Here is a 57,671-nt window from a genome sequence, read left to right as displayed (position 1 = left end):
TTCAAAGGCGAGGGCGCGTTCCTCGGAAACTGGCTCTACCCGTCCGTAAGCGGCTATCCATGGTGAGGATTCTTCAAGGGGCGGCACGGACTCAAAGGCCTCGGTGGAGTTGTCCACCTCCGGCAGCAGTCGTGCCAGCCAGCCCGGTGCCTGATAATGGACGGCAACGGCCAGACCTGCCGTGAGTGCGAGCAGAAGAAGCAGTACTCTCATGTTTTCCTCGACTTTCGGATGTTGTTCATTTCCCTCGGCGGCAGGAGCAGGCCGTCCTCGATGGTGATGATGCGGTCGGCGAACTCGAAGGTGCGCTGGTCGTGCGTGACCACCACCACGGAGCGGGTGCCGTCGTCGGCGAGGGAGGACATGAGGTCCATGACCAGCCTGCCGTTTTCGGAATCAAGCGCTGCGGTGGGTTCATCTGCGAGGATGACCTTTGGCGATCCCGCCAGTGCGCGGGCGATGGCCAGCCGCTGTTTCTGGCCGCCGCTGAGCGTTTCGGGATAAACGTGCGCCTTTTCGGCCATGCCTACGTTTTCCAGCGCTGACATGGCTGTCTCGGCGGAGTCCTTCCTGTTCATGCCCCGCAGGTCGAGGGCCACCATGACGTTCTCGATGACCGAAAGGGTCGGGAAGAGGTTGTACTCCTGAAAGACGAACCCGAGGTTGTCGAGCCGCACTTTGGCGAGGCTGCCTGTGGAAAGGCCGGTGACCGACTGACCGGCTACCACCACATCGCCGTCGGTGGGGCTGAGAATGCAGCCCATGATGGAAAGAAGGGTGGTTTTGCCGCTACCTGAAGGTCCCATGAGCAGCAGCACTTCGCCCTGCTTCACTTCCAGATCCACGCCGCGCAGAGCGTATTCCTGCGAAGGCGGTTCTCCGTATCGTTTGGTCACTCCGGTGAGCGATATGGCGGTGCGTGGCTGTTGCATCTCATCGTCCCTTGAACACGAGCGCCGGATCGAGGGTCATGACCTTCCGGATCGAAATGAGCGAGGAGCTGACGCACATGACCAGCGTCAGGAAGAACATGCCGACGGCCACCTCGAACGGAATGATGATCGCCATGGCCGCGAACTGGCTGATGCTTGCGGCGAGGTAGGAGATGGCGATGCCGAATCCGTAGCCGAGGATGGCGCTCAGGGTGGCCTGTGTGATGAGGATGAAATAAATGTACGAGTTGGGTGCGCCCATTGCCTTGAGTGTGGCAAACTCGCCGATGTGGTCGAGCGTGGTGGCGTAAAGCGTCTGGGCCACAATGACCGTCCCAACCACCAGTCCGAGAAAAGCGGCCAGCAGGATGCTTGTCCCGGCGCCGGTGTTGAGCATCCAGTACTCGCGCGTCTTGTCGCTGAATTCCGTGGTGGTGTAGGAGTCCACGCCGTTCACGTTGCGGGCGATGGAGTCGCGCAACTGGCCGGGAGTGATGCCGTTTTCCGCTTTGGCGAGAATATAGGTGAGTTCATCGGGCCGCAGATGCGAAAACTGTAGCGCCGTCTTGTATGATGCAAAGACGAACGGAGAGGTGGTGAAGGAGCGGATGCCGCGTGTGAAGGCCACGACGCGGGCCTTTCTGCTGTTGATCTCCACGCTCTCCCCCTGTTTCTTGATGCCGAGCTTCTCCATGTACAGCTGGTCGGCCACCACGGCGTCCCTGAGGTCCAGCATGGCGGGGTTGCCCTTCACGAATCCCCAGGGACCGCCCATCTTTTTGTCCGGCTCGAAGCCGATGATTTCGATTGACTCCTGTCCGCCGTCCGGCTTTTTCCAGTCGGCGAACTGGATGATGAATTTGGAGGCCTTCTCCACCCCGGGGGCGGAGAGGACCTGATAATACTTTTCTTTGGTCAGCGGCAGGGCGATGTCGAAGTTCTTGACGCCGGGTGAGGTGACCCAGACGTCGGCTCCGGAGTGGTCGATGACCGCTGATATGGTGTGTGTGAATCCTATGAAAAGCCCTATCTGAATGGTGATGAGCACCACGGCGAACACCACCCCCGTCAAGGTCACGGCGAGCCGGACCTTGTCGTGGAGCAGGTTCTGTCGTGCTATCGTGACGATCATGAGGCAACAGGCTGGGGTGTTTGAGACATGTACCACTGCGAGGCGTAGGCGAGTCCCTGATCGACCGATGTGCTCGGACAGTAGCCGAGAAGCTCACATGCCTTGCTCACATCCGCCACGGAATGGCGGATGTCTCCGGGACGGAACTGACGATAGACGGGTTCCATTGAAGCGACCTCCGGTTTGCGGCGGGCCACGATGTCCCGGATGTGTCCGAAGAGCTGATTGAGCGAAGTCTTCTCGCCGAGGGCCACGTTGAAGACCTGCCCCTTTGCTGCGGGATTTTCCGTAATCGCCGCAAGGATGTTGGCCTGAACGGTGTTGGCTATGTAGCAGAAGTCGCGTGTGGTTTCGCCGTCGCCATATATTTCCGGGCATCGGCCTTCAAGGATGGTGGCGAACCAGCGGGGTATCACCGCCGCGTAGGCGCCGTTGGGGTCCTGCCTCGGGCCGAACACGTTAAAATAACGTAGGCCGATGCACGGAAATCCGTAGCAAGTGTTGAAGACCTCGGCGTAAAGTTCGTTCACGTATTTGGTCACCGCGTAAGGGGAGAGCGGCACGCCGACCATGTCCTCCTTTTTCGGAAGACCGGGCAGATCCCCGTACGTCGAGCTGGACGCGGCATAGACGAAATTGCGCACGTTGGCATTCCGTGCCGCCAACAGCATGTTCAGAAATCCCGAAATGTTGTTGTCGTTGCTGAAGGCCGGGTCGTCCAGAGACCACGGCACGCTTCCGATGGCCGCCTGATGCAGGACGTAATCGCTGCCCGAAACGCATCGCGTGCAGTCGCCGGGGTTGCGGATATCACCGTGAATGAAACTGAAACGTTGCCATTGTCCGGGTTTTACGGACTTGCGCACCTCTTCAAGGTTGTGCTGATAACCTGTTGAAAAGTTGTCCATTCCCACCACGAACTGATCGAGTCTGAGCAGGGTTTCCACCAGGTGTGATCCGATGAAACCGGCGGCTCCGGTGACCGTCCAGCGGCGGGGTTTGAGTCTCAGGGCTTCAAACATCCCGTCTGCAAGGGTTTTCTTCATTACTCCCTCTCCATCACTATCCAGAGGTTTTCTTGTTTCGAAAACTTACTGAGCAAAAAATGTGACAGCGGGTTTTGTGATTTCCAACGTGCTGTTTTTGATAGCAAAAAAAACGCAATTCCCGACTGTGGTCGTATGGATATGCGCATTTGGCTTTTCCGAAGGGAAACAGCTCCCTCGCTGTCCGACTTTGCCGGACAAACAAGGGTTCAAAGGTCGATCTACAGATAGTTGATAGGTTGTAACTGTCTGTTAGGTATCAGCTAAATTGCCTGAAAAGTGCTTGGCATGTTTCTGGCTATTTGTGGGCAGGTTGCAGGACGATTGTCGATGCCGTCGGACGGAATACGGCATCCGAACTCCTCAATTACAAGAACCCGGAGGGTCGTTTTGAGATTCCTTTTTGCGATATTCCTTTTCGCCGCGCTTCTTGCCCCTGTGGCCGGTTGCGGCAGCAGTGTCGATGAGATGATGAACGAGGGTACGCAGTACCTTGCCGAAGGAAATCATCAGGGGGCCATCGTCATATTCAAGACCGTGCTCGAAAAGGCTCCGGAAAAGATGGATGCCCGATACGGGCTCGGTCGTGCCTACCTCATGGCGGGCAAGCTGAATCACGCAGAAAAGAGCTTCGAAAAATATCTTCGTCAGAATCCGTACGACAAGCGCGTCAATCTGGAGCTGGGACGCATTGCCCTTGCACGGGGTAATTATCAGGAAGCTTCGGTATTGTTGGATAAATACTGTTCGGAGAATCCGGACAGCGCAAAAGGTCAGGAATATCTGGCGGCAGCCTATTCCGGTTTGGGCCGTCATGAGCAGGCCCTTGAGCGGCTTGAAAAAGTGGTTCGGCTGGATCCGGAACGCGATACGGCCCGCGTGGCGCTGGTTCGCACCTATGCCGAGCTTGGCATGAAAAAGGAACTGGATGACGCACTGACTCAACTGCTTGCCAAGTGGCCCGACCATCAGCAGGGTCTTTATCTGCTCGGAGCCCGCCAGGCCGCTGAGGGCGACCGGGAGGCGTATTACGCGACCTACGAACGTCTGAGCAAGGCGCACTCCGATGATCCCGTGGCCCGTTACATCATGGGCAAGAACTACATCGAACAGAAGCGCTACGATGACGCCGAACGCGTCGCCGAGTCTCTGAATGCGGATTTCCCCAACTCCCCGGAGGGCGATAAGCTCACCGGTCTTATTCAATTCACCCGCAAGGACTACGGCGTGGCTATTCAGTCTTTCCAGAAGGCGCTGACCAAGCGGCCCGAGCTGGAAACCTTGTTCTTCCTCGGGCTGAGTTCCTACGGCAAGGGCGATCTGGAAACCGCCATCACGCATTTTCGAAACGTCGCTGACCGTTCGCCCAAGTTCGTTCGTGCGCGGGAGATGATCAGTGCCATTCTTCTTCAGCAGCGGCGTGTGGATGAAGCCATGGCCGAGGCCGAAAAGGTGCTGGAGACTGATTCGCAGAACGTAGCCGCAAGAATGACTCTCGGTGACGCTCATATGCTGCGTGGCGAGCGCGAGCAGGCTTTGAAGATGTATTCGTCGGTGAAAAGCAGCCGCCCGGAGGTCACGGGCGCTTATATGAAATTAGGTGCGCTGCAATATTCTCTCGGCGAATTGACCGAAACCGAAAACACGCTGCGCGAAGCCATAACTTCGGCTTCGGACAGCTTCCGCCCCCGCGTGATCCTTGCCTCATTCTACCTGAGAAACGGCGACAGGAATCTTGCGGAGCAGACCCTGACCGAAGGGTTGACCGGCGGGCCTGAAGATGTGGCCATTTACAATCTGCTCGCACGCATCGCTCTTTCCGCCAAAGAGATGGATCGAGCGGAGGAACTGCTTGCCAAGGCCAAGTCGGTCGATCCGAGCAACCCCTCCCCTTATCTCATGCGGGCCGGCCTTCAACTGGCGATGAAGCAGCCCGAAGAGGCGCTTGCGGAATATGACGCACTTCTGGAACAGCGTCCGGAGTTTCTGCGGGGCCTGCTCGGAAAGGCAGCCGTGCTGGAATTGATGGATCGCCCCGAAGCGGTTGAAGCCTGCTTCGAAAAGGGTCTGCAGACCGGTGAGCCTGAAGCTTACGCCGGGTATGCATCCTACAGAATTCGCCAGCAGCGTCCTGAAGATGCCTTGAAGCTCGTCAGTGACGGTCTTGAGACCCACCGCGGTCATCAAGGGCTGGAAGCCATGCGGGCCGAAGTGCTCCTGAGCATGAAGCGGTATGATGACGTGCTTGAAATCTGTCGCGAAAAGGAACGCCACAGCCCCGGTTCATCCCTCGGTCTTCAGACCAGAGCCCTCATGATGAAGGGCGACTTCGAGAAGGCGCTCGTGGCTGCCAGGCAGATTACGGATTTCCAGCCGAAGAATCCGGGCGGCTACCTCACGCTTTACAATATTCACCGACAGCTCAAACAGGACGAAGAAGCCGTCATGGCGCTGGAGCGCGGCCTTGATCTCTGCGGCCCCACTCCGCAACTCTTCCTGACGCTGGGGCGGCATTTTGCAGCCAGCGATCCTCGCAAGGCTCTGAATTACCTCGATGCGGCAATCAAGCGCGACGACAAGTTCTATCAGGCCTATTCGGCGCAGGGCAGCATCTATCAGTCCATGGGACGCACGGATGAAGCCGTGGAGCGCTACAACAGGGCGCTGGAACTCTCGGATCGCTATGTCCCGGCTCTGAACAACCTGGCTACGATTTATGTCGAGAACCCCGAAACCGCGGTCGAAGCCTTGCGTCTGGCCTATACGGCCTACGTCAACTCACCGTCCAATCTCGCGGTAATGGATACCCTCGGCTACACGCTGGCCAAGAACGGCAAGGCCGAAGAAGCGGTGAAGGTGCTGGAGAAGGCCCGTGAGCTGGATGGCGCCAACGGGGCGGTGCTCTACCACCTCGGGTACGCTTACAGGGCGCTGGGCAATGTGGAACAGGCCAGGCTCGCGCTTGGCGGAGCACTGGAAAGTCCTGATGCGGACAGCGCCAACAGGGCCCGCAAGCTGCTTGACGAAATTAACGGTGGATAAACCGAGGAGATATCATGGTAACCTATGCCTCCATACGCGTTTTCAAGTCATTCGTGATTCTGGCCCTTGTTCTTGGTTTCATGCCGCTCGCGGCATTCAGGGACATGCCGGACATGCTTGTCCTGTTTGAAACAAGAGGCATGGATCTTGCCGCTCTGGCAGGCATCATCATCCTGTCGTCCGTTGCGGCGGAGCTTATCATCAAGGGTGCTCGCCGTCGGGGCAAGGACGGCTTCAACGGCTTGCTCCTTAGCCTTATCATCGCCACGAACGCGGCGTTCCTTATCCACTGGCAGGTGGGCATGTTCACGAAGCTTGAAGAAGTGGTTCTTCAAATCCTGTGCTTCTTCGGAGCCACAAGCGCCCTGTGGATAGTGGCCTCGCAAAACGTCATGCGTTTTCCGGGCATGGTGAGGCGGGTGGTCATCGTTGGAAACGGGGCCATGGCAGAAGACATGATGCAGCTCGTCAAGTCCTCCAACGGACGATATGAGCTTCGCGACTACATCGAATGCCGTCCCGGACAGTTCAGCGATAGCGATCAGGATCCGGACAATCCGGTGACCATGGATATCCTCAACCGGGCCAAGAAGCTCAAGGCGCACAAGATCGTGGTGTCCCTGTCCGAACGCAGGGGAGCCTTCCCGTTGCAGGAAGTCCTCAGCTGCAAACTCAGCGGCATGGAAGTGCTGGATGCGCCCGGTTTCTACGAGCAGGTCAACCGCAAGCTGATGCTCGAAAACATCACACCAAGCTGGTTCATCTTCGCCCAGGGCTTCAGGATCACCGGGCTTCGCCGGGTCGTGAAGCGGGTGCTCGACATCGTCCTGAGCCTTTTCGGGCTGATGCTGGTGGGACCCTTCCTGCCGATCGTGGCCTTGTTCATTAAGCTCGATTCGCGCGGACCCGCGCTGTTCAAGCAGGTCCGTGTGGGACGCGCCGACCGCGAATTCCTTATCTACAAGTTCAGGACCATGCGTTGCGACGCGGAAAAGGATTGCGGCGCGGTCTGGTCAGACAAGAACGACAGCCGCATAACCCGACTCGGAAACTTCCTGCGCAAGACGCGCATCGACGAGTTGCCACAGCTGTTCAATGTACTCACGGGTGAAATGAGCCTCGTGGGGCCGAGGCCCGAGCGTCCTGAATTCGTTAGGGATCTCAAGAAGATAATTCCGTATTACTCGGAAAGGCATTTCGTCAAGCCGGGCATCACCGGCTGGGCACAGGTCCGCTACCCGTATGGTTCCTCGGTGGAGGATTCCATCGAGAAGCTGCGCTACGACCTTTACTACATCAAGAACTACACGCTCCTGCTGGATTTTAGGATCATGTTCGCCACCGTGGCGGTCATGGCCCGCAAAATGGGGCGCTAGCGGACAGGATCGACGACCATGGGGTCGGGAGAACGAGAACTTCAAAAAGTCGGGGGACTGTCGTGAAGAGTTTCATCTATGCCTTTTGTCTGGTTCTGGCGCTTGCCGCGCCCTGTTTTGCTTCGGATTACACCATAGGCGAGGGCGATGCCCTTTCCATTCAGGTATGGGGAGAGGACGAACTCCAGACCCAGACCGTGGTCCGTCCGGACGGAAAAATCTCCATGCCCGGCATCGAGGACGTGCACGCGGCGGGGCTTACCGTGCAGCAGCTCAAGAAGAAGCTCTACACCGAGCTTTCCGATCTGGTGCGCGAGCCGCTGGTCAACATTTCCCTGCTCAACAGCGCAAGCAGCAAGGTCTACATCGTGGGCGGCGGCGTCGAGTCGCGCGTGTTCGACCTGACCCAGCGTACCACGCTGTTGCATCTGCTTGCCTCGCTGGGGTCGCTGGCAGCGGCCGATCTTCACGAGGCGTACGTCTACAGGGACGGCGAGAAGGTCATGCAGGATTTCCACGCTCTCTTCACCAAGGGAGACTTCGAGAGTGACATCAAGCTTGAACCCGGCGATACCGTGTTCATCCCCCTCAAGGAAAACATGAATGTCTTCGTGCTCGGTGCCGTGGCACAGCCCAAGGCCATCTTCTGTCGCGAAGGGTTCACGGTACTCGACGCTCTGCTGGAAGCGGGGAGTTTCAACAAGTACGCCAACGAAGACACCTTCACCATCGTGCGCAAGAACGGTGATGAGCGTGAACGCATCGAAGTGGATGCGAACAAGCTCATCAAAAAGGGAGATCTTTCCGAAAACGTGCTGCTGCAGCCCGGCGATTACATCATCGTCCGCGAAAGCTTCTTCTAGCCCCGGGCACGATATGAATACGCAACAGCAAAACCATACCGCCGACCAGGGTGGCTTCGACATCATGCGCTACCTGCGCCTGATTCTGGAGCGCAGGGGACTGTTCCTGAGCGTGGCACTTCTGGTGATGCTCGGCGCCGTGGTGGTCAGCTACGTCATGCCGAAGCGATATACCGCCAAGAGCCTCGTATTCATAGAACAAAACGTCATTCAGGATCTGGTGAAGGGCATTGCCATCACCCCGTCCATGGATATGAAGATCAAGGCCATCAAGGTGACCATGCTCAGCCGCTCCATGCTGCTCAAGGTCATCAAGGAGCTCGATCTGGATGTTCAACTGCGTTCCGGCGCTGACTGGGACAACCTCATCCGCACCCTTAACAGCAAGCTCGACATCCGGCTGGATGAAAAGAAGGGCGTCTTCGACATCTCCTATACCGACCAGGACCCCGTGCTGGCCCGCGACGTAGTCAATACGCTCACCCGGCTCTACATCGAGGAAAAAACCTCGGAGAAGCGCAAGGAATCCTACGAAGCCACGCAGTTTCTGGCTGAACAGATCGCCACCTTCAAGGACCGAATTGAGGAAATCGAGCAGGAAATCGACGAGTTCAAGAGCAAATCCGGACTGATGCTCGCCACGAACGAAAGTTCCATCCGAGCAAACATCGACCGCGCGGAGCAGCAGCTTGAAGGTATCCAGATTCGCTTGGACGAACTGAATACTGCCCGCAGCATGATCGTCAGCAACACGCCTTCGCGCACCAAGCTGATCAATCAGCAGGCCACGCTGCAAACGCTTCTTACGAGCTACACCGAGCAGCATCCAAGGGTCATCCGGATGCGCAAGTCGATAGAAGCCACCAAGAGGCAGATTCGTGAGAACGGCGACATGGAGCGTCAGCAGATATACCGTTCGGGGGACTATCAGGGCATCAAGGTACAGCTGAAGTCGCTTGAGACCAAGCGGGACAATCTGGAAGACGAAATTCGCAAAAACCGTGAGCTGTTGCGACAGATTCCCGCCCTGAAGACTCAGCTGGCCGAACTGGAACGGCGCAGGCAGAACGAGGTCATCATCTACGAAAAGCTGGTCTCGCGTTATGGTCAGTCGGAAGTCTCCAAGGAGATGGAGCTTCAGGACAAGTCGGTATCGTTCAAGGTGCTCGACCCGGCCGTGGTGCCGTCCATCCCAACGAGTCCCAACCGGCCGCTCATCATGGCCGGTGGCATGGCTGGCGGCCTTGGGCTGGCCCTTGCGCTGATCGTCCTGCTGGATCTCATCAATCCTTCCATCAAGACGGTGGATGACCTTCGCGGGCTGGGGCTCCCGGTTTTCGCCGTGGTCCCCAAGGTTCGCGATCCGGAAGAGGATCACAGGCGTCGCATGAAGAATATCCGGCTGTACCTTGTTTCAGGGCTGCTCTTTTCAGTGACGCTTTTCTTCCTTGTGGTGGAATTGCTGCACCTTCCGCTTGTGGACAACACGCTTGAGAAAATCAGGGCCATGCTGGCCTGAGAAGGAACGGTTTCATGAGTCGTATAGAACGCGCCCTCAGGGCCGCCACGGAAATGCGCGGGGAAGAGCCTCGCCGCCGCGTGGAAACACGCGGCTACATGCACCGCACCCCGCAGCCGCCACAGGAAGTTCTGGAGCGCATTGCCGGACAGCACATGCTCGTTTCGGTGAATGATCCGCAATGCCCGGCAGCGGAAGAGTTTCGCAAGTTGAAGCAGAATCTGGTCCGCGTGACCAAACGCGACGGTTTCCAGAACACCATCCTCGTGACCAGCGGCACATCGGGCGAAGGGAAGAGCGTTACGGCGACCAATCTCGCCATCAGCCTCGCGCAGGAGTTCGATCACACAGTGCTGCTTGTTGACGGCGACCTCAGACGGCCCACCTGCCAGACCCTGCTGGGCATCGAGCCGGAATTCGGGCTGACCGAATGCCTTACAGACGGACGCGATGTGAGTGAGGCGTTGATCAAGACCGGGCTGGGCAAACTGACGTTTCTGCCAGCGGGCAAGGCCATGCAAAGTCCTGGAGAACTTTTGGCCTCGCGCCGGATGAAGCAGATCCTCACCGAAATGAAGAATCGGTATTCCGATCGGTACATCATCGTGGATTCTCCGCCGGTTCTGCCGTTTGCGGAGACGAGAAGCCTCGCACGAATCGTGGACGGCGTGGTGCTCGTGGTCAAGGAAGGGCAGGTCACACAGTATGAAGTGCGCGACACGGTTGAGGCGCTCGGCGGTTCCAATATCCTCGGCGCGGTCTACAATCAGGCCGCCATGGGTGTCGGGATGGGGTACGCAGGGTATTCTCCCTACAAATATTACTATGCCGACTGAGCGCATCGAGGTGTGACTTGTACGAATCATTCTTCGATCTGAATTCGCGGCCCTTCGATCTGCTGCCGAACCCGGACTATCTCTACATGAGCGATACGCACGGGAAGGCCCTTTCGTATCTCAAGTACGGCATACAGGGACGGATAGGGTTCATTCTGCTCACCGGTGAAGTCGGCGCGGGCAAGACGACGCTCATCAGGCAGCTGATAAAGAGCCACCTGGAGCGGGTCACGCTGGCCAAGGTCTTCAACACGCGGGTGGACTCGCGACAGTTGCTCGCCATGATCAACGACGACTTCGGACTTGAAACCGAAGGGCGCGGAAAAATCGAACTTGTGCGGGATTTGAACGAGTTTCTCATCGACGAATACGCGCGTGGCAATCAGGCGGTGCTGATCATCGACGAAGCGCAGAACCTGTCGCTGGAGCTGCTGGAAGAGGTTCGGATGCTTTCCAACCTCGAAACCGACGGCGGAAAGCTCTTGCAGATAATTCTGGTCGGCCAGCCGGAGCTTCGCAAAACCCTTGGAAGTCCCGCTCTGCTTCAGCTCAGGCAGCGGATTCAGGTGGCCTGCCATCTGACGCCCCTGAAGAAGAACGAACTCAGGGAGTACGTTCTTTCAAGGCTGGAACGGGCGGGAAACCGTGATGCGCTGAGATTCGAGAAAGGGGTGTTCGAGGAAGTCTACCAGAACACGCACGGAATCCCGAGGCTTGTGAATATCCTTTGCGACTACATCCTCATGGACGCGTGCGCCAACGGCAAGCGGGAGACAACCCGTCAGGACGTTGTTGAAATCGTGGAGGATCTGGACTTCGAGCAGCAGTACTGGTGCGGCGACAGCTCCGCGGCCCCGCAACAATGTTCCAAGTCATACCCGTCGGTCCGCAAGGCCGCAACGAGCCGCAACAGGCAGGCCGAGCGAGTTCTGCGTAATATCAAGGATATGGAGTCGCGCATCAACGTGCTGGAAAAGGAGCTGGAAAAGGGCGGTCAGGCATCGGTCCTCGACATGATGGACCGGCTTGAAAGGCTGGAAAACAGCCTCATGGCGCTCGGTGGCAGGGTGGATCACGCGCTTTCCATGAGCGGGGATATCGGCCTCGGACGGCCGGTGCAGGCACCACCTTCCGCCGGACCGGTTCGCGGTGAAGCGAGACTGAGGCCGAGCAAGCGTAGAAGCTGGATCAGCCGCTTTCTGCTGGGGGACGGATAAGACATGAAGACTCATGTTTCATCTTGCATACTTAAAGGTAATTGTGTACCAATGGTCCAATTTCCAAGTAATTGCGACCATCCTTCATCATGGACAGGATATTGTCATGCAGCGTTTGAAAATCGGGAAAACCGGACTCAGGGTCCTTGCGATCGCAGTGCTGCTGCCCGTTCTGTCCTCTCTTCCGGCCTTGGCGGCCGACTTTACCATCAAGCCGAGATTCACGGCTGCCACGGAATACAACGACAACGTCAACGAGACCAGGAACGGCAAGGGCGATTATCTCGTCATTGCCAAGCCCGGAGTGACTGCCGCGTACGATCACGCCAGAGTGAAGTACGACCTGTCCTACGACTTCGAGTACAAGGACTACACGCAGAACAACCGGGACGACGAGCAGAACCACTACCTGAACACCAATCTGAACGTGGAAGCGCTCAAAGACCTGTTCTACGTGGACGTGAGCGACGTTTACACCAAGAAGTTCACGGACGCGACGCGCGGAGAGGTCTCGGAGAACGATACCAGCGTCGATACGGTGGATTCCAATACCTTCACGCTCAATCCCTATTTCCGGTTCCCCCTTCAGGACCGCACGCAGACCACCTTCGGAGCGAAGTACGAAGACCTCTGGTACTCCGGCGAAGACAGCATCGACAAGCAGATTTACTCCCTCTACTGGGACGTGGAGCACGAGCTGACCAAGCGTTGGAGCATGTCCAGTTCGGTCCAGTACGAGAATCACGAGCCGCGCGACTCCACCGTCGACGGAGGCTTTGAACGATATCTGGCAGCGCTGGGCGCCAAGTTCGTCTACGCGGAAGGCTCGGAGATCGATTTCCGGATCGGCCCCGCTTACACGAACTTCAAGGATACCAGCGAAAGTTCGACCCTTCAGTTCCCGTGGCACTTCAACCTGACGCACGCCATGGATCAGGGGTGGACCGCAAAACTCAATTCGTCCTTCGAGTACCGTGAGGACCCGAATACGGCGGATACCAGGGCCATGCAGGATTATTCCGCAAGCGTGGTCAAGGAATACGACAGAGGCAGCTTCAACGTCGCTCTTGCCTACAACGTGTATGAAAGCACGAACGAGACCACGGGCGACACGAGCAAATGGGTACCTTCAGCAGGAGGCGAGCATGAACTGACCGAAAGGCTCCGCTTGACCTACGACGCATCGCTCGAATTGGAGAATTCTCCGAATACGAGTTCCAGATGGCTCGTGGCAAACGGCCTTTACTACAGTTTGACGGAACGCGCCTCCGCCGGCCTGACCTACCGGTTCAAGAGCTATGACACCACTGGCTCCTCCAGTGACTACATCTCGAACACGGTGGGACTGGAGTTCACATGGAGCTACTGATGATTCCGAAAAACTGCAAAAGGGAGGGCATGCTCGAACAGAAATAGTACATGACCACATATCCGCACAGGTTCAGCAACCGCTTTGATGCAACCGCGCCCGGCACATGCTGCCGGTTGGTTCAAAGCCATGCCGACAGGCCCCGCTCTTCGAGCAGCGGATGCCGCGCAACCTTGATCACCTTCGCAGTGCCCGACGCCCCTGATTCTCGCAGGGCGGAAGGCGCTTTTTTCTTGCCTGATTTCCACTGTCAACACGCGTCTTGGCGTACCGCATCACTTTCCGACTCTGTCGGAGCTGATGGGATTGTCGAATCCTTTTCGAACTCGTTCGATACAGTTTCGCATGCCCTCGGCTGTCGCGTCGCTGCTTCATGGGCATGCCCCGCCATTGTCGCGGGACCTTCGCTCAACACCAACACCTACGAGGTGCCCTCATGAACCTGAGAATTCTTGCGGTGGCGGTGCTGATTGGCTGCGCCGGGCTTTTCATCCGTTTTTACAGCGACGTGGCGACTCCGCTCAACCGGCCGTTCTCGGAGTTTCCGGCGGCAGTGGACCAGTGGCGGGCTGTCAGAGACTGGCGGTTTTCCGATAGAACCCTCGAAGTCCTGCAACCCAGTGACTATCTGGCCCGAAAATACGCTGGGCCGGAAGGCAAGGCGGTGGAGCTGTACATCGGCTATCATGATGGCGGTCCCGAGGCCGGTGCCATTCATTCGCCCAAAAACTGTCTCCCAGGCAGCGGCTGGTATCTTGAATCCGAAAAGCAGCGCCGCATTCCTGTTCAGGGACGCGAGCTTGAAGTCGTCAGCGCGGTCTACCGTCGGGGCGAAAAGCGGACCGTTTTCTATTACTGGTTCCAGGTCTGCGGACGTCCCGTGACCAACGAATATGCCCTGAAGATGGGTGAAATCCTCGGATCGGTCACCAGCCGCAGGCGCGACACGGCCTTTGTGCGAATCTCAGCGGACGGCCGGGGGGAAGTGGCCGAGTCCGCCGTGACCCGATTTGTTTCGGACTTTTACCCGACCATTCAGTCGTTTCTGCCGAGTTAGGGCTCGCGGAGGAGGGGGAGAACATGGATATGATCATACAGGCACTGGCCATTGCCATGGCGCTGCTGTATCCGCTTTATAGGCTTGTGGGCAGGGATAGTGGCCGCTCCCGCATCGCGCTCTTCGTGGCGCTGTGGACCGTGGCGGCGCTGAATGTCTTCGACCTGCTGGCGCTGGAGTTCCCGCGGGATTTCCTTCAGTACCGACGCTACGCCCATGTGGCGGAAGGTCTTCTCTGTCCGGCGTGGATACTCTTCAGTCTGAGCTATTATCGTCGCTTCTCACCCGGCGACGTAACCATAACCCAGCGGATCATACTGGCACTGTCCTTCATCCCCTGCGTCATGGCGCTGCTCTTTCCCACCCGGAGTTTTTTCTATTCGCCGGACTTCGCTCTGGACAACATGCTCTTCCTGGAGCCGGTGGCCTTTTTCTTCTACCTGCAGATAATGCTCTTTCTTGCGGTGGCCTTATTCAACCTTGAAGCTACCGTCACCAACGCGCCCCACGGTGCGAAGTGGAAGATCAAGTTTGCCATGGTCGGCAGCGGAACCATCGTGGCCGCCCATATCCTGTACTTCAGCCAAAGTCTGCTTTTCAGGGCCGTGGACATGAGCTTCGGCACCGCCCGCTCCCTTGGCGTGGTGATCGGCGTGCTGATGATCGCTTATTCCGAACTCAGCCGGGGCTTCGACGAGCGTATCGTCATCTCCCGGCGACTGGCCTATCGCTCCTTCGTCGTACTCTTCTGTGCCATCTTCCTGCTGGGCATCGGTCTGCTGGGTGAGGGGATGAAGATGTTCGGAGATGAGTTCAACACTTATGCGTTCTTCGTGGTCGCCTTCTTCGCCTGCGTTGGGCTGGTGGTGCTCTCGCTCTCGGAAAACCTGCGCCGCAAGGTCCGCCTGACGATCCAGCGCAACTTCTACGGCGAGAAGTACGACTACCGCATCGAGTGGAAAAAGTTCACCGATCGCGTCACCTCGTCCCGCAGCCGGGATGAACTGTATCGCAACATTCTTACTGTCTACTGCGAGACCTTCGGGGTCGTCGGGGCCAGCGTCTTCATGCAGGGGCGGCACAACACCGACTTCATCCCGCTGCATTTTCATGAAATGGATGAGTCTGAGTTCTCCATACCCCAAGAGTCGGAGCTTATCTGGCTGCTCAAAGGCAAAAAGCAGATCATCGACATGCGGGCCGGAAAATACTCGTTCAACGAGGAAACCGACGCGTTTCTGCAAAGTCGTGAAGTCCGTTTCATACTGCCGCTTTTTACCGGCTCCGGTCTGCTCGGCTTGATTCTGCTGGGACCGCCCATCAATCCCGTGGAGGTCTACGACGAAGAGGACCGGGAGCTTATGGAGTCCATCGCCCGTCAGTCCGCCGCAGTGATCATGAATCTTCGGCTCGGCGATGAGCTGGCCGAGGCCAGAGACATGGAGGGCTTCGGCAAAGTCGCGGCCTTCGTGCTGCACGACCTGAAGAATCAGGTCTATCCGCTCTCGCTTCTCGTGGAGAATGCTCGCGAGTACATCAACGAGCCGGAATTCCAGAAAGATATGTTGGACTCGCTTTCCAACATCGTGGGCCGTATGAATGTGCTCATCGCCCAACTCACCAATATCCCCGGCAAGGGCGAACTCAAGCTCAAGCCTGTGGATCTCATGGAGCTTGCCCGTGAAACCGCCAAGCTGATCCCCGATGCCAAAATCGAATTTGAAGGTGGCGGCGCCAAGGCGCGGGTGGACAGCGAGGAGATCCGCAAGGTCACCCTCAACCTGTTCATGAACGCCATGGAGGCGGGCGGGGGCAAACCGTTCAAGGTCATTGTGGAAGAGGACGAGGACGGTCCGAGGCTCAAGGTGGTGGATTTCGGCGGCGGAATCGATCCTCAGCTGCTCAAGGACGGTCTGTTTCTTCCCTTCCGCACCACCAAGCGAAAGGGCATGGGCATCGGCCTGTACCAGAGCAAGCAGATCGTGGAAGCGCACGGTGGTGCCATTCTCGCCACCAGCGTCGAGGGCGAGGGAGCGACCTTCAGCGTCAACTTCCCCGGCATTCCCGTGGCGGAGTAACCGGGCGATTTATACAAGGGTACGGAACTCATGCAGAAGTTACTCATCATTGACGACAACGACGAGGTTCGCCGCCAGCTCAAGTGGGGCCTTTCAAAGGGCGGCTATGAGCTGACCTTTGCACGCGACGGCGTGGAAGGGCTGAATATGTTCAAAAAACAGGAGCCTTCCGTGGTCACGCTGGATCTTGGCCTTCCGCCGCACGAAAACGGCGTGGAGGAAGGACTTCGCTGCCTCGGCGAAATGCTGCGCATCAATCCGCTGTCCAAGATCATCGTCATCACCGGCAACGAGGAGCACGGCGCGGCGCTCAAGGCTGTGCAGGGCGGGGCCTATGACTATTACAAGAAGCCCATCGACCTGAATGAGCTCAAGATCATCATTGATCGCGCCATGTACCTGCAAACGCTGGAGCAGGAGAATCAGGACCTTCGCGACTCCTCGGTAGCGGACTGCGGCATAGTGGGCGAGTGCGGCACCATGCAAGAGGTCTTCACACTTATCGATCGCGTTGCGGCCTCGGATGTTCCGGTGCTCATCACCGGCGAATCCGGCACCGGCAAGGAGCTGGTGGCCCGTGCAATCCATGCCAAGGGGCCGCGCGCCGACAAAGACATGGTCTGCATCAACTGCGGCGCCATTCCCGAAAACCTGTTGGAGTCGGAACTCTTCGGACACGAGAAGGGGGCCTTCACCGGGGCCAACCGCACGGTCAAGGGCAAGGTGGAATATGCGGAAAAGGGCACCCTGTTTCTTGATGAGATCGGGGAGATGCCCATGTCGCTTCAGGTCAAGCTGCTCCGGTTCCTGCAGGAGATGGTCATCACCCGCGTGGGCGGCCGGCGCGACATCGAAGTGGACGTGCGTATTATCGCGGCCACCAACGTGGATATTCAGGAGGCCATGCAGAACGGCACGTTCCGGGAGGATCTGTTCTACCGGATCGGCGTGGTCAACATCGTGCTTCCGCCGCTTCGCGACCGGGGGGCGGACATCGCGCTTTTGGCGAACTATTTCCTTAAACGCGTAAGCGCGGGAGCCGGAAGCCGTGGCAAGGCGTTCAGTCCGGAAGCCCTGGAATACATCAACGGTTACGACTGGCCCGGGAACATCCGAGAGCTGGAAAACCGCGTCAAACGTGCCGTCATCATGGCCACCGGGCCGCAGATTGAACCCGATGACCTCGGCATCAACGGCGGCGATGTGCTTCGCCAACGGCTGCACGCCAACGACCTGTCGCTCAAGGAAGCCAGAATGCTTCTGGAGCGCGACATGGTAGAGGATGCGCTCAAGCGGGAATCCGGCAACATCGTCAAGGCCGCCGCCTCCATTGGCGTCAGCCGACCCACTTTCTATGACCTGATGAAGAAACACGGCGTCCGAAACGCCTGATGAACGCATGGGAGCGGCAATATGTGCGGTATCGCGAGTTTTCTGAGTTGCGGCGACTGGGCCGAGGTGACCGGTCTCGACTGGCTGGCGGAGATAGCGAAAGATTTTGAAGAATGCCGGGAGCGCGACCCGCTGGAGGCCGCGCAGCCGCTTGAGCGGTTGGCTGAATCGTTCGATCAGCTCATGACGTTTGAGTTGCACATGGGGATCATGTCCGATGGGGATGTCCTTGAGCATGCCCGCTCCCTGCGCGACAGCCTTGCCCTGCTGGCCGGGACTGCCGCTGTCGCTCTTGAACAGGGACCGCGCACCGACGATCTTGAGGCGCTGCATGAAAAGCTGCGCGATTACCATTGGCAGCTGGACATGGAAGTGCTCGGCAATGTGGAGCGCACCGCCGCCATCATGCCGCCGGACATCGCGGCAAATCCGTCATATCGCGACAGGCACTATCTGGCGTGGAGCACGGAACTTGTTCTTGAAGCTTTGGACCGGCTGGAAGTTCGAGGTCGCGACTCGGCGGGCATCGCCATCGCCTTTACGCTTCCTGCTGGCATCGACCCGATGGACGCGCTGGGTGATATGCAGCGTGAACAGGCAAAACGCCGTGCAGGCATCGGAAACGCCGATACCGGACAGATTCTGTTGCGCGACCTTGATGACGGCCGCACCGTGTGCCGGTTCCTTTACAAGGTGGCTCAGCTTGTGGGGCAACTCGGCGACAACGGCGCAGCGCTTCGCAAGGCCCTCCGTCACGACGAGCTTTTCTGGAAAATGTCCGCCGGGCTTGAAAGCGTCAACATCATTGCCCACACCCGCTGGGCGTCCAACGGCATCATCTCGGTACCCAACTGCCATCCGGTGGACGGGCTGGTGGAAGGGGGTGTGTCCACCGGACTGGAAAAAACCATGTTCGTGCTCAACGGTGATGTGGACAACTATCACACGTTGGTGGAGGAGACCGTGGTCTCGCGCGGGGCCTGCATCCCCAAGGTGATCTCCACGGACGCAAAGATTCTTCCGGTGCTGTTCCATCTGGACGCTCCCGAGAAAGGTGATGCGGAGCAGCGTTTCCGCAGCGTGCTCAAGCGTTGCGAAGGCTCACTTGCCGTGGTCATGCAGAACATGAGCGACTTCGACAGCCAGTTTCTGGCCCAGAAGGGGAGCGGCCAGAGTTTTTACATCGGCAAGGTGCGTGACGGCTGGCTGGTGGCCTCGGAGGCATACGGATTGGCCGCAAGAAGCCGCAGTTCGTATCCGCTTGCCGTACATCGCGAGGGCGGAGTCTCCGTCATCTTGCGGAACGACGCCCCGCCGGATGCAGTGCCACACGCCCGCTCCCTCGGAAATGGCGAGCAGGTCCCGCTGGCGGAAGAGCCAATCGAAATATTCTCCCGCGATATTTTCCGCGGCGAATTCGAACATTACATTGAAAAGGAGGTCCACGAGGCTTCGCAGTCCGTGCGCAATACACTGAATGGAAAGTACGTCGTGCGCTCGGATCAGGTGGAGTTTTTGCCGGACGGGTTCGTGAACGGTCCTGAATTGGTCTGGCACATGACCGGTGACGGGAGCCTTGGGCGCATCATCTGTGTGGGGCAGGGCACGGCGGCGGTGGCGGCCATGGCCGTGGCAGAGCTCATGCGCCGAGCGCTGGACGGCAGCGGCATCTCGGTGGAAAGCTATACCGGCTCGGAACTCATAGGCTTCATGGGTGACAGGCCCATGAACGACGTGTTGCTGATACCCGTTTCCCAGTCCGGGACCACCACGGACACCAACCGGGTGGTGGATCTGTGCCGCGACAGGGGCGCGTGGGTGAGCTGCATCGTGAACCGCCGCAACTCGCCGCTGGTCAAGAAGTCCGATTCCTGCGTGTATACGTCCAATGGTCGGGATGTGGAGATGGCGGTGGCCTCCACCAAGGCCTTCTATTCGCAGGTGGCGGCTGGCAAGCTGCTCTCGCTGCTTTTTGCTGACTTGCTCGGCACCATGGGCAAGGCTGATATCCTTCAGGAAATTCGTGCGCTGGAGGCGCTTCCCGATGCCATCGACGAGGTGCTCCGAGGCAAGGATGCCATCGAGGATGTCGCGCGGACATTCGCTCCCGTGTACCGCTACTGGGCGCTCGTGGGCAACGGCGGCAATCGCATCGCGGCGCAGGAAGTGCGGATCAAGCTCTCCGAACTCTGTTACAAGTCGATCCCCTGCGATGTGACCGAGGACAAGAAGCACATCGATCTTTCCACCGAGCCGCTGACGCTGGTTATGGCCAGCGATTTGCCGGAGATGGTGGTCATGGATACGGTGAAGGAGACCGCCATCTTCAAGGCGCACAACGGCAGGCCAGTGGTGTTCTGCGCCCGGGATGAAACACGGTTCGACCGCGTGGCCGAGGCCATCATCAAAGTCCCGCGCGTGGGAGGCGGACTGGATTTCCTTCTTGAAACCGTGGCCGGACACTGGTGGGGCATCGCCGCAGCCAAGGCTATCGACGAGCAGGCGGCACCGTTCCGCGCGGCCAGAGCCATGGTGGGCGGCATGATCGCCGACGCCGGGCGCTGGGACCGCACCGCGCTGTTGACCCAGCTCAACGCCTGCAACGAGCGCATCGCCTCAAAGGCAACGGATTCGGCCCTTCCTGCCCATGTGGGAGCCGCACTCGCAAACTACATGCTCTGGCTCATGACTCAGCCTGCCGGAGTCTGCGTCGCCGAGGCCAGACTTGATGACGCGCTTGTGGTTCTCAACAAGGCCATTGAGGAGATGACCCGTCCCATCGACACCATCAGGCATCAGGCAAAGACGGTCACGGTGGGCATCAGCCGCCCGCAGGTGCTTCCGACCGCGCCTGCCGGATGCAACTGATGCGGTTACGACGAACCATGCAAAGGAGGCGGTGATACATGGAAGTTCTGGCCATATTTTTTCTGGCGATGCTGGCTTATGCCGTTGTCGGCTATCCGCTTCTTCAGCTCGCCCTGGGGAAGCTTCGGCCTGCAGGCGTGGAAACAGATGACGAGCCTCGCCCGCTTTCCGTGATTATCTGCGTCCGCGACGAGGAAAGGCAGATAAGCAAACGACTGGATAACCTTGTATCCATGGATTATCCCCGTGAGCTTGTGCAGACCATCGTGGTTTCCGACGGGTCCGTGGATGCGACCGACGAAATCGTGCGTTCACGTGCCGGTGACGGGGTCGAGCTGGTGCGGCTGCCCGTGCCCTCGGGCAAGGCGGTAGCGCTCAATGCCGGTGTGGCGGTCGCAAAGCACGATCTGCTGCTGTTCGGCGACGCGCGTCAGTCCTTTGCGCCGGACGTGGCGCGACGTCTGGTCTCGCATTTTGCCGACTCTCGTGTCGGTGGGGTCTCGGGAAGGCTGGTCATCGCTCCTGATGAGGGCGACGGGGCTGCCGCCGGTGTGGGAGCCTACTGGGATTACGAGGTTCGTCTGCGCACCGCAGAAGCCGCCACCGACTCGGCCATGGGCGCGACCGGGGCAATCTATGCGCTCCGGCGCGAATGTTTCCGAACCGTGCCGGAGGGAACGATTCTCGACGACCTGCTCGTCCCCATGCGCGCGGTGATGGACGGATACAGAGTCCTCTACGATCCGGACGCCGTTGCCGTGGATCGTAAACCGGTGCACGACAGGGGAGAGCTTGCCCGCAAGGTCCGCACTCTGTATGGCAACCTTCAGCTGATGCGGCTTGCGCCGGAACTGTTTTCGCCACTTCGCAACCGGCTGTGGTTCCGGTTCGTCTCGCACAAGATGCTCAGGCTTTTCCTGCCCCTGTTCTTTGCGGGCAGTCTGATCTTCTGCCTGCTCGCCGGAGGAGTGTTCACCCTCTTTGGCATGATTCAGCTCGCCTGCTGGCTCATGGCCTGTATCGCGTATGCGACTTCCAGCGGCTCGCTTCCGGGAAGGATTCTCTCCGCGCTGCTGTTGCTCAATGCCGCCGTGGTGCTGGCGTGGCACAGATTCCTGAGCGGCAGGGACGATGTCTGGACCGCCGCCTCGTCCAATCAGCAGGCGCCGCCGGGAGCGGAGAAGGCGCGATGAGAATTCTTCAGGTATTGGATTCGCTCAACGTCGGCGGCTCCGAATCTCTTGCGGCAACCCTTGCAGAACGCTTTTCCGCGCGCGGCTACGCTTCCAGAATCTGCGCTCTCGGCAGCGACGGTGCCTTGCGGCAGCGGCTGGACGGCAAGGGCATTCCCGCCATGCACTTCGACGCTTCCAGCGGGATTCGGCCCGGAGCCATGTTCCGGCTTGGGCGGCTCATGCACTACGGCGCGGACGTCGTGGTCACGCATCATTTTCGTCAGCTCGTCCATGCCGTTCCCGGAGCATTCGCCCTGCGCAAAAAGCTGATTCACGTGGAGCATGACTATCATTCCTATGAAGATCGACCGGACGTGATACGTCGGTTCGAGCAGATAGCACCTGCTGTGCATAGTTTTATCTTTGTCTCGGACGAAATTCGCGACTGGTTCGCACGGCGGATGCCGAAAGCCGCCGATCGCTGCATCAGCGTTCCCAACGGCGTTGATACGATTCGTTTCAGACCGAACCAGCGAAATCGTGAGGATGTTCGGGAATTGCTCGGCATTGCTCCCGAGGCTCGCGTCATCGGCACCTGTGCCAGAATGGAGCCGGTCAAGGATCTGAATCTGCTCATTGAGGGCTTCGCCGAGCTTGTGGGAAATGGCAAGGAAGAGGGGCATCCACTGAACCTCGTTCTTCTTGGCGACGGCTCCCGGCGGGAGGCCTTGCAGTCGCGCGCAGAGGAACTCGGCGTGCTGGGCCGCTGTCGTTTTCCCGGCATGGTGCAGGACGTTCACCGCTGGCTGAACGCACTGGATGTCTACGCCATCACCTCCCGCGACGAAGGGCTTCCGCTTTCGGTCATGGAGGCCATGAGCACGGAACTGCCGGTTGTGTCCGTCAATGTCGGCTCCATCGGCGACGTGGTGGATGACGAAGTCGGAACCATGCTGGAAGGGCGTTCGCCGTCAATGCTTGCCGGTGCGCTTGAGGCGCTTCTGCGGAATGAGATGGACCGGAAGAAAAGGGCCGTGGCCGCACGGGCGCGCATCATGCGCGGTCATTCCGTGGAGGCCATGGTCGAAGCCTACCTCGACGCCTTCCATGAGGAATGATCAGTTGCAATGCGCTCCGCAGATGCCGACCTTGTTCCGTACTGAATCCGATGCCTCAAGATGGGCCTGTACCGCTCCGGCCATGATGTCTTCCGGGGCCTTGATGCCGTTGCAGTCCAAACCGCATATTCCGTAGACAGGGTCCACACGCGCACCGAGGCGCAGCTTCTGCAATTCGCGGTTCAACTCGGCAGAAATCCGGTTCGCCACCACCTGCGCGCCGTCGATGTCGCTGTTGGGCAGCAGCAGGGCGTAGCGTTCGTTGTCGAGCTTGGAAAGAATGTCGCTGGTGCGAATGCTCTGCAGGACGGGATTGACCAGTTTGCTGTTGAGGTCCTCGGGGTCTATCCCCACGCGTTGCGAAACGCTGGTCATGCCGTTGAACGAGAATATGACAAGGGCCATGGGAAAGCTGTGACGCTTGCTGCGGTTGTACTCCAGCCGCAGGGAAAACAGCAGAAAACGTTCGTTGAAGACTTTCGAGTTCGGGTCGAAGAGCCGGACTTTCTCGTATTCCTTGCGGCACATGTGCAGGGCCACCAGCGCCGCCGCCAGATATCCCGAAGAGTAAGCCAGCAGCGCAAGCGTGTCCATGCCCATGACCCTTCCGCCGAAGATGGCGGTGATGAGAACCCACCCCAGCGGGTACAGGGCGATCATGAACAAATGCAGCGAACTGCCCAGAATCTTTTCGCGACTCGCAAAGCGGGATCGAAACATTGCTGACCTTCCGTTTTTCATGTGCGGAATAGAAGATACAAGCAAGTTCAACGCCAAGCGTAAGGCCTTGGAAAGTTGGTGGTTTTTGTGTCGATCTGCTAAGGTGCTGTAAGAAAAACCGGCAGTCGTGTCTGAAGGTTCGACGGTAGGGCTGACCAAAGCGACTGGCAACACACCCATCAAGCCGTGAAAAGGCCCGCTTCCCTTTCGGGAAGCGGGCCTTGCCATCGTGCGGGAGGCTGGAGCTAGTCGGAGTCGTTGTCACCGTTACCGGCGAGTTTGCCGATCTCCGTGAGCGCCTTGCCTCGCTGCTGCGCCAGCTTTTTCCATTTGCGCTTTTCCTTCTTGAGCGCTTCGACGGTGTGCAGCAGGTTCTGGATGGTGTGTGCCGGATACCCATGGGTGGCCCGGTTTCCCCTGCGCAGTTCCTCGTCGTTGCGCTGTTGGATGGCGGCTAGCTGGTTTGCGTCGAGAATCATGTCGATTCAGTGCTGCTAGCAGGCGTCGCAGAAGCTGTTCATGGTGTATTCGGTGCGTTCCTTGTACTCCTCGCGCTTGCCCTTGTTCCAGCGGCTCACCGGGCGGTAGTAGCCCACCACGCGGGTGTAGACCTCGGTCTCGTCGCCGCAGGTGGGGCAGGAGAAGTGCTCGCCGTAGATGTAACCGTGATCGCGGCAGACCGAGAAGGTCGGCGTGACCGAGATGTAGGGAATCTTGGTCTTGCTCATGGCCTTGATCAGGAACTGGCGCACGCTCTCCTCGTCCGGAGCGGCCTCGCCGAGGAAGGTATGGAATACCGTGCCGCCGTTGTAGAGCGTCTGGAGCTTGTCCTGATGCTCAAGGGCAAAGAACACGTCCGGGGTGACGCCCACCGGGAGCAGGGTGGAGTTGGTGTAGTAGGGAACGCCGTCGCCCGAAGCGTAGATGTCGGAGTACAGTTCCTTGTCGATTTTGGCGAGGCGGTAGCAGGTGCCTTCGCCCGGGGTCGCTTCAAGGTTGTACAGGTGGCCGGTCTGCTCCTGGAAGTCCAGAACCAGCTGGCGCAGGTGATTGAGCACCCGTTCCATGAGTTTGCAGCCCGCATCGGAGTCAACGCCCTTCTTGAGCAGGTTCATGCACGCTTCGTGACCGCCGATGAGTCCGATGGTGGAGAAGTGGCCGTTGAAGCCGTTCTTCAGGTAGCGGCGCGAGAACGGGAACATGCCCGCTTCGAGGTTGTGTTCCACGACTTTGCGCTTGTACTCCAGCGAGTCGCGGGCCATCTCCGCGTATTCGGTGATGAGGTCGATGAAATCGTCCTCGTTCTGGGCGAGGTAGGCCAGCTTCGGCAGGTTCAGAGTCACCACGCCGATGGAGCCGGTAAGGTCGCCTGCGCCGAACAGACCGCCGGTCTTCTTGCGGATCTCGCGCAGGTCCATCTGCAGTCTGCAGCACATGGAGCGCACGTCCTCGGGGTTGAGGTCCGAGTTGATGAAGTTCTGGAAGTAGGGTGCGCCGTATTTGGCGGTCATCTTCAGCAACAGCTTGCCTTCCTCGGACTCCCAGGGGAAGTCTTCAGTCACGTTGTACGTGGGGATGGGGAAGGAGAAGATGCGACCGTCGGCGTCGCCTTCGAGCATGACTTCGAGGAAGGCCCGGTTGATCATGGCCATTTCCTCGGCGTATTCGCCGTAGGTGGAGTCCTGGAATTCGCCGCCGATGATGACCGGTTCGTTGGCGATGTGGGACGGCGGCACGAAGTCGAAGGTGAAGTTGGTGAACGGGCTCTGCCCGCCCCAGCGCGAGGTGGCGTTCAGGTTGTGCAGCAGCTTCTGGATCTGCTGCTTCACCGTGGCGAAGTCCAGCTCGTCATACCGCACGAAGGGCGCGAGGTAGGTGTCCACGTTGTTGAAGGCCTGTGCTCCGGCCCACTCGTTCTGGAGCGTGCCGAGGAAGTTGACGATCTGCCCGCAGGCGGCGTCGAAGTGCTTGGCCGGAGTGGACGAGCAGCGGTCGCGCAGGTTGAAGCCCTCCAGCAGCAGGTCGCGCAGGCTCCAGCCCGAGCAGTAGCCCGCCAGTCCGAAGGACAGGTCATGTATGTGGAAGTATCCGTGGGTGTGCGCCATGCGGACTTCTTCGGGATATTTGTCCAGCATGTACCTTGCCTGGACCGATCCGGCCATATGCAGGATCAGGCCCTGAAAGGAGTGGACCATGTTGGAGTTTTCGTTCACCCGCCAGTCGATATTATCGAGATAGCTTTCGGTGACTCCGGATATGTTCAGGAAGGATTCGTTCTGGGCGCGCATCTCGCGGCGTTTCTCACGGTAGATGATGTAGCGCTCCGCCACCTTGTACAGGCGGGCCTCCATGAGAACCTGCTGGACCATGTCCTGAACCATTTCCTGTTCGGGAACATCCACGTTCCTGAGCTTCTGCTCGACCTTTTTGGCCAGCCGGGTGGAAAGCAGGGGGTCCTTGATGCCGCTGCCCTTGAGGGCTTTGAAGATGGCATCGCCGACCCGTTTGGTCGACCAGGTTTCGAGGCATCCGTCGCGTTTGAGAATCTGAACCGGCATGTGTCTCTCTTGAAAACAGCGCTTCGCGGAAAGCTGAAAACGCCGGACCACGTTGGACGGCGTTTGACTGTTTTGCAGGGTTGCCCTTTCGGCGCGGACGGCTGAACCGACACGGCACGGCAACTGTTTTTGTTATGTGAACCAATCATGACCCTTGGCAAAGTCCGCGCTTCGCTCCGGGCTGGATACGCTTCAGGCAGGTTTTCTGGCTTTCCCCGTCCGGCCCGCCTTCCCGCCTTTCGGCAGTGGCTCGTGGACCTTTCCTTTCCCTTTCGGTAGGGGATTACAGCGGCGGGACCGCCCCGGATTTTCACCGGATTCCCTGTTGTGGCCGGTAGGCCACCTGAAGGACATCGTGAACGCGCAAGAACCTAGCCCAAGCCCTAATCGGAAGCAAGGGGTTGACTTCATTCTTGCGGAAACTTCATGGCATGTTTCAGCTTAGGTAGTCGTAATCTCGGGCAATAAAATTTGGGGTAAAACCGCAGCAGGATAAGCCCCCGTGGGAGTATGGAAACACTCGCGGGGGCTTCTGAAATGGTCCGGTGCTCAAGCCGGCCGATTCAGTTTGTCCTGAATGGCGAGGCTTGTGGGCGTGATGCACAGACCGCCGCGTGTGGTGCAGCGCAGTTCGGAGGGAAGCAGTTTTCCGGTCTCTCGCATGGCGATGATGACCTCATCCAGCGGGATGACCGGGTCGAATCCGCAAAGGACCATGTTGGCGGAGACCACCGCGTTGGAGGCGGCCATGGAGTTGCGGTTGACGCAGGGCAGTTCCACCAGCCCGCCGATGGGATCGCAAATCAGCCCCATGACGTTCTGCAGGGCCAGACCGGCTGCGGCGAAGGACTGCTCAGTGCTGCCGCCAAGCAACTGGGAAACCGCAGCGGCTGCCATGGCGGTCGATGAGCCGATCTCGGCCTGACAGGCGCAGGTCTCGGCCGCAAAGGTGGCCTGATGCGCGATGAATACTCCGACCAGTCCGGCTGCGAGCATGGCTTCTGCCTGCTTATCCGCGGACAGCCCCATGGATTCGGCTACGGAGAGCACCGCTGCTGGCAGCGTTCCGCAGGAGCCTGCGGTGGGGGCGGCCACCACGATGCCGCCCGCGCTGTTGCATTCCATGACCGCGGTGGCGATGAGCATACCACGGTTCATGACACCCAGATCGGCAAGCCTCGTTTGCTGTGCGTTCACGGCCATGTCTGCCGCAACCGGATCCATGTAGCCGGTTTTGGGCAGGCCGCCGCGCAGTCCTGTTTCCGCGGAAGCGCGCATGAATCGGATGATTTCCTTCATGCGTTCCATGATTTCGTCTCGACTTGCACCGCTGGCCGCCGTTTCGTAACGGATCGCCAGCTCCGCCGCGTCCAGCCCTTCCGAACGGGCGACTTTCTGCGCTCCGGCGGCGTCCATGAAGGGCATGTCGTATTGAAAGCGACCGCCGACCGGCAGGATGCGATCCATGAGGGAAACGCGGCACTCCCCTTCGGTGTCCATGGCTCCAGCGAGCTTGAGCAGGGAGGGGGAAAACGGTGCTTCGGACGAGAGGTGTATGAAAAGGCCGTCGGGGCCGTCTGTGGCGGTAAGGCGAGCACCGATGGCTGCCGCCTCTGCCTGAAGCTCTTCCTGCCGCGACGGGTCCGGACACTGCGCGGTCATTTCATAAAAGTCGCCGCGGATGGAGACGGGGTGGCCGTCGATCTCGCATATCTCGAACATGCCGCCGCCTGTTGAGACGGTCAGAAAGGTCTGTGTGCGGCCGCTGACGCCGGTGGCGGTGATGCGCGCGGCGTTGGGATGCGGATGATCCAGCGGCTCTGAGGTGAAGCGGTAGTTTCGCCCGCGTTCCGGTGCGATGTTCAGGGCGTCGATGAGTTGTTCATGTTCGGGACCGAACCCCAGCAGGCCGCCGACGAATCCCATGTCGGTGCGCTGACCCTTGTAGGTGGCGGGGTAGGCCCCGTCTTCCTTGAAAGCGATGGTGGCGCGCAGGATGTCTTCCCCCACGAGTTTGCGCACGGCCTTGCCGATGCGGGTGGGGCCTGCGGTGTGGGAGCTGGAAGGGCCGGTCATGACGGGGCCGAGAACGTCGTTGAAGATGCTGGCAGGGCGTGCGGTGTCGGACATGGTGGTGTTCCTTGCGTGAAATCCGTGGCTGATACAATGACGGGGCTCCGCCGAAACGAAGCCCCGTCCGGGACATGGGTGGAGGGTGGTCAGCAACCACCCTGAATGTTTTTCATGCGGTCGCCGTAGACCTTGGCGAGTCCTCCCGTGGAGGTTTCCCGGTACAGGCTTGGCAGATCATGGCCCGTCTGCTTCATGACCTGCACCACCTCGTCAAAGGGAATGCGGTGGCGTCCGTCCGAAAGGTAGGCCATTTGCGCGCGGCTCAAGGCGCGGGACGAGGCGCAGGCATTGCGTTCGATGCAGGGGATCTGGACCAGGCCGTCCACCGGGTCGCAGGTCAGGCCGAGATGATGCTCAAGGCCCATCTCCGCCGCATACTCGATCTGCCGCACCGAACCGCCCATGATCTGCGTGGCGGCGGCCGACGCCATGGCGCACGCGGAGCCTACCTCGCCCTGGCACCCCACCTCGGCTCCGGAGATGGAGCCGTTCTGCTTGATGATGGTGCCGATGAGTCCCGCCGTGGCGAGGGCGTGGAGAATCTCGTTCTCCGTGGGCTCCTGCGATTCGCGCAGGTAGTACAGCACCGCCGGGACGATGCCCGCCGCACCGCAGGTGGGGGCGGTGACGATGGTTCCGCCGCCCGCGTTCTCTTCGGAGACGGCCAGCGCGTAGGCGGTGACCTTGCCGGTCTGCTGGATGTCGGGGCCGGAGAGCTTGGCCTTCTTGTAGTAGCTCCATGCCTGCCGCTTGAGGCCGATGCTGCCCGGAAGCACGCCCTGCGTGTCCAGTCCCCGGCGCACGGCATCCTGCATGACCTGCCAAACTTCCCGCAGGAACTCCCATATTTCGGGACCTTCGCACTGTTCCACGTATTCCCAGTAGGTGAGGCCCTTTTCCTCGCACATTTCCATGATGGAGGTCAGGTCGGGCAGGTCGTAGACCTGAACCGGCGGCTCTTCGTCGTCGCCCGCGCCGCGAACGGCCCCGCCACCCACGGAGTAGGCCTGCCACGATGCGGTGACGGCGCCTTCGCCGTCGAGGGCCTCGAATTCCAGCCCGTTCGGATGCTCGGGCAGTTCGACTTCGGGCTTCCAGATGACCTCGGTGCGTTCGTTGCCAAGCACCTGAAGCACGGCCCAGTCAGTCAGGTGCCCCTTGCCGGTGGCGGCCAGCGAGCCGTAGAGGGTCACGCGGAAGGACGCGGCCTCCGGGTTGCGTTCCAGGAAGGTCTCGGCCGCCTTTTTCGGTCCCATGGTGTGGGACGAGGACGGGCCGACGCCGATTCTGTAGAGTTCCCTGATGCTTTCCATTGTATACCCCTATTTCATGAGCAGGTTGACCAGTCCGAGGGACACTTCGGGCACGTAGGTCGTGATCAGCAGGGTCGGCAGCCAGGCGAAGATGAGCAGGTAGAGAGTCGGCCGGAGCATTCCGGTGAGCTGCGCTCCGGATATGCGTCCCGAGAGATAGAGAAGCGGTGCCGTTGGAGGCGTGACGTTACCCATGCCGAGGTTCACACCCATGATAGCCGCAAAATGGACCGGGTCAACGCCGATCTGCGTCACTAGCGGCAGCAGGATGGGCGTTCCGAGCAGGATGCCGGAGACGTCGTCCATGAGCATGCCCATGAAGATCAGGAACACGTTGATCATCAGCAGGATCACCATTTCATTCTCGGAGATGGTGGTCAGCACGCCCATGATCTGCTCGGGCAGGTTCTCCATGATGTAGAGCCGGGAAAGGATCATGACCGCGAACATCATGGCCATGATGACGCCGGTGGTGGTGGCGGACTCGATCAGCGTGGATGCGAGGTTCTTCAGCTTCAGGCCCTTGTACAGGAACATGGCCACCGGGATGGCGTAGAGCACGGCCACGGCAGCGGCTTCGGTGGGCGTCATGACGCCGCCGTAGATGCCGCCGAGGATGATGACGGGCATCATCAGCGCCGGGGAAGCCTTGGCGCTCTTGCTGACGAAGAGCTTGGTGGTGGTGGCGAAGTCGCGGTGCTCGGCAACCTCGATTTCCTTGTTGTTGCGCAGCAGGTAGATGTTCACGAGGCTCATCAGCACGGTGACGATGATGCCGGGAACGAATGCCGCGAGGAAACAGGCCAGCACGGACTGGTTGGCCATCCATGCGTACAGGATCATCAGCATGGAGGGCGGAATCAGGATGCCCAGTACGCCCGAGTTGGCGAGGATGGCGGCCACGTGGCCCACCGGGTAGCCCGCGCGCTTGAGCTTGGGGATCATGATCGAACCGATACAGGACACGGTGGCGGAGGAGGAGCCGGAGACCGCGCCAAAGATGGCACAGGTCACGACGGTGACCACCCCGAGGCCGCCGCGGATGCGTCCGGCGATGGTGTCCACGACATCGACCAGCTTGTCGCCGATGCCGCCCTTGTCCATTATGCCGCCCGCCATGATGAACAGCGGAATGGTCAGCAGGACGACGGAGTTCATTTTGGCGAAGCCGTAGGGCAGCAGGAAGCCCGGATCGTATCCGCCAGTGTAGAGAAGGTATGCGGCCGAGCTGAAGAAGGCAAACGGAATGGGGATGCCTATGAACAGCGTGACCACGAGAATAAGGATCGCTATTGCTACGGTAATGCTCATGAGTCTTTCCTCTTACTGGGCGTAACGGCCTGCGCGGACGTCGCGGATGAAGGAGGCCGAATCCTGAACAAGGTAGACCGTGTGGTACAGCGACATGAGCACGAAACCGAGGCCGATGGCGCTGTGCGGAATGAGCATGGGCAGTCGGAAGACGGGGGACATGGGCATCATCTTGAAGCCCCAGGCCACGAACTCCACGGCCCAGACGGTCACCAGCAGGCAGATACCGGTGGTCAGGAAATCTTTGACGAGGTGGGCGATTCGACACCACTTCTCGCTGGTTATGTAGCAGGTCAGGATGTCTGCCGAGATCTGGCTCTTCTCGCGGCTGCCCTGTGCGGCACCCATGAAGTAGAGCCAGAAGGCCAGCATCTGGATGAGTTCCTCGGACCCGTAGAAGTCCGAACCGAAGACGTAGCGGGCGACGACCGCGTAGCAGATCATGCAGACGATGAGGATGCTGCTGATCGTCATCATGGTCTTCTGAAACTTGCCCAGAGCGCCCCACAGCGGAATACGCGGTGCGTTTTCAATGGGTTGCATGGAAAATACTCCTTGCGTGGATTCGGGAAATCCGTGTTTCTTGAGAAAAAGGGCGGCGTGGTCGGAGGGAGTGAGTTCCCATCTGGTCGGATGGTCCGGCCACGCCGCCGCTGTCTGGCTGGTTCAGAGCGCCGGCCGCGCTCGCAAACCCTTGGCTAGTAGGAGTTCTTGATGCCTTCGAGGAGCTCGGGGGTCAGGTTCTTTTCAAGACGCTTCCAAGCCTTGTCGCGGACGTAGGAGGCGCACTCTTCGAGTTCCTGGGTGGTGAGCATGTGCACTTCAACACCGGCTTCTTCGAGCTTCTTGCGGTACATCTGGTCTTCGCTCTCGGCCATCAGGAAGGACTGCTGGCCTTCGTCCACGAATGCCTCTTCGACAACCTTGCGGTCGGCTTCGGGGATGGACATGAACTTTTCCTGGTTCATGACGTACTGGGTGGACTCGAAGTTGACGTTGTACTGGTAGTAGTGGTTGATGACGTCGCGGAAGCCGAGGTAGTTCAGGTTCGGGGGACCGCCGAGCCAGCCCTTGACCACGCCGGTCTGCAGGGCGGAGTAGGTGTCGGCGTAGGGCAGGGAAGAGGTGCGGAAGCCGAGTTCCTCTGCGCCGAACTTGAATACGTCCAGACCGGGCACGCGGATCATCATGCCTTTTTCGGTGCCGGGGGTGGTGACGTTCTTCAGCGGCTCGACAGTGCCGACGCCGATGAAGCCTTCACCGAAGTAGGAGAAGAATTTCACGCCCAGATCGTCATGCATCTTGGACATTTCCTGCGGCAGGAAAGCGTCGCTGGCGAACACTTCGCGGATCTGGTCGTAGTCGCGGGCGATGTAGGGCAGGAAGCCTGCGCCGAGGCGGGAGTCGAACTGGTCCGGCACGGTGATGTGACCGGCATCGATGGAGCCGCGGATGATTTCTTCGTAAATCTGGGAAGCGTCGCCCAGCTGGTTGGCCGGGTAAATCTTGACCTGTACGCGACCCTCGGTTTCCTTCTCGATGCGAGCCTTGACGCGCTCGGCGGCCTTGTGAGCCATGTGCTCGATGGGATGCTGGGTGGCGAGCTTGATGACGGTGGGCTCGTTGGAAGCCTTTTCTCCGCCCTCGTCGTTGCATGCGGTCAGCGCGAACGCTGCGCAGAGACACAGAAGAAGTGCGATAATACGTTTCATGGTGTCCTTCTTATGATTGAAAAATTCTTTCATGACACTCCCCGGTCGCCCGGGGCCTCCTCACTCTTTTCCGGCCTTCAGAGTTTCCGGAATTGCTTTTCTGGAAAACACGAAATGTGCCACAAATAAAAAAAATCACACTTTTCAATGTGATATGCGAAAAAGGCTCTGGGTGTTGTTTCGAAAAAAGAACTGATCAGGCATGAAAGTGTTCAGGATGCGGGACGGTCGTCCCAAAAATCGGGACAGTCCCGCATGGTGAACACGCATAGTCCCGGCGGTCGGAAGGGACCGCCGGTTATCTGGACATGTCGTGGTCCTTGAGCATGGCGTAGAGGCGGGTGCGCGAGATGCCGGAGAGGCGGCAGGCCTCCTTGATGTTGCCGTCGGCCTCGTCGAGAAGTCGTTCAAGGTAGGGGCGCTCGATGCGGGCAAGGCATTCCTTCCGGTAATCCTTGAACTCCGGAAGCGGTCCGTTGAGCAGGTCGTTAGGGAAGTTCGTCCGGTCCGCTGCGGGAAGCGTCGGCGCGTCCGGGGCGAATGTCGCGGTCTCATCGAGCGGTTCATCGTGCTTGCCTACGGTGCGGCGCATGGCCTTGGCCCGGATGTCCACGGGCAGGTGCTCCGGGTAGAGCACGGGTTCGTCGCCGCCGCGCATGATGGTGCGTTCCATGGTCTGGACCAGTTCGCGGATGTTGCCGGGCCAGTCGTAGTTCATGAGCACGCTGAGAAAATCCTCGGACAGTTCAGGGACGTCCTTTTCATACTTCTCGCAGAGCCGTTCAAGGTGGAAACGGCAAATGGCCGGGACATCCTCCAACCGCTTGCGAAGCGGAGGCATCTCTATGGCGCACGCCTTGATGCGGTAGTACAGGTCGCTGCGGAAAAGCCCCTGCTCGCACATGTCTTCCAGCGAGCGGTTGGTGGCTGCCATGAGCCGGAAGTCGCTGTCGAACTCCTTGGTGCTGCCCACGGGACGGAATCGCTTTTCCTGCAACACGCGCAGGAAGGTGGCCTGCACGGCCAGCGGCAGTTCGCCCACCTCATCCAGAAAGAGAGTTCCACCGTCGGCCTGCCCAACCAGACCTGTGCGGGTGGTGTTGGCCCCGGTGAAGGAGCCCTTGACGTGACCGAAGAGTTCGCCTTCCGCGAGGCTGGCCGGCAGCGAAGCGCAGTCGAGCACCACGAAGCTGCCTTCGGAGCGGGGGCTGTTTTCGTGGATGGTGCGCGCGATGACTTCCTTGCCGGTACCGGTCTCCCCCGTGATCAGCACGCCAGCATCGCCGGCGGCCGCCACGGAGATGTTTTCTATCACCGGTTGCAGCGCCTGACTGTCGCCGATGAGTCTGTCGCGCTTGATGCTCACCATGGCAGGCTTGCGGGCTTTCTCGCGGAAGCGCAGGGCGCGGTCCATGGAAAACATGATCTGCTTGAGGGTGCTGGTCTTCTCAATGTAGTCCCACGCGCCGTTCTGGATCGCCAACTCCGCGCCGTCCGGGTCGCCGAGGCCGGTGATGATGATAACGTCCGGCCTGGTGGGGAAGCCGCGGATTTTGGAAAGGGCGTCTATGCCGCTGCCGTCGGGCAGGCTCACGTCGAGAAAGACCAGATCGGTCGGGATGCGGCCGAGGGTGTCCAGCCCTTCGGCGATGGTGGAGGCCGCGTGTGCCTCGTGCCCTGCATCCTCGGCCAGCTGGGTGATGATGGTGCTGATATCCGGATCGTCGTCCAGCACGAGAATAGTTGCCATGCTACTGTCCCTCGTTCCGTTTAATGAAGCCTGCGGGACATATGTCCCATTTTGCGAAATTTGTCGAGCCGCGGCCTCGCTCTTCCTTTTTGCTTGAAAAATCTATGCGTTATTACGCGTATTTGAGCCGAGCTTGCGCAAAAGGGTTGCACGACTTATATTCCATGAGCGGCCGGGACGTTTCATGAGGCCGCGAGGGGGAAGGACGTGATGGCGAAAAGAATGTCGGCGATGCGTCGCCCGTACGTGAAGTTCGCGGTGGCAGGATTCGTGGTGCTGGCCGTGCTCGGTGCGCTGTTCCTCGGCTCGTCGAGTCGTCAGCGGCTCAAGCTCACGCCGCAGGAGCGCGAGTGGATCGCCGACCACAAGAAGATACGACTCGGGGTCACTCCGTCAACCCGTCCGCTGGAATTCTTTGGTGAAAAGGCCGAGTACAAGGGCATGGTCGCGGACTACATGCACCTTCTGGGAGACCGGCTGGGCATGGAGTTCGAGGTGGTGGAGACCACCAACCTCAAGAAGTTGCTGCAAAAGGCAGAGGACAGGGAGGTGGACCTCATCGCCGCGTTCTGGGCCAACCCCGCAAGCATCGACTACATGCGCTTCACACGGCCTTACCTTGTGATCCCCACCGTCATTCTGGTCAACAAGAACCAGAAGCGCTACCTGCGGCTCAAGGACATGAGCGACATGGACCTTGCCCTGCCCAAAAGCAATGCGGTCATCGACTACGTCCGAAAATATTATCCGGAAATCCACATCCAGCCCGTTTACAACTATCTGGCCGCGCTGCTGCACGTCTCCTTCGACGAGATAGACGCCACTATCATCTCCCTGCCGCAAGCAAGTTATTTCATAGAGGAAAAGGGTATCACCAACCTCAGAGTGGCCGGGCACACCGACTACAAGATATTCCATCGTATAGCCACCCGTTCGGATTGGCCCATGCTCAACTCCATCCTGCAGAAGGGGCTGGATTCCATCAGTCAGGAAGAGCATGACAGAATCTACCGCAAGTGGGTCACCCTCGACCAGCACTACATATCCTTCCTGCTCCAGAACAAGCGCTTCTGGGTCTACATCGCGGGCGGGATTCTGCTGATCGTTCTTTTCGTGGCCTTCATCATTTCATGGAACCGCACGCTGCAGAAGCGCATCAGCGAGAGTACGCTTGAACTCAAGAAGGAACTCAACGAGCGCGTGCGGCTTATGACCGCCATAGAGCAGGCGCAGGACGGCATATTCATCATCAATACCGATGGGATAATGGAGTACATGAACCCGTCGTTCGAGCGAATGAGCGAATATTCTCTCGACGATCTCAAAGGCCGCCATGTCTCCATCGTGCGAAGCGACGCCCACAGTGAGGATTTTTTCACCGAGATATGGGAGAGTCTGGAGCGGGGCGAAGTCTGGCGCGGGCAGACGACCTACCGCAAGAAATCCGGCGCGGATTATGTGGTTGACCTGAGTATTTCGCCCATTCACGACGACACCGGTCGCATGACTGGATACGTCGAGGTGGCCCGTGACATCACGGAACAACTGCAAATGGAAAAGCAGCTGCGCCAAAGCCAGAAGCTTGAGGAGCTGGGGACGCTTGCGGGCGGCATCGCGCATGATTTCAACAACATTCTTGCGGCCATTCTGGGGTACGCGGAACTGGCCATGCCGACGCTGGAGGAGGGCACGCGCGGACATTCCAACATGGGGCGCATCATGCATTCCGCCCAGCGCGCCAAGGAAATGGTCAACCAGATTCTGGTCTTCAGCCGCAGGCGCAAGCCTGACAGCAAACGCGTGGACATGGTCCCGCTGTTGCGCGAGGTGGACAATTTCCTGCGCATCTCCCTGCCGTCCACCATCGAGGTGCGGCTGGACATGGGCGTGGAGCACGGCTGGATTCTCGGTGATTCCAGTCAGGTGCATCAGGTCATTACCAACCTCGGCACCAATGCGGCGTACGCCATGGAGGAAGAGGGCGGGCTTCTTTCCCTGACACTGAACCGCGAAAAGCTCGACGGGCCGCTTCTATTGCCCGGAGGCCGCCTCGAAGCGGGCGACTATCTCAAACTCAGCGTGGCGGACACCGGGGTGGGAATTCCGGAAAACATCATGAACCGCATCTTCGACCCGTTCTTCACCACCAAGCCGCAGAGCAAGGGAACGGGACTCGGACTTTCGATGGTGCACGGCATCATAGGAAGCATGAACGGCGGCATCAATGTGCGAAGCACACCCGGCGAGGGCACCGTCTTCGAGGTGTATATTCCGGAAGCTCCGGGCGCGGACGAGGCCGACAGGACACCATCGCGCCCCCGGTCCGTGCCGCAGCGCGGAAGCGGACGCGTCCTGTTGGTGGACGACGAGCCGGACATGGTCGAGGTGGGCGAGCAGATGCTCACCGATCTCGGCTATTCGGTGGTCGGCGTCAATGAGAGCCGCAGGGCGCTGGAATTGTTCGAGGCCGCGCCTGATGACTTTGATGTGCTCATCACGGACCAGACCATGCCCTACATGACCGGCGACAGGCTGGCCGCGGCCGTTCACGAGCTTCGGCCCGACCTTCCGGTGGTGCTCTGTACGGGGTTCTCATCGTCGCTGGACAACATCCGCCCGGGTGAAGTAGGTATCCGGGCCATCCTGATGAAGCCCTTCGACATGACGCGGCTGTCCAAGACGATCATTCGCGCCCTTGATGAGAGTCGTCGAGGCTAGCACCGCTGCCGTCGTTAATAATGTCGCACCTTCCGAGGCTGTTGCATTATGCTAAGAATCTGACGGCGCATCTCTTGACCGGGGCTTTCATGTGACCTAGGTTTAACAATCTGAAAATGTACACTTGTCTGCCCGGCGTGCCGGCTGCCTGAATACAGGAAGGGCGCTGGAGAGGGGACGTCGCATCGCGCCGCTGGCAGAGGTGGTAAATACGTAATCCGCCCCGTTCGGGGCCTCATCACGATTTCGAGGATATTCAACGTGAGTGAACAGGAAAGCAGCAACGGTCAAGTGGAAAGCGGAGCCCGAAAAGAAGGCTGGTTTCACCTGGAAGTGCACCCATGGGTCTTTTTCGGATCCGCGGGTGCGATCATTTTGTTCGTGACCGTCACGATCATTTTCCAGCAGCTTCTCGGCAACGTGTTTCAGGCGATGCAGTCGTACATGTCCACCTATGCGGGGTGGTTCTTCATCGCCACGATCAATATCGTCCTGCTGTTCGTCCTTCTACTGCTGGCCAGCAGGTTCGGGGACATACGGCTGGGCGGGCCGGACGCGGAGCCGGAGTTTTCCACCGGAGGCTGGTTCGCCATGCTCTTTTCCGCAGGCATGGGTATCGGCCTGCTCTTTTACAGCGTTGCGGAACCCATGTTCCATTTCGTGGCGAACCCGTTGACGGAACCGGGCACCACCGAGGCGGCGCGCAAGGCCATGGACATCACCTTCCTGCATTGGGGACTGCACCCGTGGGGCGTGTACACCATCGTGGCGCTGGCCTTGGCCTTCTTCTCCTTCAACAAGGGGCTGCCGCTCTCCATCCGCACCGCATTCTATCCCATTTTCGGGGATAAGATTTACGGCTGGATTGGCAACATCATCGATATCATGGCCACCGTGGCGACGCTGTTCGGCGTGGCTACCTCCCTCGGCCTCGGGGTCCAGCAGGTGAATGCCGGACTGGACCACCTTTGGGGCATCGGGCAGAGCAGCACCATTCAGGTCATCCTTATCGCGGGCATCACCCTTGTGGCCACGTGGAGTGTCGTCAAGGGGCTGGATCAGGGTATTCGCCGACTCAGCGAGATCAACATTGCACTCGCAGGCGGTCTTGCGATCTTCGTGCTGGTCCTCGGACCCACGCTGTTCATCCTCAACGGCACGCTTGAGAACATCGGTTACTACATCCAGTTCCTGCCCCAGCTTTCCACCTGGAACGAAACGTATGAGCACACCCAGTGGCAGCACGGCTGGACCATCTTCTACTGGGCGTGGTGGATCGCGTGGTCGCCGTTCGTGGGCATGTTCATCGCCCGCGTGTCCTTTGGCCGCACCATCCGCCAGTTCATCATGGGCGTGCTGCTGGTGCCGACGCTGATCACTTTCCTGTGGATCACCATCTTCGGCAACACGGCGCTTTATATCGAAATGTTCGGCGCGGGCGGCATTGCGCAGGCTGTGCAGGAAAACATTCCCGTCTCGCTGTTCGTGATGCTGGAGAACTTCCCGCTGTCGCAGGCCACATCCCTGCTCGGCGTGGTGGTCATCATGACCTTCTTCGTCACGTCCTCGGACTCGGGCTCGATGGTCATCGACATCATCACTTCCGGCGGCGACCCGAACCCGCCCGTGCTCTCGCGGCTCTTCTGGGCCATCCTCGAAGGCGTCGTGGCGGCGGTGCTGCTTATGGGCGGCGGACTCGTGGCGCTTCAGACGGCCACCATCACCACCGGCCTTCCGTTCGCTGCCATTTTGCTTGGAATGTGTTACTCACTCTACAAGGGGCTGAGCGATTACGCCGGTCCGCAGGAATTCAGTCTCGAAGCCAGCAAAAAGCCGTCGCGGTTCCGCGTCAAGCACAAGCCCGTGACCGGCAAGACATTCGGCAGGCGCCGACTCTGGTAGGCGTTTCCCGGACCCGTCATCTACAACAGGAGGAACCGTTTTGCGCAAACTCGTATTGCTTCTCTGCCTGACGCTGCTGATAGCTTCTCCGGCCTTCGCGGCAAAGAGGTCCGTGACCATCGCCTACACCGGATGGGCGTCCTCCACTGCCAGCGCCAACCTCATGCGCGCCGTGCTTCAGGAAAAGCTGGGACGCACCTGCGAACTCGTGGCCACCGATGCCGAAAACATGTGGCGAATGGTGGCCGAAGGCGAAGCGGACGCCATGCTCTCCGCGTGGCTGCCGGAAACGCAGGACGTATATTTCGAACAGTACGGCTCCGAGGTGGAAAATCTCGGCCCGAACCTCGAAGGCACGCGCATCGGGCTCGTGGTTCCCAAGGTGCCTAAGGGCCGCTTTACGACGGGAACCGGCATAAAAAACCGCATCTACGTGCCGACCACGTCCATCCCGGAACTCGGAAAGGACGCTTCGAAGTACGACAACCGCATTATCGGGATCGACCCAGGCGCCGGTGTCATGGACAAGACCAGAGAGGCCCTAAAGGTGTACGGTCTTAAAGACAAGATGCGGCTGGTTCCCGGCAGCGACGCGACCATGGTTGCCGAGCTTTCCCGAGCGGTGAGCCATCAGCGCTGGATCGTGGTGACGGGCTGGAAACCGCACTGGATGTTCGCCCGCTGGAATCTCGAATTCCTTGATGATCCCGAAGGCGTTTACGGCCAGGGCGGTCATATCGCCACCATGGTCCGCAAGGGACTGCAGCAGGAGGACCCCGACGTCTACGCGCTGCTCAACAACTTCTACTGGACGCCCAAGGAAATGGGCCGACTCATGCTCTGGATTCAGGAAGACCGCGGTCTTTTCCCTTACGATAAGGCCCTGCGCTGGATGAATACCCATTCCGAGCGCGTTGAATCCTGGCTGCCTTAAAACAATATACCGGAGTTTCCCATCGATGCTTCAGGACGTTTATCTTCGTTATCGAAACGGCTGCATGCGGCTTTTCAGCATGGACGACCAGGAACGTCTGGTCTTCCTCGGCACTGCTTTCGTGGTGCACCCCGACGGTTACCTGCTTACGGTCTCCCACGCCATCGGCAACCATAAAAACCTGATGGTGGTGCCGGTCCCGTCCGATGTTGACTTTCTACCCATGAGCCCGGAAGAACTCAATGCGATGCCCGTACACGTCGTCAGTCAGGACAAGGACCGCGATGTGGCCCTGCTGGCTTTCAGCGAAAGCATGGAGATTACCATGCCGGACCATGTCATTGGCGTCCCCGATGCCGTGGATATGGGCAACGGCGTTGCCTGCCTCGGCTTCGCTTTCGGCTTTCAGTGCATTTACAATCAGGTGATGCAGCAGGCCGTGGTCTGCGCCAAGATGCGTTCCAACAACGAGACCAAGCTGTTCCTGTTCGACAGTCGCGTGCACGACGGAAGTCGCGGCGGCCCGTTGCTGAACATGGAGGACCAGCGCGTCATCGGCATCGTCAGCGGACGGTTCGATCCGCTGGAAGCCTCGCCCGCAACTGAAGAGGAGCGGGGGATGCCCACCAGCTTCTCCTATGCGGTCTCCATTGAATACGCGATTCCGCTCATGGAAGAGGCCGGGCTGGAAATCCTCTAGATAGCAGGAAAATGATTCCAAAGGACGCGGGGCAGCCTCAGGCGGCCTCGCGTCCTTTTTCGTTTTCCGGAAACGCCACCATGTCGTCAAACATGCTTTCCACCCGGTCTGCCACGCGGGAGAGCAGTTTTCTGTCGTGACTTACGGCGAGTATCCCCACATTGCGGCGTTGGGCCCAGTCCAGAACCACGTTCCAGATGAGCGCCTGCGTGTTGGGGTCCAGCATGGCGGTCATTTCGTCCGCCACGATATAACGCGTCGCCGGATTCATGGCCCGCGCCAGCGCCAGCCGTTGGAGTTCTCCGCCTGAAAGCTCGTGCGGATACCGTGAAAACCAGTGGTGGCAAATGCCGAGCGCTTCCACAACCTGCGGGTCAGGCTCGCCTGCTTCGGATAGGATTCTCCATGCTTTCCAACGTGGATTCATGGCCAGTTCGGGGTGCTGAAATACAAGCTGAACCGGGTGGAAGCCACGACGTGGCAGCTTGTCGCCGCCGATGCCGATCCTCCCTTTCTCCGGATGCAGATAGCCCCCGAGGAGCCTCGCAAGAGTCGTCTTGCCGCGTCCGCTGGGTCCCGGCAGCCCCACGACTTCGCCAGGGCGAATGCCGATGCTGGTGTCCGAAAGAATCCACGGGCCGGTTTCATAACGGAACGAGACATTATCCGCTCTAAGCATGATGACACCTCACACGGTTTGCTTCGACGGTCCGCATTTCCGGTGCGGATTCGCGGCACTGCTTTCTGACACGGGGGCATCGGTCCGCGAAGGAGCAACCCGGCCTGTCATCGTCCTCTGCGGGCTGATTGCCCGGAATGTGCGTGAAGCTGCGTCCGGGCAGGGCATCCCAGAGCGCCTGCGTGTAAGGATGCCTGATGTGCCCGTTTTCGCGAAACTGGAACACCGGCGCAATTTCCACCACGCTCCCGGCGTAGATGACGGCGACCCGGTCCGCCACGGAGAGGGCCGCTTCCAGATCATGGCTGATGAGCATCACCGATTTGCCTCCGTCCGCGAGGCGTCTCAGGTATTCCAGAGAGCTTCGGGCCGCCTCTTCATCCAGCCCCGTGGTGGGCTCGTCGGCGATGAGCAGTCTTGCGTCGCCCGCAGTCGCCGTGGCGGTGAGCACGCGTCGCGCCATGCCTCCCGAAACCTGAAAGGGAAACATGCTGCGTACGGTGTCGCGAAGGTTGTAGCGCTCGAAGGACTCGTCGCGTCTCGTGGCAGCGGTCTGGCAGCATTGGCCGCTAAGCCTTGCGGCGCGGTAGACTTGCCTGCCCACGTTTACCAGTGGATTCAGATGCGCCACTGACTGCGGCACAAGGGCTATTTCACGGCCACGCAGTCTTCTGATGCGTTTTGGGGTGAGCGCTTTGTCGCGATATGTCATGACGCCCGAGATGCGTGCATTGGCGGGGAGCAGTCCCAACAGGGCGTGAGCCAGCAGACTCTTGCCGGAGCCGCTTGAACCGATGACTGCAAGGATTTCCCCCGCGCGCATGTCCAACGTGAGGTCGTTGACCGGACGGGCCGTGGTACGTTTGCCGCCGCGTCCGTAGCGGGTGAACTCCACCCGAAGGTTGTCGATGTCGAGCATGATTACACCTGACTGGTTCTGGGTTCCGTGATGAGCCTGAGGCGGTTCCCGAGTACGTCGAAGAGCTTTACCGTCACCACAAGCGACAACCCCGGCAGCACCGCCAGCCACCAGTACCCCGTGGAAAGGTGGCGCATGGATTCCGCCAGAAGGATGCCGATGGACGGATTATGGGGGGACAGGCCGAATCCGAGGAAGGTCAGTCCGGCTGCGTGCAGAATGGCGTGGGGGAACAGCAGGATCAGCCCGATGACGAACTGCGGCAGCACGTGGGGAAGCATATGGTGTCGGGCTATCCACAGGGGGCTGCGTCCCATGCGGTGTGAAAGGCGTATGAATTCAGCCTGCCTGAGTTGCAGCACCTCGGCGCGGATGATTCGGGCCAGCCGAGGCCAGTGCGAGACCGTTACGGCAACCACCACGCCGGTTGCGCCGCCACCGCAGGCAAAGGAGACGAGAATCAGCAAGACCAGATGCGGCGTGGCCATGACGAGATCGATAAGGCCGGAGACCGCCGCATCCACCCTCGGACCGAGGGTGGCGGCCGCAATGCCCAGTCCGGCCGATACGAAGGAGCTGAACACTGCTGCCATGAGACCGATGCCGAGGCTTCGACACAGCCCTTTGACCGTGCGGACCAGCATGTCCCGCCCGAGCCAATCCGTGCCGAAAGGATACGCGAGGCTCGGGGCGAGTTTTCGGTTCATGAAGTCCGTGGACAGGCCGGAGTCATCCATGAGCCATGCCGTTACGGCGAGGGATGCGAAGTAGAGGCAACAGAGCCCTACGGTCCATGCGGCCCGACCGCGACCGTCCATGAGGCGCAGCCGGTCCGCAAGGCTCGTGGACGGTGAATGCATGATAGAGGAACCGTTCATTGCGACACCTCCCTGCCGATGCGAATCCGTGGATCGAGCACACCGTAGAGCAGGTCGGCCATGAAGTTGCCGAAGAAAACGAAGATCGCACTGAAGAGCGTGATGCCCAGCAGTAGCGGAACGTCACCCCTGATGCCGGCTTCCACCGTGGCGCGTCCGAGTCCGGGGTAGGAAAAAACCTGTTCCGCCAGCACCGATCCGCCGAAGAGTTCCCCGAGGGATGCGAACTGGAGCGTCACCGCCGGAAGCGCCACGTTGCGCAGCGCATGACGACACGCCACGCCGAAGCGGCTCTCTCCCTGAGCAAAGGCAAAGAGCGCATAGTCGCTCTCCATGGCGTCGATCATCTTTTCGCGGGTGTGCAGGGCGATCTGGGCCACGCCCACCACCGAAAGCGTCACAGCCGGGAGAATGAGATGCTGGATTCGTTCCCACAGGGTGGCATCTGCCGGGGAGACTCCGGGGGGAGTGGCGCAACAGATGGGCGTCAGCCCGAGCGAAACCGAGAAAATCGCAAGCAGCACCAGCCCGAGCCAGAAGGAAGGCGTGGAGGCAAGGGTATAGGCGTAGAGCCGGATGCCCCGGTCGAGCAGCGAGCCTCGCCGCATCCCGGCCAGCACGCCGAGCAGGAATCCGAGCACGCCGGACAGGGTCCATGCAGACAGCATCAGCCAGAGCGAGGTCTTGAACCGCTTGGCGATGACATCGATGACCGGTTCGTTGAAAATCATGGAGTCGCCAAGATCGCCGCGCAGGACATTGCCCGCCCAGAGGAAGAATCGTTCGGTAGCGGGCTTGTCCAGTCCCCACCGCTCGATGATCAGGCGTTCCTGTTCGGTGCTGATCTGCATTCGGTCAATGCCGATATATGCGGTGACGGGATCAATTGGCGACATGGAGACGAGGGTGAAGGCGAGCACGCTGACCAGCGTCAGGATGCAGGCCAGCCGTGCGGTCTTGCCGAGGAAGAATCGTGGGGTGGCGCTTATCATGATGAGTCCCTGAATGGCCCGGCGGCGTCGGTGGCACGCCGCCGGGCGAGGTGAGGGGGAGAACTAGTCGATCCACTTCCATTTCTGGATGTTCGCGGTGACCGGCCAGCCGTGACCGTGGGGCTCGACCTGCGAGGTGCCCACGTCGAGGTGTTCGCTGATGAAGTAGGTATGGTCGAGGTTGACCAGCCATGCCCACGGCGCATCGCCACGCGCGTTGAGGCCGGTTTCGCCGTCCCACTGGGCTTTCTTCCAGTATTCAAGGGAGCTTTCGTAGTCTTTGGCCGCAAGCGCCTTGTCGAGGTACTCGTCCACTTTCGTGTTCTTGTAGAAGCCGGGGTTGTTGTAGCCTTCTCCGGCGTGATGGCTGCTGAACAGGTGATACATCTCGATGGGATCATGGCTGCCCCAGCCGAAGACGATTACCTGGGAGTGCATGAGCTGCTTGATTTCGTCGAAGCTGCGCTTGCCTTCCACCTTGGCGCGGATACCCACCTTGCGAAGCATGTCGGCGCAGGCCAGCGCGAGATACTGGCGGATGCTGCGTTCCGAAGGGTAGATGATGGTGAATTCGGCGTCTTGACCGTTCTTTTCCACCACACCGTCACCATCAGTGTCCTTCCATCCGCCGTCCGCGAGGATATTGCGCGCCTTTGCGGGGTCGCCGTCCTCGATGCGGTTGGCCGGATTGTCCCACGGCAGGCCGTCGCACACGCCGTATGCCGGACGTCCGAAACCTTCCAGCACGCCCTGCACCAACGCCTTGCGGTCGATGGCCACGTTGGCCGCCTTCCTGATGGCGAGGTCCGCGGTAACGTCGTTTCCGATGGGCATTCCCTTGTCGGTTTTGCGACCCTCGTCCGGGACCGTGGGGAAGAGCAGGCCGCGGTTGTCCACGCTGCGTACCGGATGCAGCTTCATGCCGGGAATCTCCTGCACGGCCAATGCCTGCGGCACAACGACTACATCCACCTTGCCCGCTTTGGCGGCTGCAAAGGAGGTGTCTTCGTCGGTGAAAAGGAAAACCAGTTTCTTGAAGTGCGGGGTGTCGCCGTAGTAGTGCGGGTTAATCTCGGCGATCATCTGCTGCCCTTCGGTCCATTCCACCATGCGGTAGGGGCCGGAGCCGACGGGCTTGCGCGCATAGTCCGGCCCGTGAATGCTTTTGGGTACGATACCCAGTGAAACCAGCCTGTTGATGAAGGTGGAGTCGCGCTCCTTCAGTCGGATGAGCACCTCGTGGGTCCCGACGGCTTCGGCGCGGTCGAGTTTCATGAGGTCGGCCTTGCCGCCGGAGGCTGCGGCTGTATTGAAAGTATAGGCCACGTCTTCGGCAGTCAGGGGGTGGCCGTTGGAGAATTTCACGTCCTCACGGAGGGTCACGCTCCAAACAAGACCGTTTTCGGAAAGCTCGTAATTCGTGGCAAGATCCCTGACGATATTCATGTTCTCATCGCGTTTGAGCAGTGTGCTCTGGAACAGCGGGCTTCCGTAGCGGCCCCATCCGAGGGTGGGGTCATAGCCTTCGTCCGGCTCGCCCTTGATGGCCAGCGTCAGGGTGTCCTTTGCGTGAGCGGATTGCTGTGAACCAAGCAGCAGGCTCAGCGAGAGAACGACCAACACAAGGGGGAACCAACCCCTTTGATGTGAAGAAGAAAACAGCATGGCAACTCCTTTTGTGATACTGAATGCAAATTCGATTTTGCTAGATAGCACCAACTAAAAAAAGGTGTCAACAATCGAAGAAAAGAACTTGAATGGTGTGAAAAGGTGAGCGACGGATGGATCCTCGATCAGAAAAAAAGGCCGGGATGTTCCGGCCTGCTGGAGAGAAAATGGGGCGGGATGCCGTCAGGCGTTACTGCCGCCAAGCGCTTCGAAACCGGACACGATGTCCATCAGTTCTTCGGTGATGCCGGTTTGGCGGCGGCGGTTGTAGGCTTCGGTCAACTCGTCTAGTCGATCCTCGATGTTTTTTTCCGCACCCTGCATGGCGGTAAGGCGCGCGGAGTTTTCGCTGACCATGGATTCGGCGGCGGCCCGGTATAATTTGACGGAAAGATACTGCTCCAGAAGTCCTGCCAGAAGACGCTCGGCATCCAGTGTGAACATGGGCAGCCCGCGACGCTCTTTTGTCCCGTCGCCGATGCTTTCGCGCAGTGCGCCCAGATCCATCGGCAACAGCGACGTCACCACGACCGTGCCGGAAGCACCGGAGCCGGGGCGAGTATTGACCAATGTCACCGAGGCAACTCCTTCCTCGGTCCATTGCCTGATCACATCCAGCAGATCTGCCACGAGCCGGGCGATATAGGATACTGAGCCGGGTACTTCGAAGACATGCTCGACTTCTTCATTCTCGGCCAAGAAATTTCCTGCAAGCCGCTCGCCCATGACAGCCCGGCGAACCTGACCGCCGGAGTCGAGAGCGTCCGAGCCCACCCGGTAGACTTCTTCGTTGAGCTGGCCGCACATGCCCTGATCCGAACCGAAGGCGATGAGTCCCTGTGTGGCGCCGTGTGTTTCGCCGCCCGTGCGGGCAAGGTCCGGCCGGACGCGAAAGAGCATTGCCAGCCCTTGTTCCACGGTTCGGCTGAACTGGCCGACAGCCTCGCCTGCCTTGGCGTACTGGCGCATGTTCACGGCAGCCAGCGATTTCATGGTCCGTACCACGGAATGTAACTCTTCGGTGGACCCGATGGTCTGCTTCAGGGATTCCAGCGTCTGCATCTAGCCTTCGTCCTCCGAGAGCGCGGCCTTGGCTTCTGTGGCGATGCGCTCAATGGATTCGTCGTCGATCGCATCGCCATCGAGGATGGATTGAGCCAGATCGTTCAGGGATTCGTCGAGCACGCCGAGTATCCGTTGCTGATCTTCGGCCAGTCCTTCCACTGGACGTTCGTCGAATACGCCGTGCCCCAGAGCTACGAGCAGAAATACCTGCTGCGCGGCGCTGAGCGGGCTGGAGCGGGGCTGCTTGAGCACCTCGCGCACCCGGCGGCCTCGTTCGATCTTCTTGCGCGTATCCTCGTCCAGACGGGTGCCGAAGCGTGAGAAGGATTCCAGCTCTTCGAACTGTGAATAGGACAGGCGCAGATCACCCGCCACGGCCCGGTATGCCTTGAGCTGCGTCTTGCCGCCCACGCGGGAGACGGATCTGCCCACGTCCACGGCTGGCAGAATGCCCTTTCTGAACAGCGTGGGGGAGAGGTATATCTGACCGTCCGTAATGGAAATGAGGTTTGTGGGGATGTAGGCGGACAGGTTCTGGGCCTCGGTTTCCACGATGGGCAGGGCGGTCATGGACCCGCCGCCGTGGTCTTCGTTCAGATGCGTGGAACGTTCCAGCAGCCTTGAGTGGATATAGAAGATATCACCGGGAAACGCCTCGCGTCCGGGCGGGCGGCGCAGGAGCAGCGAGAGTTCGCGGTAGGCGCGGGCGTGTCTCGTCAGGTCGTCATAGATGACGAGGGTGTCGCGTCCCTGTTCCATAAAATGCTCGGCCATGCTGGTGGCGGCGTACGGGGCGAGGAACTGCATTCCGGCGGCATCCTCTTCCGTGGTGACGACTACCGTGGTGTAGTCCATGGCGCCGAATTCCTCCAGTTCGCGTACTACCTTGGTCACGCTGGATGCGCGTTTTCCCACCGCGCAGTAGACGCACACGAGCCCTCTGCCGCGCTGGTTGATGATGGTGTCGAGCGCGATGGAGGTCTTTCCAGTCTGGCGGTCGCCGAGGATCAGCTCACGCTGCCCACGCCCCACAGGGATGAGGGCGTCGATGACCTTGAGCCCGGTCTGCAGGGGCACCTCGACAGGGTCGCGGTCCATGATGGCCGGTGCCGGGCGTTCCACGGGTAGCCTACGTTCCGAGCGCGCGGGACCGCGTCCGTCAAGTGGTTTACCGAGCGCGTCCACGACGCGACCCAGCATTCCTTCTCCCACGGGTACGTCGGCCACGCGTCCGGTACGGCGCGCTTCCGTGCCTGCCTCCACCTGCTCGGCCTCGCCCAACAGCACGGCACCGGTGAACTTCTCGTCCACGTCCAGCGCCATGGCCGTTGCGGAGCCGCCGATGTCCAGCAGTTCGTCGGCCATTACTCCGGTCAAACCCTTGATGCGGGCCACTCCGGAGCCGATGGAACTCACGCGGCCGAAGCGTTCCACACCGGGCTGGAAATCAAAATCCGACACGGCTTCATCTACCGAATCAGAAACGAATCCGAGGGCTTTGGAGAGGGTGGAATCATTTTCAGCCATCGGCATCATCCCCCTCGTTTCCGGGCTGCTGCGTATCCCGCATACGCGAGGCGAGCAGGCCGTCCACCTTTTTCGAGAGCTGCTCGAAGTACCGGTGCAGGTCCCAGCCGAAGCGTCGGCCTCCTGCGCTCAGGATCATGCCGAAGGTCTCCGGAGACTGCTCAAAGACCGTCTCCACATCCGTCTGGAGTTTGTCGGCCACAGCCTTGGAAACACGTTTTTGGCTTTCCGCGGGAAGCTCGAAAGGCGTGGCGATTTCGATGCGATGATCTTCTTCGGCACCCTTGGCGAGCGTTTTACGTTCGTTTTCACCGATTTCTTCAAGCTCCTTAAGGAATCGTTCGGTGATCCGGGACAGCAGGTCTTCATCCGCGAGATCGCGCAATGCCTTGCCGCTCACATCAAGCACGCCCCGCGCCAGAGCGGAGGCAAGTTCACGGTCAAGATTCTCGCGCTCGCGTTCCAGCGAGGCCTGCCATGATTCCCGTTCGTGCCGAACTTCTTCGCGGGCCTGTTCAAGCAGCTCTTCGCGCCGAGCGTCGGCTTCCTGCTTGGCTTTCTGGAGCTGTTCGTCGCGATTGCGTTCCAGCCGCTGCTTTTCCTGTTCCAGCTTCTGCTGCAACTCTTCGGCCCTTTCGCGTCCTTCTTCAGCCTCGCGCAGTCGGTCGTCGATGGACTGTTGCCGTTTGTCCATGACCTTCACCACGCGGTCGAAGAGGAAAATCTTCAGCAGCGCCACGAGAATCAGGAAGTTCACCGCCTGTGCGGCTACGGTGTACCAGTCGATGAGCACGGGCTAGCCCCCCTGGTTAATGACGAAATCCCAGAACGGGTTGGCGAAGAGGATGATCATGGAGACCACGAAGCAGTAGATTGCGGTGGATTCGATCATTGCCAGTCCGACGAAAAGGGTTCTGGTGAGCGTGTTGGCCTCGTCCGGCTGCTGGGCAATGGAGGAAAGTGCCTGGGCCACGGCTCGGCCTTCGCCGATGGCCGGGCCGATGGCGCCGATGCCGATGGTGAGTCCGGCGGCCAGTACCGATGCCAGTCCGATAAGTCCGATGTTATCCATCACTGTCTCCCTGTGTGGTTTGCGTTTTTTCGTGGCGTTCGCGTTCTATGCGGGTGGCCGAGGCGATGTAGACCATGGCCAGCACCGCGAAGATGTAGGCCTGGATCATGCCGGTGAGCAGCCCGAGCGCGTTCATGAGCACTGGGAACACCAGTGGTGCGATGGCCAGCAGAATTGCCACGATCTTGACCCCGCTCATGATGTTCCCGAACAGGCGCACCGCCAGCGCGAGGGTGCGCGAAAACTCTCCCATGATGTTGAAGGGCAGCATCATGGGGGTGGGCTTGACATACTGGCGCAGGTATCCGAGCGGACCGCGCTTGATGACGCCGAAGATGATCACTGCCATGAAAACCGTGATGGCCAGCGCCGCCGTGGTGGACAGCGAGGCCGTGGGCGGCAGGAATCCCGGCACCACGGACAAGAGGTTGCACACGGCGATGAAGACGAACAGCGTGCCGATGTATGGCATGTACAGTTCGGGCTTTTCACCGCTGATGTCCGCGATCTGCCTGCGCAGGAAGTCCACCACGATTTCAAGGAAATTCTGCCAGCGCGACATGTCTTCCGAAGCGGTCATGCGGCTCGTGACGATGATGCTTACGAGCACGATGAGCGCCATGACGCCCCACGTGTAGGCGATGGTCGCGTTGAGATCGAAGGGGCCCAGCGAGAAGTAGACCACCTGATCCGGGCTGATGTCCTTGATGTCCATTACTTGCGCTCCTTGACCGGCTGCGCGGCCTTGGCCCTGTGTACACCGACCTGTCGCACTACGAGGAAGCCGAGCAGGCACGCTGCAAAGACGGTCGCCGAATTACCTGCCACCAGTGCGAAAGCCGCCAGCGTCAGCCCGGCGCGGACGATGAAGCTCAGGGTCATCATCAGTCCGGGGCGTTTGAAATCCGGCAGACGGCGTACGGTGAGCCACAGTCCGCCGAAATAGAGCGCCCCGCAGACGATGCCGGTGACGAGTCCTGTTGCCAATGCCGCGGGATCGAAGTTCATTGTTCGTCCTCCGGATGATTGTCGTGGCCCCGGCTCTCACGATTGATCCAGAACCACGCGTTCAGGCAGCCGACAACGATGCCGACGCCAAGAAAACTCAGTGTCCACGAACGGGTCCCCTCGAAAGTGGTATCCAGCCAGACGCCAAGCGCCACCCCCAGCACCGTTGGGATGGCCACGGACCAGCCCACCAGTCCGAACATGCCAAGGCCGAACCATACGCCCCGGTCCCCTTTTCTGGCCCGGAGTTTGCGCCGTTCCTCAGCTTCGACTTCATTGCGAAAATCCTTGTCTCTCTGCGTCATTCAACCTTCCCGTCCGCTTCCCAGATCCACCAGCCTGCGCAGGAATCCGGCTTCGATTTTCGCCACGGCCTGACGTGAGCGCTTCTCGGCATCGTCCTCTTCTTCGAAGCGTTCTTCCACGGCCTCGCGAAGGGTTCCGAGGGACCGGTCCACCACGGCGTCCAATGTGGAGACCCGTACCTCCGAACCGACCTTCGTCAGCACGCCGCGATCAACGGCGGCCATGGACTCGTTGCCGGACGACTCGTAGGTCAGAATGCCCGGTTTGAGCAGGGTCACGAAGTCAGCGTGATTCTCCAGCAGCGTGAAGGAGCCGTTCTCCGCGCTGGCGCGGACGCGTGAAACCTCTCGCTCCAGAAGGATTTCGTGGGGTATGACGATCACCAGTCGCACCGCTACCTCCCGGCCTCGTCAATGGAGCCGATCATGTACAGCGCGCTCTCCGGAGTTTCGCGGAATTCATCGTCGAGAATTCGGGCGCAGCCGTCGAGGGTGTCTTCCAGTTTGACCAGTTTTCCTTCGTAGTTGGTGAACTGCTCGGTGACGTAGAACGGCTGGGTCAGGAACCGTTCCAGTCTGCGCGCGCGATTGACCGTGAGTTGGTCGTCGCGCCCCAGTTCCTCCATGCCGAGCATGGCGATGATGTCCTTGAGCTCTTCATAGGACGCCAGCGTGGCGCGGACCTCGCGGGCCACGTCGTAGTGCTTGCGCCCGACAACATCGGGAACGAGCATGGACGAGCCCGAAGCCAGCGGGTCGATGGCCGGGTAGAGTCCCTCGCTGGCCTTCTTTCGCGAAAGCACGATGGATGAGGAAAGGTGTCCGAACGTGTGCACCGCCGCCGGATCGGTAAAGTCGTCCGCCGGGACGTATACCGCCTGAACCGAGGTGATAGCCCCGTCCTGCGTGGATGAAATGCGTTCCTCGAATTCGGCCAGTTCCGTGCCGAGCGTCGGCTGATACCCGAGGCGCGAGGGCAGGCGTCCCATGAGCCCGGAGACTTCCATACCCGCCTGAATGAAGCGGAACACGTTGTCCACCAACAGCAGAACGTCCTGCTTTTTTTCGTCGCGGAAATATTCGGCCATGGAAAGGGCGGCGTGTCCGGCGCGGAAACGGGTACCCGGCGGCTCGTTCATCTGGGCGAAGAGCATCACGGTGCTGTCGAGCACGCCCGCTTCCTTCATCTCCCGGTGCAGTTCCTCGCCCTCGCGGCAACGCTCACCGATGCCGCAAAAGAGGCTGACGCCCTCATGCACGCCGACCATGTTGTTGATCAGCTCCATGATGACCACGGTTTTCCCCACGCCCGCACCGCCGAACAGTCCGGCCTTGCCGCCTCGTTCCAGCGGGGTCATGAGGTCGATGGCCTTGATGCCGGTCATGAAAACCTCGTCCCCGGCGCGCTGCGATGAGAGCGGAGCCGGATCGCGAAGCACAGGCCATTCTTGCACTTTGCCGAGCGGTTCACCATTGTCGATGGGTTTGCCGAAGACGTTGAACATGCGTCCGAGCAGTTCATCGCCCACGGGAACGCGCAGTGAGCCGCCCGTGGCAACGACGGCGTCACCTTCCGCAAGTCCCTGCGTGAAGGTCAGTGCAACCGCACGCGCATGGTGGTCGTCGAGATGCGCCATGATTTCCAGTGCCATCTCGTTGTCCTTGCCCGCCCGGATGACGTGCGTCAGTCCGGGCAGTCCATCCTCGAAACGGACGTCCACCACGTTTCCTCGTACGGCGGTGACAGTGCCACGGGCCGTGCCTGTATCGTTATGAGGGGCTGCGAGAGGTTCTTTCATTGTTTCCAAAATACACGGTGCGCGGTAAAACGGAAGGGAAAACTATGGTTGCGGTTCGGGTATTCGCCTCTCCCCATAGAGGGCGGGTAGTGCGGACCCCCTGTTTTTCCCTGCCTTCTCCCCTATGATGCGACAAGGGGCGGTGGCAGTGTGCATAAAGAAGAATAACGTCAAAAGAATCGGAGAAGCACATGCCAGACGACAGGCGTCCCGCAGAGGAAAGCGGCATGCCGGAAGTGGACGGAGCCAGTTGCCTTCCGCTCCAGGCGCTCGCTGCCATCAGCCACGACATCAAAAGCCCGCTTCGGGCCATCATCGCCCAGCTCAGCCGTTTCGAGGAAATGGAAGACGGCGACGCGGCCCGGCGTGTGCAGCTCATGCAGAGCTCGGCCCGCCGCATCGAACGGCTTGTTCAGGATATTCTGGACATGGGCAAGTTCGAGGAGCGCGGCGTGGATGTGGTGGATGAGAATTTCAACCTGCGCGAGATGCTTGAGGAAACCATTGAATGTCAGAAGCCGCTGGCAGAGGAATCCGGTCTTGAGATCGGGTTTGACATGCAGGATGACGTTCCCGAATCCGTCCGGGGCGATCAGGATCGTCTGGGGCAGGTGCTGGACAACCTCGTGACCAACGGCTTGCGCTACACCGACCGCGGCAGTGTCCGGGTCTCGGTGCAGGTGCGGGAGAAGAGCGAAGATGAGCTCGTTCTGGAGTTCCACGTGGACGACACGGGACAGGGCATCGACAAGGACGATCAGGAAGACCTGTTTCGCGATTTCAGCCAGCTCGTACGCGACAACCCGGAAGGCCGCCACGGGGCCGGACTCGGATTGGCGATCTGCCGTCGCGTGGTGGAGGCCATGGGCGGTTCGATCTGGGTGGAGAGCGACCCCGGCGAAGGCACCAGTTTTCGATTCACCGTCAGCCTTGCCCCGGCGGATGACGTGAACGGAGATCAGGATTTAGAGGAGTTGCCGAATCTCTCCATTCTATTGGCGGACGATGACCCGTTGACTGTCAGTGTCACTCAGGAATTGCTGGAGAGCTCCGGACACAGTGTTAAAACGGCCGGTGACGGTGCGGCGGCGCTGGAGCGGTTGAAGAGCGAAACGTTCGACGTCGCCCTGCTTGACGTGAGGATGCCGGAAATGGACGGCGCCGAGGTCTGTCGTCGTATACGAAGCGGCGAGGGGCAGGATGCGACCATGCCGATTTTCGCCTTTAGCGCCGATGACACGCCATGGGACGAAGAAGAGGTCACGCACAGCGGAATGGACGGACTGCTTCCCAAGCCGCTGGATATGAAGCGCTTCGAGGACGAGGTGCGTACGCGCCTGTATCCCGATAGCACGCGTCCTCAATCCTCCGGTGAGCAGCGCAATGTTGAGGGACTGATTGATGCTGACGCGCTTCGTCGCCAATTCGGCAAGAAGCCCGAAGTTTTTGGCGAATTGAAGGATTCGTTTCTTTCCGGAGCCCGTGAGAAGATGCAGACCATGCAGCGCGCCCTTGACCGTCAGGAATGGGAGAATCTCGCGGAAACCGCGCACAGCCTGAAGGGCAGTGCAGCGGTTATGGGAGCCATGAAGCTTCGCGACGAGGCCAAGGAACTTCAGCAGGTGGCGGAGCAGGAGCACAACGACGAGGTCGGAGTGCTTCTGGAACGGCTCGAAAGCGATCTTGACGCCACAGAGGACGCGCTTGGGGAAATAGGTTCGGAACAGGAATAAAACATTTCAGGAGGAAGCATGCTCAGTCAGCCAGCCGATACCAGAAAAATCGCCATCATCGGCACGGGCATGGTCGGCACCGCGTTTGCGTATGCCGCCGTGCTGGAGGGTGCTGCCCGGGAAATAGTGCTGGTGGACCGAACCTTCGAAAAGGCCGAGGGCGAGGCCATGGACCTCAACCACGCCATGCCGTTCTGTTCCCCGGTGAACATCGAGCCGGGAGGGTACGAATCCTGTGCGGACGCGGACCTCGTCGTGGTGACGGCCGGAGCCGCTCAGAAGGAAGGGGAAACGAGACTCGATCTTGCCGGGAAGAACGCCAAGATCATGAAGGAGATCGTTTCCGGCGTCATGGAACACGCGGTCAACCCGATATTTCTCATCGTCACCAATCCCGTTGATGTCCTGACGCATGTTGCGTTCAAGGAGTCCGGGCTCCCGCCGTCTCGGGTCATCGGCTCGGGGACGGTGCTGGATAGCGCGCGCTTCAGGTTTCTGCTCTCCGACCACTGCGGTGTTGATCCGCGTAACGTGCATGCCCACATTGTCGGGGAGCATGGAGACAGCGAAGTTCCGCTGTGGAGCCGGGTGAACATCGGCGGGGTGCTGCTGGATGAATTCTGCCCGGTATGCGGCCGTTCATGTTCGGCCTCGTTTCGGGAGAAAGTGGTGAAGCAGGTCCGTGGCGCCGCTTATGAGATCATCAGCCGCAAGGGCGCAACATATTTCGGCATCGGCATGTCCATGGTGCGTATCGCCAAGGCGGTTCTGGAGGACGAGCACAGCGTGCTGACGGTTTCGGGGCTGCTGGAAGGCGAATACGGACTCAAGGATGTCTGCATGTCCCTGCCGCGCGTCGTCAACCGCGCCGGAATCGGCTCCACCATTCATGCAGACCTTTCGGATGATGAGCGCGATGCGCTTGTGGAGTCTGGCTCGGTCATACGCGAGACACTGGAATCCATCGGATATTAGGACCATTTTACGGAAGGAGAAAATGAGCGAAAAGCAGATGAAGGAATGTGAAGGAAGCGGTTCTTCCGGACGGATGCTCTTCGTCCGGGGATACAATCTGGTAAGCGATCTGCTTCATTGCGTGCTCGGAATCTTGCTTCTCGCGGCATGCGCAGCCCAGATCGTGAACGCTGCTCCACAGCTTCTCGAACTCTTTTCCGCCGAAACGGGCATGCAGGCCACGGCGCGTCTTGTGGACAAGGTGCTCTTTGTCATGATGATCCTTGAGGTGGGGCACACCGTGCTCATCTCCTACAAGGAGCATGTCATCCGCCCCGAACCGTTTCTGGTGGTAGGGATAATCGCTTCCATCCGACGCATCCTTGCGTTGACGATACTCGTGGTGGAATTTCACATGGATGAGAAAATCTTTCGCATGGCCATGATTGAGACAGGGGTGCTGTCGATACTCATCATTATTCTGGTTACGGCCATTATCCTACTGCGAAAGCGTTCCAATACCGGTGTGCGCCTGAACCGTTACGATGGTGATGCGTGTTGATGGGCATATCGTTCTCCCCGTTTCGTGCCGAGAGATTACCCTTGCTCTCGTGCCCTGATCCTGCCAATGTTTGAAAATCAGAAAATCCGGGACGTCAGTGCCCGGGGTAAACCTTCAAGGAGGTCGAAATGGCACAGGAAGGCGAACTGTATTACTGCGAATCCTGCGGAATGAAAGTGGAAGTCAAGGAAGCTGGCGGCGGCGAACTCGTCTGCTGCGGCGAGCCCATGCAGGTGGTCCAGAGTTAGGGGCTGCCGGAAGCGTACATGAGTTGATCGCGAAAACCACTCCTCTCAAGGTTATCGCGAGTCGAGTTCCCCCTCGGCTAAAGAAACCCCCGCCCGGGATCCCGGGCGGGGGTTTTGATTGTATTGAATGAGCAGGTGTCGAGCTTACTTCACGTGCGGGTTCACGGTGAGTACGTGAACCGGAGCCGTGCGGACGATCTTCTCCGTGACGCCGCCGCAAAGCCCGGAGCGGTCTCCGCCGCCTCCGCGACCACTCGTGGACATGACCACCATATCCACATTCATCTTGTCGATGGTATCAAGAATCTTCTGAGCGGGATCCCCGGTGGTGATCACCTTGTCCATGATCGGGCAGCCGTCGAGCTTTTCTCCGCACACGCGGTCAAGGCGCTTGGCGGCTTCCTGCAGCTCCCAGGCTTCGAATTTCATGTGGTTCTCGTCGCTGCCTTCCCCGTATGCGGGGAAGTAGTTGTCCAGATTGAACCCGACGTACAGCAGAAGGACCTCCGCCCCGAGCTTGCCGCTGAGGTACTTGACCGATTCCGCGGCATGCAGCGAGTTCTCCGAAAGGTCCGTGGGCCAGAGAATGGTCTTGACGTCCATGGCTACCCCTTCAGTGCGATTTCGCGGCTGTTTTCCCACAGGCCGTGGATGTTGCAGTATCCAAGTGCAATGAGGTGCCCGGGCTCGGAAATCTTCAGGGTGCAGGTGGCACCGTGGTGCGTGTAGACGGGCCCTTCATTGGCTCCCTTGGCGGATTCCCCGTGGGCGTTGAACTCAAACGCGCCCGCTTCGTAGACAAGCTCCTGTCCCTGAGGCTTGAAGAAAAGCCTGATCCAGCGGATGTGGTGTTCCGTGGTGTTGGGGTGTGCGACTTCCTTGCCGATGCTGACTTTCACGTCGAACGGCTCGGAGGCGGAAACACTGTCCGGTGCCTCAATGACGGGCACGTGTTTTTCATTCTTCCAGTCGTCGCGTTTGATGAGATCGCTCAGATGGGCCATTCGAGTTCTCCTTTTTGCTGGTTTCTACCGGCATGTTGCCGATGGCAGAAGGGAAAGCGTGAAAAGAGGCTTCCCCGTCATCATGCCACATCACATTGCCGGGCGATTTTTTCGATTATAAACAGAGTATCTGTTCGGCGTTACCTGTATAGGGGCGGAACAGGGGATTTAGCGGGGGGAGGGCTCTCCCCGTTCCGGGGCCGGAATATCCGCACTGAATTCGAGCATACCCTGATCACGAAGATAGGCCAGAACGTAAATGCGCCCCGAGCTACGAATATCTACTCGCAGGCGTAGCGGTGAAAGCGTTGTGGGGGATTCGGCGGATCGCGGCGGACAGGACGCCAGCTCCAGCAGTGCGCCCTCTTTTGGCTGAAAGAAAACCTGAATATGACAGGGCAAAATGGCAGGAAGGCTGTTGGATGCGTCGAAGCCTATTTCAAGCTCGGCCATGAAGCCTGATCGGGACGGCACTTTGATGAAAGGT

51 protein-coding genes and 1 riboswitch (2 of these 52 cut by a window edge) are annotated in these 57,671 nt (G+C 59.7%); of the genes, 21 read left to right on the top strand and 30 right to left on the bottom strand.

What is annotated here, in order from left to right; all coding sequences use genetic code 11:
- The 4 genes in view from B149_RS0105135 to B149_RS0105120 are tightly spaced (at most 1 nt apart) and all read right to left on the bottom strand, a layout consistent with a single transcriptional unit that may run on beyond the window.
- Nucleotides 1–213: the beginning of an HlyD family secretion protein gene (locus B149_RS0105135; RefSeq protein ID WP_018124101.1), read on the bottom strand. It extends 861 nt beyond the left edge of the window; 213 of the gene's 1,074 nt are visible here — the first part of the coding sequence; the start codon lies at nt 211–213; the stop codon falls past the left edge of the window.
- The gene (locus B149_RS0105130; RefSeq protein WP_018124100.1) at nt 210–932 is read right to left on the bottom strand and encodes an ABC transporter ATP-binding protein; all 723 of its coding nucleotides are present in this window, start codon (nt 930–932) and stop codon (nt 210–212) included. Before B149_RS0105130 ends, B149_RS0105135 begins: the two co-directional genes overlap by 4 nt.
- A gap of 1 nt (nt 933) precedes the next feature.
- Nucleotides 934–2,064: an ABC transporter permease gene (locus B149_RS0105125; RefSeq protein ID WP_018124099.1), complete on the bottom strand. Its 1,131-nt coding sequence runs from the start codon at nt 2,062–2,064 to the stop codon at nt 934–936.
- Entirely contained in the window at nt 2,061–3,110 is a 1,050-nt protein-coding gene (locus tag B149_RS0105120) for an SDR family oxidoreductase (protein ID WP_018124098.1), read from the bottom strand. The genes B149_RS0105125 and B149_RS0105120 overlap by 4 nt, the downstream gene beginning before the upstream one ends.
- A gap of 390 nt (nt 3,111–3,500) precedes the next feature.
- On the opposite strand from B149_RS0105120, the gene prsT reads away from it, so the two are divergent.
- The 13 genes from prsT (at nt 3,501) to B149_RS0105055 (ending at nt 23,020) form a co-directional block, all read left to right on the top strand.
- Nucleotides 3,501–6,152, top strand: coding sequence for an XrtA/PEP-CTERM system TPR-repeat protein PrsT (gene prsT, locus B149_RS0105115; RefSeq protein ID WP_018124097.1), 2,652 nt, complete (start codon nt 3,501–3,503; stop codon nt 6,150–6,152).
- Between the two features lie 14 nt (nt 6,153–6,166).
- Complete coding sequence (locus B149_RS0105110; RefSeq protein ID WP_018124096.1) at nt 6,167–7,528, top strand: TIGR03013 family XrtA/PEP-CTERM system glycosyltransferase; 1,362 nt, start codon at nt 6,167–6,169, stop codon at nt 7,526–7,528.
- A 62-nt stretch (nt 7,529–7,590) separates the two neighbouring features.
- The gene (locus tag B149_RS0105105; protein WP_018124095.1) at nt 7,591–8,391 is read left to right on the top strand and encodes a polysaccharide biosynthesis/export family protein; all 801 of its coding nucleotides are present in this window, start codon (nt 7,591–7,593) and stop codon (nt 8,389–8,391) included.
- A gap of 13 nt (nt 8,392–8,404) precedes the next feature.
- Nucleotides 8,405–9,910, top strand: coding sequence for an XrtA system polysaccharide chain length determinant (locus B149_RS0105100; RefSeq protein WP_018124094.1), 1,506 nt, complete (start codon nt 8,405–8,407; stop codon nt 9,908–9,910).
- Between the two features lie 14 nt (nt 9,911–9,924).
- Complete coding sequence (locus B149_RS0105095) at nt 9,925–10,746, top strand: XrtA-associated tyrosine autokinase (protein ID WP_018124093.1); 822 nt, start codon at nt 9,925–9,927, stop codon at nt 10,744–10,746.
- A 17-nt stretch (nt 10,747–10,763) separates the two neighbouring features.
- Nucleotides 10,764–11,963 (top strand): XrtA/PEP-CTERM system-associated ATPase, encoded by a 1,200-nt coding sequence (locus B149_RS0105090; protein ID WP_018124092.1) that lies wholly within the window; start codon nt 10,764–10,766, stop codon nt 11,961–11,963.
- A 106-nt stretch (nt 11,964–12,069) separates the two neighbouring features.
- The gene (locus B149_RS0105085) at nt 12,070–13,332 is read left to right on the top strand and encodes a TIGR03016 family PEP-CTERM system-associated outer membrane protein (RefSeq protein ID WP_018124091.1); all 1,263 of its coding nucleotides are present in this window, start codon (nt 12,070–12,072) and stop codon (nt 13,330–13,332) included.
- A gap of 436 nt (nt 13,333–13,768) precedes the next feature.
- Complete coding sequence (locus B149_RS0105080) at nt 13,769–14,389, top strand: exosortase C-terminal domain/associated protein EpsI (RefSeq protein WP_018124090.1); 621 nt, start codon at nt 13,769–13,771, stop codon at nt 14,387–14,389.
- 23 nt (nt 14,390–14,412) lie between these two features.
- Nucleotides 14,413–16,467: an XrtA/PEP-CTERM system histidine kinase PrsK gene (prsK, locus tag B149_RS0105075; protein ID WP_018124089.1), complete on the top strand. Its 2,055-nt coding sequence runs from the start codon at nt 14,413–14,415 to the stop codon at nt 16,465–16,467.
- 30 nt (nt 16,468–16,497) lie between these two features.
- Nucleotides 16,498–17,859 carry a PEP-CTERM-box response regulator transcription factor gene (gene prsR, locus B149_RS0105070; protein WP_018124088.1) on the top strand — a complete coding sequence of 454 codons (1,362 nt, stop codon included), beginning with the start codon at nt 16,498–16,500 and terminating at the stop codon, nt 17,857–17,859.
- Between the two features lie 21 nt (nt 17,860–17,880).
- Nucleotides 17,881–20,727 (top strand): SIS domain-containing protein, encoded by a 2,847-nt coding sequence (locus B149_RS0105065; RefSeq protein ID WP_018124087.1) that lies wholly within the window; start codon nt 17,881–17,883, stop codon nt 20,725–20,727.
- Between the two features lie 38 nt (nt 20,728–20,765).
- A complete protein-coding gene (locus tag B149_RS0105060) occupies nt 20,766–21,920 on the top strand; it encodes a glycosyltransferase family 2 protein (protein ID WP_018124086.1) in 1,155 nt (384 codons plus the stop codon).
- The gene (locus B149_RS0105055; protein ID WP_018124085.1) at nt 21,917–23,020 is read left to right on the top strand and encodes a glycosyltransferase; all 1,104 of its coding nucleotides are present in this window, start codon (nt 21,917–21,919) and stop codon (nt 23,018–23,020) included. The genes B149_RS0105060 and B149_RS0105055 overlap by 4 nt, the downstream gene beginning before the upstream one ends.
- On the opposite strand, the gene B149_RS0105050 is transcribed toward B149_RS0105055, so the two are convergent.
- The 9 genes from B149_RS0105050 to B149_RS0105010 all read right to left on the bottom strand — a co-directional run bounded on the left by B149_RS0105050 (nt 23,021) and on the right by B149_RS0105010 (nt 34,517).
- A complete protein-coding gene (locus B149_RS0105050) occupies nt 23,021–23,740 on the bottom strand; it encodes a GGDEF domain-containing protein (RefSeq protein WP_018124084.1) in 720 nt (239 codons plus the stop codon). It abuts the gene before it with no gap.
- 245 nt (nt 23,741–23,985) lie between these two features.
- Entirely contained in the window at nt 23,986–24,219 is a 234-nt protein-coding gene (locus B149_RS0105045; RefSeq protein WP_018124083.1) for a hypothetical protein, read from the bottom strand.
- Nucleotides 24,220–24,234: 15 nt separating this feature from the next.
- Complete coding sequence (locus B149_RS0105040; RefSeq protein WP_018124082.1) at nt 24,235–26,298, bottom strand: ribonucleoside triphosphate reductase; 2,064 nt, start codon at nt 26,296–26,298, stop codon at nt 24,235–24,237.
- Nucleotides 26,299–26,476: 178 nt separating this feature from the next.
- Nucleotides 26,477–26,660, bottom strand: a riboswitch (cobalamin riboswitch).
- 187 nt (nt 26,661–26,847) lie between these two features.
- Complete coding sequence (locus tag B149_RS0105035) at nt 26,848–28,428, bottom strand: L-serine ammonia-lyase, iron-sulfur-dependent, subunit alpha (RefSeq protein WP_018124081.1); 1,581 nt, start codon at nt 28,426–28,428, stop codon at nt 26,848–26,850.
- A gap of 89 nt (nt 28,429–28,517) precedes the next feature.
- On the bottom strand, nt 28,518–29,744 hold the full coding sequence (locus B149_RS0105030) for an L-serine ammonia-lyase (RefSeq protein WP_018124080.1): 1,227 nt from the start codon (nt 29,742–29,744) through the stop codon (nt 28,518–28,520).
- 9 nt (nt 29,745–29,753) lie between these two features.
- The gene (locus B149_RS0105025; protein ID WP_018124079.1) at nt 29,754–31,055 is read right to left on the bottom strand and encodes a TRAP transporter large permease; all 1,302 of its coding nucleotides are present in this window, start codon (nt 31,053–31,055) and stop codon (nt 29,754–29,756) included.
- A 12-nt stretch (nt 31,056–31,067) separates the two neighbouring features.
- Complete coding sequence (locus tag B149_RS0105020) at nt 31,068–31,598, bottom strand: TRAP transporter small permease (protein WP_018124078.1); 531 nt, start codon at nt 31,596–31,598, stop codon at nt 31,068–31,070.
- A 155-nt stretch (nt 31,599–31,753) separates the two neighbouring features.
- Entirely contained in the window at nt 31,754–32,767 is a 1,014-nt protein-coding gene (gene dctP / locus B149_RS0105015; protein ID WP_156816745.1) for a TRAP transporter substrate-binding protein DctP, read from the bottom strand.
- A 298-nt stretch (nt 32,768–33,065) separates the two neighbouring features.
- Nucleotides 33,066–34,517: a sigma-54-dependent transcriptional regulator gene (locus B149_RS0105010; RefSeq protein ID WP_018124076.1), complete on the bottom strand. Its 1,452-nt coding sequence runs from the start codon at nt 34,515–34,517 to the stop codon at nt 33,066–33,068.
- Nucleotides 34,518–34,727: 210 nt separating this feature from the next.
- Here B149_RS0105010 and B149_RS0105005 point away from each other — a divergent pair, with 210 nt between their 5' ends.
- From B149_RS0105005 to B149_RS0104990, 4 genes are all read left to right on the top strand, one after another.
- Nucleotides 34,728–37,235 carry an ATP-binding protein gene (locus B149_RS0105005; protein WP_156816744.1) on the top strand — a complete coding sequence of 836 codons (2,508 nt, stop codon included), beginning with the start codon at nt 34,728–34,730 and terminating at the stop codon, nt 37,233–37,235.
- 261 nt (nt 37,236–37,496) lie between these two features.
- Nucleotides 37,497–39,137 (top strand): BCCT family transporter, encoded by a 1,641-nt coding sequence (locus B149_RS0105000; protein ID WP_018124074.1) that lies wholly within the window; start codon nt 37,497–37,499, stop codon nt 39,135–39,137.
- A 40-nt stretch (nt 39,138–39,177) separates the two neighbouring features.
- Entirely contained in the window at nt 39,178–40,071 is an 894-nt protein-coding gene (locus B149_RS0104995) for a glycine betaine ABC transporter substrate-binding protein (RefSeq protein WP_018124073.1), read from the top strand.
- A gap of 25 nt (nt 40,072–40,096) precedes the next feature.
- The gene (locus B149_RS0104990; protein ID WP_018124072.1) at nt 40,097–40,771 is read left to right on the top strand and encodes a S1 family peptidase; all 675 of its coding nucleotides are present in this window, start codon (nt 40,097–40,099) and stop codon (nt 40,769–40,771) included.
- A 37-nt stretch (nt 40,772–40,808) separates the two neighbouring features.
- On the opposite strand, the gene B149_RS16485 is transcribed toward B149_RS0104990, so the two are convergent.
- From B149_RS16485 to atpD, 14 genes are all read right to left on the bottom strand, one after another.
- Nucleotides 40,809–41,450 carry an ABC transporter ATP-binding protein gene (locus tag B149_RS16485; RefSeq protein ID WP_018124071.1) on the bottom strand — a complete coding sequence of 214 codons (642 nt, stop codon included), beginning with the start codon at nt 41,448–41,450 and terminating at the stop codon, nt 40,809–40,811.
- The gene (locus B149_RS0104980) at nt 41,443–42,369 is read right to left on the bottom strand and encodes an oligopeptide/dipeptide ABC transporter ATP-binding protein (RefSeq protein ID WP_018124070.1); all 927 of its coding nucleotides are present in this window, start codon (nt 42,367–42,369) and stop codon (nt 41,443–41,445) included. The genes B149_RS16485 and B149_RS0104980 overlap by 8 nt, the downstream gene beginning before the upstream one ends.
- 2 nt (nt 42,370–42,371) lie before the next feature.
- Nucleotides 42,372–43,247: an ABC transporter permease gene (locus B149_RS0104975; RefSeq protein ID WP_018124069.1), complete on the bottom strand. Its 876-nt coding sequence runs from the start codon at nt 43,245–43,247 to the stop codon at nt 42,372–42,374.
- Nucleotides 43,244–44,239: an ABC transporter permease gene (locus tag B149_RS0104970; RefSeq protein WP_018124068.1), complete on the bottom strand. Its 996-nt coding sequence runs from the start codon at nt 44,237–44,239 to the stop codon at nt 43,244–43,246. The genes B149_RS0104975 and B149_RS0104970 overlap by 4 nt, the downstream gene beginning before the upstream one ends.
- A gap of 63 nt (nt 44,240–44,302) precedes the next feature.
- Nucleotides 44,303–45,862 (bottom strand): ABC transporter substrate-binding protein, encoded by a 1,560-nt coding sequence (locus B149_RS0104965; RefSeq protein WP_245533190.1) that lies wholly within the window; start codon nt 45,860–45,862, stop codon nt 44,303–44,305.
- 228 nt (nt 45,863–46,090) lie between these two features.
- The gene (locus B149_RS0104960) at nt 46,091–46,969 is read right to left on the bottom strand and encodes a F0F1 ATP synthase subunit gamma (RefSeq protein ID WP_018124066.1); all 879 of its coding nucleotides are present in this window, start codon (nt 46,967–46,969) and stop codon (nt 46,091–46,093) included.
- On the bottom strand, nt 46,970–48,499 hold the full coding sequence (locus tag B149_RS0104955; RefSeq protein ID WP_156816743.1) for an alternate F1F0 ATPase, F1 subunit alpha: 1,530 nt from the start codon (nt 48,497–48,499) through the stop codon (nt 46,970–46,972). It lies immediately after the preceding gene.
- Nucleotides 48,492–49,292, bottom strand: coding sequence for a F0F1 ATP synthase subunit B family protein (locus tag B149_RS0104950; protein ID WP_018124064.1), 801 nt, complete (start codon nt 49,290–49,292; stop codon nt 48,492–48,494). Before B149_RS0104950 ends, B149_RS0104955 begins: the two co-directional genes overlap by 8 nt.
- A gap of 3 nt (nt 49,293–49,295) precedes the next feature.
- Nucleotides 49,296–49,571: a F0F1 ATP synthase subunit C gene (locus tag B149_RS0104945; protein WP_018124063.1), complete on the bottom strand. Its 276-nt coding sequence runs from the start codon at nt 49,569–49,571 to the stop codon at nt 49,296–49,298.
- On the bottom strand, nt 49,564–50,286 hold the full coding sequence (locus B149_RS0104940) for a F0F1 ATP synthase subunit A (protein WP_018124062.1): 723 nt from the start codon (nt 50,284–50,286) through the stop codon (nt 49,564–49,566). Before B149_RS0104940 ends, B149_RS0104945 begins: the two co-directional genes overlap by 8 nt.
- Nucleotides 50,286–50,579, bottom strand: coding sequence for an ATP synthase subunit I (locus tag B149_RS16480; protein WP_018124061.1), 294 nt, complete (start codon nt 50,577–50,579; stop codon nt 50,286–50,288). The genes B149_RS0104940 and B149_RS16480 overlap by 1 nt, the downstream gene beginning before the upstream one ends.
- On the bottom strand, nt 50,576–50,884 hold the full coding sequence (locus B149_RS0104930; RefSeq protein WP_018124060.1) for an AtpZ/AtpI family protein: 309 nt from the start codon (nt 50,882–50,884) through the stop codon (nt 50,576–50,578). Before B149_RS0104930 ends, B149_RS16480 begins: the two co-directional genes overlap by 4 nt.
- The gene (locus B149_RS0104925) at nt 50,885–51,277 is read right to left on the bottom strand and encodes a hypothetical protein (RefSeq protein ID WP_018124059.1); all 393 of its coding nucleotides are present in this window, start codon (nt 51,275–51,277) and stop codon (nt 50,885–50,887) included. It abuts the gene before it with no gap.
- Nucleotides 51,278–51,279: 2 nt separating this feature from the next.
- Nucleotides 51,280–52,683, bottom strand: coding sequence for a F0F1 ATP synthase subunit beta (atpD, locus tag B149_RS0104920; RefSeq protein ID WP_051069499.1), 1,404 nt, complete (start codon nt 52,681–52,683; stop codon nt 51,280–51,282).
- 191 nt (nt 52,684–52,874) lie between these two features.
- Here atpD and B149_RS16475 point away from each other — a divergent pair, with 191 nt between their 5' ends.
- The 4 genes from B149_RS16475 (at nt 52,875) to B149_RS0104900 (ending at nt 56,180) form a co-directional block, all read left to right on the top strand.
- Nucleotides 52,875–54,416, top strand: a complete 1,542-nt coding sequence (locus tag B149_RS16475) for an ATP-binding protein (protein WP_018124057.1) — start codon at nt 52,875–52,877, stop codon at nt 54,414–54,416.
- Between the two features lie 18 nt (nt 54,417–54,434).
- Nucleotides 54,435–55,391 (top strand): L-lactate dehydrogenase, encoded by a 957-nt coding sequence (locus B149_RS0104910; protein ID WP_018124056.1) that lies wholly within the window; start codon nt 54,435–54,437, stop codon nt 55,389–55,391.
- A 22-nt stretch (nt 55,392–55,413) separates the two neighbouring features.
- A complete protein-coding gene (locus B149_RS16470) occupies nt 55,414–55,932 on the top strand; it encodes a phosphate-starvation-inducible PsiE family protein (protein ID WP_018124055.1) in 519 nt (172 codons plus the stop codon).
- Nucleotides 55,933–56,060: 128 nt separating this feature from the next.
- On the top strand, nt 56,061–56,180 hold the full coding sequence (locus B149_RS0104900) for a desulfoferrodoxin FeS4 iron-binding domain-containing protein (RefSeq protein ID WP_018124054.1): 120 nt from the start codon (nt 56,061–56,063) through the stop codon (nt 56,178–56,180).
- Between the two features lie 144 nt (nt 56,181–56,324).
- On the opposite strand, the gene B149_RS0104895 is transcribed toward B149_RS0104900, so the two are convergent.
- The 3 genes from B149_RS0104895 to B149_RS0104885 all read right to left on the bottom strand — a co-directional run.
- The gene (locus tag B149_RS0104895) at nt 56,325–56,783 is read right to left on the bottom strand and encodes a universal stress protein (protein ID WP_018124053.1); all 459 of its coding nucleotides are present in this window, start codon (nt 56,781–56,783) and stop codon (nt 56,325–56,327) included.
- A gap of 2 nt (nt 56,784–56,785) precedes the next feature.
- Complete coding sequence (locus B149_RS0104890) at nt 56,786–57,184, bottom strand: class II SORL domain-containing protein (protein WP_018124052.1); 399 nt, start codon at nt 57,182–57,184, stop codon at nt 56,786–56,788.
- A gap of 168 nt (nt 57,185–57,352) precedes the next feature.
- Nucleotides 57,353–57,671, bottom strand: partial view of a hypothetical protein gene (locus B149_RS0104885; RefSeq protein ID WP_018124051.1) — the 3' portion only. 35 nt of this gene lie beyond the right edge of the window; 319 of the gene's 354 nt are visible here — the last part of the coding sequence; its start codon lies off the right edge, out of view; the stop codon is at nt 57,353–57,355.

Source organism: Desulfovibrio oxyclinae DSM 11498 (assembly GCF_000375485.1).
GTDB classification, from domain to species: domain Bacteria; phylum Desulfobacterota; class Desulfovibrionia; order Desulfovibrionales; family Desulfovibrionaceae; genus Pseudodesulfovibrio; species Pseudodesulfovibrio oxyclinae.
This window is presented reverse-complemented; position numbering and strand designations above follow the sequence as displayed.

Bases quoted from the DNA above. Each gene is read 5' to 3' on its own strand.
- B149_RS0105130 (WP_018124100.1), bottom strand. From the start codon at position 932: ATGCAACAGCCACGCACCGCCATATCGCTCACCGGAGTGACCAAACGA.
- B149_RS0105125 (WP_018124099.1), bottom strand. From the start codon at position 2,064: ATGATCGTCACGATAGCACGACAGAACCTGCTCCACGACAAGGTCCGG.
- B149_RS0105120 (WP_018124098.1), bottom strand. From the start codon at position 3,110: ATGAAGAAAACCCTTGCAGACGGGATGTTTGAAGCCCTGAGACTCAAA.
- B149_RS0105110 (WP_018124096.1), top strand. From the start codon at position 6,167: ATGGTAACCTATGCCTCCATACGCGTTTTCAAGTCATTCGTGATTCTG.
- B149_RS0105100 (WP_018124094.1), top strand. From the start codon at position 8,405: ATGAATACGCAACAGCAAAACCATACCGCCGACCAGGGTGGCTTCGAC.
- B149_RS0105095 (WP_018124093.1), top strand. From the start codon at position 9,925: ATGAGTCGTATAGAACGCGCCCTCAGGGCCGCCACGGAAATGCGCGGG.
- B149_RS0105085 (WP_018124091.1), top strand. From the start codon at position 12,070: ATGCAGCGTTTGAAAATCGGGAAAACCGGACTCAGGGTCCTTGCGATC.
- B149_RS0105080 (WP_018124090.1), top strand. From the start codon at position 13,769: ATGAACCTGAGAATTCTTGCGGTGGCGGTGCTGATTGGCTGCGCCGGG.
- prsK (WP_018124089.1), top strand. From the start codon at position 14,413: ATGGATATGATCATACAGGCACTGGCCATTGCCATGGCGCTGCTGTAT.
- prsR (WP_018124088.1), top strand. From the start codon at position 16,498: ATGCAGAAGTTACTCATCATTGACGACAACGACGAGGTTCGCCGCCAG.
- B149_RS0105065 (WP_018124087.1), top strand. From the start codon at position 17,881: ATGTGCGGTATCGCGAGTTTTCTGAGTTGCGGCGACTGGGCCGAGGTG.
- B149_RS0105060 (WP_018124086.1), top strand. From the start codon at position 20,766: ATGGAAGTTCTGGCCATATTTTTTCTGGCGATGCTGGCTTATGCCGTT.
- B149_RS0105055 (WP_018124085.1), top strand. From the start codon at position 21,917: ATGAGAATTCTTCAGGTATTGGATTCGCTCAACGTCGGCGGCTCCGAA.
- B149_RS0105050 (WP_018124084.1), bottom strand. From the start codon at position 23,740: ATGTTTCGATCCCGCTTTGCGAGTCGCGAAAAGATTCTGGGCAGTTCG.
- B149_RS0105045 (WP_018124083.1), bottom strand. From the start codon at position 24,219: ATGATTCTCGACGCAAACCAGCTAGCCGCCATCCAACAGCGCAACGAC.
- B149_RS0105040 (WP_018124082.1), bottom strand. From the start codon at position 26,298: ATGCCGGTTCAGATTCTCAAACGCGACGGATGCCTCGAAACCTGGTCG.
- B149_RS0105035 (WP_018124081.1), bottom strand. From the start codon at position 28,428: ATGTCCGACACCGCACGCCCTGCCAGCATCTTCAACGACGTTCTCGGC.
- B149_RS0105030 (WP_018124080.1), bottom strand. From the start codon at position 29,744: ATGGAAAGCATCAGGGAACTCTACAGAATCGGCGTCGGCCCGTCCTCG.
- B149_RS0105025 (WP_018124079.1), bottom strand. From the start codon at position 31,055: ATGAGCATTACCGTAGCAATAGCGATCCTTATTCTCGTGGTCACGCTG.
- B149_RS0105020 (WP_018124078.1), bottom strand. From the start codon at position 31,598: ATGCAACCCATTGAAAACGCACCGCGTATTCCGCTGTGGGGCGCTCTG.
- dctP (WP_156816745.1), bottom strand. From the start codon at position 32,767: ATGAAACGTATTATCGCACTTCTTCTGTGTCTCTGCGCAGCGTTCGCG.
- B149_RS0105010 (WP_018124076.1), bottom strand. From the start codon at position 34,517: ATGGCAACTATTCTCGTGCTGGACGACGATCCGGATATCAGCACCATC.
- B149_RS0105005 (WP_156816744.1), top strand. From the start codon at position 34,728: ATGGCGAAAAGAATGTCGGCGATGCGTCGCCCGTACGTGAAGTTCGCG.
- B149_RS0104990 (WP_018124072.1), top strand. From the start codon at position 40,097: ATGCTTCAGGACGTTTATCTTCGTTATCGAAACGGCTGCATGCGGCTT.
- B149_RS16485 (WP_018124071.1), bottom strand. From the start codon at position 41,450: ATGCTTAGAGCGGATAATGTCTCGTTCCGTTATGAAACCGGCCCGTGG.
- B149_RS0104980 (WP_018124070.1), bottom strand. From the start codon at position 42,369: ATGCTCGACATCGACAACCTTCGGGTGGAGTTCACCCGCTACGGACGC.
- B149_RS0104975 (WP_018124069.1), bottom strand. From the start codon at position 43,247: ATGAACGGTTCCTCTATCATGCATTCACCGTCCACGAGCCTTGCGGAC.
- B149_RS0104970 (WP_018124068.1), bottom strand. From the start codon at position 44,239: ATGATAAGCGCCACCCCACGATTCTTCCTCGGCAAGACCGCACGGCTG.
- B149_RS0104960 (WP_018124066.1), bottom strand. From the start codon at position 46,969: ATGCAGACGCTGGAATCCCTGAAGCAGACCATCGGGTCCACCGAAGAG.
- B149_RS0104955 (WP_156816743.1), bottom strand. From the start codon at position 48,499: ATGGCTGAAAATGATTCCACCCTCTCCAAAGCCCTCGGATTCGTTTCT.
- B149_RS0104945 (WP_018124063.1), bottom strand. From the start codon at position 49,571: ATGGATAACATCGGACTTATCGGACTGGCATCGGTACTGGCCGCCGGA.
- B149_RS0104940 (WP_018124062.1), bottom strand. From the start codon at position 50,286: ATGGACATCAAGGACATCAGCCCGGATCAGGTGGTCTACTTCTCGCTG.
- B149_RS16480 (WP_018124061.1), bottom strand. From the start codon at position 50,579: ATGAACTTCGATCCCGCGGCATTGGCAACAGGACTCGTCACCGGCATC.
- B149_RS0104930 (WP_018124060.1), bottom strand. From the start codon at position 50,884: ATGACGCAGAGAGACAAGGATTTTCGCAATGAAGTCGAAGCTGAGGAA.
- atpD (WP_051069499.1), bottom strand. From the start codon at position 52,683: ATGAAAGAACCTCTCGCAGCCCCTCATAACGATACAGGCACGGCCCGT.
- B149_RS16475 (WP_018124057.1), top strand. From the start codon at position 52,875: ATGCCAGACGACAGGCGTCCCGCAGAGGAAAGCGGCATGCCGGAAGTG.
- B149_RS0104910 (WP_018124056.1), top strand. From the start codon at position 54,435: ATGCTCAGTCAGCCAGCCGATACCAGAAAAATCGCCATCATCGGCACG.
- B149_RS16470 (WP_018124055.1), top strand. From the start codon at position 55,414: ATGAGCGAAAAGCAGATGAAGGAATGTGAAGGAAGCGGTTCTTCCGGA.
- B149_RS0104900 (WP_018124054.1), top strand. From the start codon at position 56,061: ATGGCACAGGAAGGCGAACTGTATTACTGCGAATCCTGCGGAATGAAA.
- B149_RS0104895 (WP_018124053.1), bottom strand. From the start codon at position 56,783: ATGGACGTCAAGACCATTCTCTGGCCCACGGACCTTTCGGAGAACTCG.
- B149_RS0104890 (WP_018124052.1), bottom strand. From the start codon at position 57,184: ATGGCCCATCTGAGCGATCTCATCAAACGCGACGACTGGAAGAATGAA.